Below are 57,671 nucleotides of genomic sequence, written 5' to 3' on the forward strand. Positions count from 1 at the left end.
GCTCGGGTTGCGTCCCCGCAGAGCCCTATCCTCCGCTCAGCTATGCGCAGAGTGGACTATCAACAACCAGCCGAGCAATAGGTTTGCATTGAACGGCCCTTACCCCCTTAATTCCGTGTCTCACTCCAGGGGTTCACTTCAGCTGTGAATCCGCGACGCGCTAAAAAGCAAAAACACGACACGGATAACACTGGAAGCCACGATCGCACGGATCGCATGGAGCCGCGGAGCACAAATCCGAAGCAATGCCGGACGGCACCCAAGGTGACAGCGCCTGGGCGAACTAGCTTTGCGTTTCAAAGTTCTCTGTGTATAATACTTCCGAGGTTGTGATGCATCGTTTCCTGCTCCTGCTTGGGCTCGGCGGAGCGCTGCTCGTGGCGGGCGCCTGCGCCAAGCAGTCCTCCGACTCCTCGCTGATCCAGGCTGTGCGGAGTGGTTCGCTCGACAGGATCCAACTTCTCCTCGATTCCGGCGCCGACGTAAACCTGCCCGGACCTACGGGAGACGGATGGGAGGCTACGCCGCTGCAGCATGCGATCCTGGCACGGCAGTCGGGCGCGGTTCGGCTTCTGCTGGAACGCGGCGCCGATCCGAATCGCGCTGCCGGCTCGAACTCTCCGGCGCCGCTACTGCTGGCGGCGGGCGACACCGATCCCACTTTCGTCAAGCTGCTGCTCGCACATGGAGCAGATCCCAACGTTGAAGGTGAAGATGGTGTGACGCCGCTGGCTCGTGCGGTCTCGGCGGGCACGATCAATGGACCGGACCGCCCGATGTTCGGGGGCTGCCGCGTCGAAACAGTTCGTGCGCTGCTCGCGCACGATCCCGCGCTTCACTTAAAGCAGAATTCCGCCGGAAAAAAAGCGATCTGGTGGGCGCACTTCCAGAGGTGTGGAGAGGTGCTGAAATTAATTGGCGAGTAAAGCAATAACCATGATGAAACCGGCGCCACCGCCGGTCAGATCTTGGATGAGCCCCATCGGATTCGGTGCAACAACTCTGCCACCAGGCCTCATCTTACCTAGGATTATCGAGGGAACTCCACTCAGGGGCCTTTCACATCTTGAAGGTGAAGCATTCCATTTTCGTGCTTGTTGCCTGTGGATTTGGAATTTTGAATGGCTGCCGCGGTCTTGGCAGCGCATCCTCAGGCGGCATAGCGGCGGTGAATCACGTGGTCTTCATGCTGCAGGAGAATCGCTCCTTCGACACCTACTTCGGCCAGCTGAATACATATCGCGGTTCGCAGGGCCTTTCGACGGACGTTGACGGCATGCCGGCGAATGCTGCCAATCCTGCCGACGACGGCACGATGGTCTCCGCGTTCAAGCTGAATACTCTTTGCATCGAGAACCTCAGCCCGGCATGGCTCGAAAGTCATGGCGACTACAACCGCTGGAACCCCACTGGACCGGCGCTGATGGATGGCTTTGTTCACACTGCTCAGGGAATCGCGAAGTTCGAGGGTTCCAAGGACACAGCGGGCAGGCGCGCGATGGGCTATTACGACTCTGGTGATCTTCCTTACTACTATTTCATGGCGACAGCGTTCGCCACGTCTGATCGATGGTTCGCTCCGATGCCGACCAATAGTGCGCCCAACCGGATTGCCGGCTTTGCGGCGACTACGCAGGGCCATGCCCATGAACCTACCCAGGAGCTCACGACGCCGACTATTTTTCATCGGCTGTCCCAATCTGGGATTTCATGGAAGATTTACTACACGGATAACATCTCAGGCGGGGCTCCGGCAGATTCACTGGATAACTACTGGCCGTCATTCGCCAGGAGCCACGCTGGGAACATCGTTCCCGTGTCACAGTACCTGACCGATGTCCAAAACGGAACTCTGCCGGCCTTTGCGTTCATCGAAGCCGGATACTTCAGCGGACGCGATGAGCATCCTGGCATTGGCGAGAATATTCAGGCAGGACAGCAATATGCGGCGTCGCTGATCAACGCTCTCATGGCGAGTCCATCATGGAAGGATTCGGTCTTCATACTCAGCTTCGATGAAGGCGGCGCAGCGTACGATCATGTTGTCCCAATGAACGCCGTGCAGCCGGACGGGATTGCGCCGCGCGACCTCACGGCGACCGATCCTCCTGGCGACTTCACGCGTACTGGGTTTCGCGTGCCGCTGATCGTGGTCTCGCCATTTACGCGTAAAGGATACGTCTCGCACACGGCCGCCGATTACACCGCGGTATTGAAGTTCGTCGAAACGCGCTGGAACCTCCCCCCGCTTACCAAACGTGACGCCGCGCAGATGGACATGACCGAATTCTTCGATTTCGCCAGTCCACCATGGCTTACGCCACCAAACCCACCGGCTGCGAACGTCGATTCAAGCCGTTGTTACGACAGTCTGCCGTAATTCGTCGGCTAAGTGTCCGCAGAATTGAAGACGAGGGGACTGAGCAGAAAGCCGAATCAAAACGGCCGTATGTTTGTTCTTACCGCATGGAGACCGACTACCCGGCTGTCTTCGGCAGCACTGCCAGCTCTGGTCCGCCGGCATACGGAGAGCCTGCCGCCGGCACCAGCACACCGGTGTTGGAATTGAAAACATAGAGTTGATTGCTGTTGGTCGCAAATACGTGATTCGAGTTTTCCCACGCTACGTTCTGAAAGTTTGCGCCAGCATTTTGTGCCGGCCCGACAGGCACCGGCGTCCCATTCCCGTTTAGGGAAAAGGTCTGGACGCCGCCGTCGCCGGCAACGGCGAGAAAGCTTCCCGTGGGATCGAAGTTTACCGCGACGGTGTTCGCGGTGCTCGAGGCCGTCTTCACTTGAGAGGAGGCAATGGTCGTGAGCGTTCCATCGGCATTGATACTGTAAGTCATCACATACGTTTCATTGCCGACTTGTCCGGAGCTTGCATAAGCGAATGGGAACCACACCACTGCAAGATATCCCTTTGCGGATACAGCGAGTCTCTGCGGACAAAAGGCCTCTCCGGGATTTCCTGTGGGTCCATGGACTGTTCCGGGATCGATCGTTTTCAAAGTACCGTCGGACGCACGCATGTAGGCAAAGATTCCATTCACTCTCGCACCACACTTCGACGTATAGCCATATTGGTTATCAGGCGAGAACACTTCCGGAGCCATTGGAGTCGATGGTCCCGAAAGGTATTGCACCTGCTGCACGTTTGAACTGCTGCCCACACGAAAGACGTTTACGCCACCGTTGATATTGGTGCCGACCGCCGCATAGAGAGAAGCTCCCGTGTGATCGAGTCCGAGTTGAAATGCGATGTCTCCCTGATTGGGATCTCCGGCGATTGCGCTCGTGGTGTTTGCGAGTGTGAGCGCTCCGCTCGACTTATCGATAGAGAAGACGCCCAGGTTGGTTTGTCCCTGAGCGATTGCAAACAGATTGGAACCATTCGTGACAACGTTGGTGTTCTGAGCCAGGCTTGCGGCATACGGCGAGCCCGAGAGAGGAGTCAGCGACCCATCGGAGTTCACTCCGTAGCCCGTGATTGCGCTGGTCGTCGCAGCATATGCATAGGAGACGAAGCTCGTGCTCGCTCCGGCACCGGAACCGGCAGAGCCTCCGCTTCCTGATCCGGATCCCGCCGAGCCGGAGCCACCGGATCCGGCTGAGCCAGATCCGGACCCTGAACCGCTACCTGAACCGGAGCCGCTACCGGTACCCGGCGCGCCAGCGGAGGGATTATTAGTGTTGCTCGTGCTGTTGCTGCTCGTGCTCCCGCATGAAGCGAGGAGAGCGACGTAGAGGAGGAGACATAACGACGTAAGTAGAACGGACAGCCTGCGCATACGATTACACCCACCTGATGATGTGCTGTTTACGCAATCGGATGGGACCAGCAGGACCGAGGTTGCACTTGGTGCCGCCCCATGAGAGTGGCTGGACCGGTTCTCTAGCTAACTTGAGGGATTTAGTGTCTTATTCTTTGTTGACCAGTGTAGATAACGTATTGCAGAGCCAAACTACGATTGCCAACTACTCCTTATATATGTAGGTGCAAGCATGGCTGCCGTATTGAAGCGATCGTGCCGGCCAATGACGATCAAAGTTCTGCAATGCCTTGGTAGGTGTACGTCATGGGACGAGGTCCGGGAAGATACATGTTCCGTTGCTTCGTAATGCGAAACCCCGCAGCTCGGATTAAGTCATCGATTTTGCGGTTGAGGTGACACCCGCCTGTGAAGTGCTTCCACACAGGCGTGATGCGATCCTGCCATCGGACAACGCTTGCGTCGAGCGAGCGTCCATGCTCAACGAAGATCATCTGACCATCTCGCTTTAACACGCGCTTCATCTGCTGCAATGCCAGCACCGGATTGGGAATCGAGCACAGCGACCATGTCACTACGATTGTGTCGACACTCGAATCGGCGAGTGGAAACGGCTGTTCGGCAGATTGAGCGAGGAATGTGACGTGAAACCCAACATGCGATGCTTTCTCTGCTGCCATGCACTGCAGCTCAACCGATGGATCAACTCCATAGACGCGATGAACCTTCGATGTGTAGAACGGCAAATTCAAACCTGAACCGATGCCGATCTCGAGCACGTCTCCACGCGCGAGCGGGATAGACTCTGCCCGAAGACGCGACGCATCCTTATTCCTCATTGCGAAGTCGATCAAGTGCGGCAGAACGTATTTGCGGTAGAGAGCCACTAAGCTGCTAAGCTCCTAATCTTCTAAGCTGAACACAAGACAGAGAATAGATGATCGGAACTCGATGTGGGCGCAGCACCATGTTGACAATTCATGGCAAAGCCACTTAGGCTGCTCGCCGTGCGGCGCACGGCGCAGTGCAGGATTGCTAGTGGTCGCCGCCACTTGATACCCCATTCTTTTTAGCCGGCGTAACTACGCTCGGAGGATCGATGAAAACGTTTTCACGCCGTGACGTTCTGAAGACCAGCGTGCTCGCCTCTGCGGCCGCGACAGTCCATGGCATCGCACCGCTTACCGCCGCCATGGAGACCGGACCAGAAACCCTAGAACGGTTCCCGGAGCCCCCGGTGCTAGATACGAATGCTGAGGCCATGAAGAGCGCTGGAAGGGAGCGGCTGCTTCTGGATTTTGGCTGGCGGTTCCATTTTGGGCATGCCAGCGATCCTGATAAGGACTTTGGCTTCACTGGCAATTTTCAAAAGACCGGCAACTTCGTTCCCGCGGGCACGCTGGCGTTCGACGACAGCGAGTGGCGCGAATTGGATCTGCCGCATGACTGGGCGATTGAGCTCCCGTTCCAAAATGATCCGGCGTTGCGGTCAAAGGGTTTCTATCCATTGGGTAAGAAGTACCCGGCTACGAGCGTCGGTTGGTATCGGCGTGTGTTCGAACTGGCTCCAGAAGACAAAGGCAAACGTATCAGCGTTGAGTTCGATGGGGCTTATCGCGAGGCAATGGTGGTCTGCAACAATTTCTACGTCGGTCGACACAGCGGAGGATACGATCCATTCAGCTTCGATCTCAGCGACTTCGCCACGCCCGGCGGGCGCAACGTGCTGCTGGTGCGCGTTGACGCTACATCCAGTGACGGATGGTTCTACGAAGGCGCGGGAATTTATCGCCACGTATGGCTGGTCAAAACCAATCCTGTTCACGTTCCCCAGTGGGGCACCTTCGTCAAAGCCGATGTGAAGCCCTCCGAGGCGAACCTGTCGATTCTTAGCGAGGTGAACAATGACAGCGATGCTGCAAAGAACGTGCGTGTGGTCTCCACAGTTCTGAGCCCGTCGGGAGAGACGGTGGGCCGTGCAACCAGTTCCGCGCAATCCATCCCAGATCGGGAGATGCGATCGTTCGAGCAAAAGATCAATGTCAAAAACCCGCTGCTGTGGTCGCTGGAAAGACGAAACCTGTACAGGCTTGTGACGGAAGTTCAGGCCGAGAGCGGTGTGGTCGATCGCTATGAGACCCGTTTCGGGATAAGAACCGTGGGGTTCGACGCCAACAAAGGCTTTCTGCTTAACGGAAAAGTCGTCAAGCTGAAAGGCACATGCAACCACCAGGATCATGCCGGCATAGGAGCTGCTTTGCCGGATGCAGTGCAGTACTATCGCGTGCGCAAGCTGCAGGAGATGGGCTGCAATTCGCTGCGAACCTCACATAATCCACCTACGCCCGAACTGCTCGATGCCTGCGATGAACTTGGCATGCTGGTCTTTGATGAGACCCGCATGATGTCGTCGAATCCCGAGGGTCTGAACCAGTTTGGAAATCTTGTACGCCGCGATCGCAATCGCGCGTCCGTCTTCATGTGGTCGATGGGCAACGAAGAGGGGCAGGCGAATACAGATAAAGGACTGAAGATTCTCAGCGCAATGAAGGCGCTGGCTTACCAACTCGATGGCTCGCGACCGGTGTCGATCGCCCCCATCCGCGCGATTGGAGTTGGCGGGCTCGTCGTATGCGACGTCATGGGCTACAACTATCAGGACCCGCAGGCCGAGCAATACCACGAACACAATCCCACAAAACCAATGATGGGCACCGAGACGGTGAGCGCCGTTGGTACACGGGGAATCTACGTAACTGACTACTCAAAAGGATATGTAGCTTCCTACGATCCCTACACGACTACCGGACGCGCTTCGGCGGAAGGGTGGTGGCGCTTTTGCGATGCGCAGCCATGGCTTTCGGGCGGATTTGTTTGGACCGGGTTTGATTATCGCGGCGAACCTTCTCCCAACGGTTGGCCTAACATCAGCTCGCAATACGGAATCATCGACACCTGTGGTTTCCCAAAGGATTCGTTCTACTACTACAAATCGTGGTGGAAAGACGAGCCAGTGCTTCACCTCTTCCCACATTGGAACTGGACCGGCATGGAAGGCAAGCGCGTGGCCGTGTGGGTCTATTCCAATCTGGATAAAGTGGAATTGCTGCACAACGGGCAGAGCCTCGGAACCAAGGAAGTCAAGAAAGATTCGCATGCTGCCTGGGTGGTGCCGTATGCGCCCGGAACCATCGAGGCGCGCGGCTACAAAGGCAATGCGGTGGCCATGACGACCAGGCGCGAGACCACCGGGCCAGCAGCCAAGCTGGTGATGTCGTCGGACCGGAAGGAGCTCTCGGGCGATGGTGAGGACGTCGCGATGTTCGCCGTCGAAGTGCGCGACGCTCAGGATCGCGTTGTGCCAATTACGAACAACGAGGTCACGTTCAAGGTATCGGGTGCAGGAAAATTGATCGGCGTAGGCAACGGCGATCCCACAGATCAAGCCTCCGACAAGGGAAGCTCACGAAAGGCTTTTTCGGGATACTGCATGGCCGTGGTGCAATCCACGAAGGGCGAGGGAAATCTCAGTGTAGAGGCGAGTTCGCCCGGGCTGAGTTCCGCAACTAGCTCGATTCCGGTAAAGTCAGTAGCGCTGCGCCCGCAAGTGTCTGTGTGGGAGCGCGAAGTTCCAAAAGGGGAAGGTGTTACGGGCTCATGGAGACCGGAGCCGCCTGCGGAATTTTCCGGGCCTTCCCTGGGAGATACACTTTTCTCGTTTAAGCAGGAAGGAAGCACTCTGAGCGGCGTCGTGGAAGGCGTTGGCACGAACTTCTTCGGAGGCGGTGATGTCCCTATTCCAATCGCGAATGGGAGCATCGATGGCAGCAGCTTGAGTTTCAAAGCGGGAAACAACACCTTCAGCGGCACTGTCAAGGGCGAGCGAATCGAGCTGCAGCGTTCGACTCCTCTTGGATTTCCGCCGCCGGTGGTGGAGAAGCGACCCGACGCACCGGACATCGGTCCTGCGCCGGATGGCTCAGATCCGTCACGGGGACCGGTGCGTCCACCGTCGGTGATCGCCGTCGTGCTCAGGAGAGTGCAGCGCTAACGAAGAGGGTTCCGGTTGTTTCGAATGCGAGCTCCTGCAAAGTTCGTTCTTCTCGCCGATGACGATCTTCGGATCGAAAGTTGTTCTCGCGTTACCTGGAAAATCTTGGCTTGAAGGTAATCGCCACAGACGATCCAGACAGAGGAGCCGAAAAGCCATCAGAACCGGTGCCGCCCGAAGTTCAATACGTCCAAGAGTGACGAGCGGGCGCTCGCCGACGCAATTTTGAAATGCATGCAGCAATGGCGGTAGAAGCGTAGTTGGCCCTGCGGCTTCTTAAATGCGTCAGTGTGAGTGATTCAATCGTAGACTCGGCTCAATTTGAACTTCCGGCTGGGAATCGCCCATAATCTTTTCGATGGCGCGGATCATTTCTACAGGAGATGCGCCCTTTACCATGTTGTAATCGGCTCCGTCGCAGTAGTCCTTTCCCACCCAGTGTCTCGACGAGAGCATGATCACAGGCACTTCGCGACGGATCGCCTTTATCTGTTCTGCTGCCGTCGCGCAGTCGTACTGCTCGCTTTTTGCATCGGCGTCCACGATAACTGCGTTCACCGGGTAATTTTCAATGAGATGCCGCAGGTTGGTCATGTTGTCCGCCGTGAGAACGTTGTAGTGCTCGGTCTCCAACACGAGCTTCAACGGCGATAACCGCTGCTCTGGTTCAATCAGCAGAATCACTTTGTTTTTCCGGTTCGGCATTCCAGTTACGATGTGCGCAATAAAGCGGGCGGTTTGCTTCCGTGAGAGCCAAAGATGGCTTCGCGTGACACAACCCTCTTGCTATCACGGCGGTATCGCTCACGTCTGCAGGAAGACCGTTTGTAGCCGCGCGGGATCCCACGTTCCCCCAATTGCCGTGTGGGCTCGCGTGAGGACAAGAGTCCGAGTAGAGCATTCACTCATTGAGGCATCGCCCAATGGTCAAGGGCTTCGACTCACTTTTGGCACTAGCGAATGTGAGAAGGCTAAGCCCGCGGGGCATCGTAGCGTGATAAAGTCGGCCTGACTTCCTGACCGAATGACGCAACCAGAGCACTCGATTCCATCCGCATACACCGGCCTGTATGCGATGCGCTCCACGGCCAACTCCAGCCACTCCGGAGACGTTAGGTTCCTGTGGCGCACCGATCGGCTGGCGGAAGCGGTAGTCGACGATTTTGCGCGCTTACCAGAACAGCAGTGGCGCGCGATCCTTGAGATGGCGCTTGCCTCAGGGATTGAAGCCGTGCCGCAGGCGCCCGAGTCGATGCGTCGGCTCTTTGCACAACTCGAACACACGCCGGAGTGGATCGATGTAGGGCGCTGCAACCTTGGCGGCGCGACGTTCCTGCGCTGCAGGCTTGGCTTTGCCGCGCTTGCCCTGCTCTCTCTGCCACTGATCTACAGCTGGCCAGCGGGCAACAAGCCACTCGCGTTGTCTGGAGAGCTGGTCCATCGCGCCTCGCAGCGGTTGAAGGACACAACCCGCTACGTTTTCGCGGTCTCTCAGCGCGACGGGCTGGCACGATTTTCCCAAGGATTCACCATGAGCGTTCGCGTTCGTCTCATCCATGCGCAAGTTCGACGCCTGCTGCTCGATTCCGGCGCGTGGCAATACGAAGCCTGGGGCGCGCCAATTAATCAATGGCATATGGCGGGAACAAATTTGATGTTTTCCGTTGGAGTACTCGATGGTTTGTCGCAGCTTGGCTATCGCTTCACGCGCGCAGAGCGTGAAGCACTGGTTCATTTGTGGCGATACGCCGGGTATCTACTCGGTGTAGACCAGGAGCTTCTCGCGAGCGATGAGTCGCAGGGGCGAACTTTACTCGAGCGGATGTTCAATTTCGAGCCAATGCCGGACGAAGACTCACGTGCGCTCGTGAATGCGCTGATGCACACCTCATTCGAATACGTGTCCAACTTCAAAGTTGGACGACTGTGCAGCGTAAAGCTGTGTTACGGGATGTCGCGCACGCTGATTGGCGAAACACGGGCATCAGCGCTCGGGTATCCCCGGACCGCCTGGCGCTGGCTGATACCGATCGTGCATCCTGCCACATGGTTGATCGAAACGGCTCGAATCTTCAGCACTCGCGTACAAGCATTGGCAACAGTTGCCGGACCCAAGGCGTTTCGTCATCTGCTCAGCGATCGCGGACTGAAAGGAAGGACCGGCGATTTTCCCATACCGCGACGCCTCGCTGTCCGCCAGCAAACTGACACTCCATCTGTTCGCGAGCAGATTCACAGAGGATCGGAATGAGCGAATTAACTCACGTCGTCTGTCTCGGTGGTGGATGGGTAGCGATTCATCTCGCCCGCGCGCTGCGACCTGCCATTCGTCGGGGCAAGGTCAATCTCACCGTGATCAGCCGCGACAACTATTCCACCGTGCATGGCCTGATCGCGGAGATGCTCACCTGCAAGATCCATCCGCTGCAAATCAACGCGTCGGTCCGAGAGGTTATTGCTCCGGCTGTCCTTCACAATGCAGAAATCGAGAGCATAGACGTTGCGACGCGGCAGGTGCGCACACGGCGGCTGCTCGACGGGCGGGTTCATACATTGTCATACGATCACCTCGTGGTCGGCGTCGGTTCAGTGGAAGACTTCTCGCGCTATGCAGGCATCGCCGAACATACCTTTCCGCTTAAGACCTTCGCTGATGCTTATCGGCTGCGCAATCACCTCCTGACGGTGCTTGAGATGGCAGCTATCGAGTCCGATCCGGAAGAACGGCGGCGGCTGTTGACGTTTGTGATCGCCGGAGGAAACTATGCGGGAGTTGAAGTCGCAACCGATCTCGCCGACTACTTCCGCAGGCTCACCCGCAGACGTTATCGCGAGTTGCGGACCACAGAATTTCGCGTGGTGTTATTGGAACACGGAGCGCGCATCCTTCCCGAATTGGGCAAGCGCTATCCCAAGCTCGTGAGCTACGCGGAGAAGCGTGTGGCGGGGCTCGGCGTCGAGGTTCACCTCAACACCGGACTTGATGCCGCGACAACTGAAGGAGCGGTCACCAGCGCCGACAAGCGCATATCCACACATACCATCATCACCTGCACGGGGATGAAGTCGTCGCCTTTGCTCGAACAATTCCCGTTCCGGCGGGATCAGCGCGGACGGCTTGTCACCGATGAATTCTGTCGTGTGCCGGAGGCAGACAACATTTGGGCGGGCGGCGATTGCGCGGCGGTTCCCCACCCGGACGGTGGCTCGTGCCCTCCGCTGGCGCACTACGCGCAAAAGGCCGGCGAGAACATCGGCACAAACATCCTTCGCGTGCTCGCGAGCAAGCCGTTAAAAAAATATTCATTCAATGGACTGGGAGAGGCATGCACGCTCGGTCATCGTTGCGCCATCGCGCATATGAAAGGTCTCCAAGCGCACGGATATTTCGCCTGGGTCGGATGGCGCTTTATTGTGCTCACGATGTTCGTGCCGAGTTGGACGCGTCGCGTCCGACTCATGTCGGACTGGTGGTGGACATTGATCCTTGGTAGAGACGTGGTGAATCCCCGCATCGTGGAACGAGGAACTGTTGGCCATTTGCTGTATGAGGCAGGTCAGATCATTGTCGCCGTCGGCGACACTCGGCCGTATCACTACCTCGTTGAATCCGGAGATGTCGAAATCATTTCTGAAAACAAAACGCGGCTTGGCTCCGTGCCCCAGGGTGGCTATCTGGGTCACACCACTCGGCCAAGTGTCGATTGTTGTATTCGCGCAGCGAGCCGCGTGCGCCTCCTTGTCCTCGATGATGACGCCGCGAAAGCGCTCAGCTTGGTGCGGCCTGACATCGCCATGCTGCTCAAAGAAGGAGCGGGCGCTGCGACGGCCTGCAAATGAATCCGTTTGAGACTACGCTGTTGGACGCTCTCTTGAACCGGCGTTCTCGCAGGGTCGGCCTCGGGATGACGATCCCGTTGGGGCCGTTCGAATACCAAAGTCCGCACCGACCAATTCCTCTTACCGAAGACGAAGAAGCGGCACTGGCATTCGCGGCGTGCGGTGTCACCGGATACGCGCTGGCCGATCTCTCATATGGGCCGGCGCAAGGCGGCAGCATGCTGGTCGGCCGACTTGGGCGCACGGTTGCCAGCCCAGATGCTGTTCACTCCGTAGCCGTAGTGGTAATCAACGACAGCGGAACGTGGCTGCTCAAACGGCCGCAGGACTTCTCGATATCAGAACTTTCGGAGCTCATGGGCATGGCGCGCGCCAGAGAGTTGACGGAGCTGTATCGGCGCAGCCGGATTCAGCTCTCTAACCATCGAATCGCTCCGCCGCTCGAACCGGGATACAACTTTTCTATCAATCGTTGGTCACTGTATGCACCAGGCACGACATATTTTTTGCCCATCATTGAGACTACTGCTCTCACCATCAATGCATTTCTTGAGCTGTTCGATGAAGGCATGGGAGTCTTCCTGCGCGATGAACGTGCGTGGTTCCGGCCAGCGGGCATAGGTCGGTTCGCGCGCAGTAACGGCGGGCATCTTCACGATGCTCCGGGTGATGAACGCACCGCCACCATTCAGATGGCGGAGACCTCTTTGCTCGAATCCATGGCAACCGAGCACGGGATGGTTCTTCAGAATCTCGCGCTCATGACCGAAGCGCTCGGACTCGGAGGTTTTCCCAACTTCGCTCGCCACGAGTTCAGCTGGTTTCAGGCCTTGGAATTTCGCATGGCGAAGCTGCCGGCGACACGTTACGCAGGAGCTCCGCGGTGGTTCTCTACCCTTGCTGGCTGGTTCGGCAAGGACATTGCGGTACCATTCCCGCTCGGTTTGGAGCGCGGCAGTCGCGTTCTGCTGCAGCCCTTCTGCCCGCCCTATTATGCCTCGATGCGTAAAGCGGTCAAGGCCTTCGTTGATACTAAGTTTGGTCCCGCCGGAGCGTACCGAGATGGAACAGAGCAAAGTTCCTGGCGCAACCCAGGATCGATCGCCGAAAAGATCGCTGCTCCATCGAGCGCGGCCGTCGACGCAACCATTGCTTATTGCGAATACATTTATCAGCGCTATGGACGCTTTCCCGCATACACGGCGCCGTTCCGTACAGTAATTGGATTTCAGGTGTGTCGCGTCGATACCGATTACTACGATCGCTTTCACCGCGAGGAGGTGCTTCCCAATTCAGTTCGCGACGCTACCGCACGGGCGCTGTCCAGAAGTTTGAAGTAGGAGTTCGCAACTCGTAATCTCGGCAACTACTTTCTATTATTCGACTAACGCCATCATTCCAGCCTGTTCGGCGACCCCATACGACGATCCTGGCGCTGACGTGAGAACTCCGTTCATCCAAAGAAATACGCAGACACTCTTATCGGAAATGCTCGAGGCAAACAGCAAAGTGCCTGACTCGCTAAATCGCACATTACTCATCTCGCCTGCCCCGATTGGACCAGCTAAATGGGAATGCCCCGAGGCTGGATCGAAGGTATAGACGTGTACTCCATCGTTTTCTGTAAAAAGCAGGTATTTTCCAGTCGGTCCCACACCACAGGATTCCCAACTTGAGACTGCGCCTGCGGAGATCCTTGGAGCTAGCTTAGCGTCTCACGTCTGCGGGAAGACCGTTTGTAGCCGCGGGGGTCCCACGTTCCTCCAACACCTGCTGTGGGCTTGCGTGAGAACACGACTGGCGAGTAGAGCATGGACGGTTAAGGGTTCGGGGCCGGAGGGAGCGGCGCGTCCGGTTTACCGCGAGCTTCTGTTCTTGAGCTCCAGCATATCAGAATGGCGACCAATCATCGATTGTCGTACCACATCGCCGACCAACGGTGAACTTGGCAGAGTCGGGCGGGGCTCAGTTGGCAAATGTTTTCGTAAATGCCTCCCCGAGGTTCGCTGGGTCCCGAGAATCACCGCTGATATGGTGGCTCCGCTCACCAGCACTGGATACCAGATCTCCGCGAACCATGGTCTCGGGATCAGGAAGAGCACGTCGATGTTGCGCAGCGAGGTCGGCCAATGGATCGTCGCCCACAGGCCAGCGTAATAGATCAGGTCCCAAATTGAGAAGCACCATAGAAACAGCGCCCATCGCTCTCTGGCCCTGCGTGCGCCAATGAATGGCACCGCGACGAGCATGATGATGGTGGCCGCTTCGCGGAAGGTCTCGGTCTTCAGCAGGCGGTCGGGCAGGACGTGCAGCGCCTGAGGATTCGCAATCTCATTCGGCTGAATCGAAAACGACTGTAGGCTGGGAAGGTTGCCGCGCAGATAATCGACGCACGCAGCCTCAACGAATCCAAATGCCGCCGCAAACGCAGCGGCAGCAACCAGCGTCTTCCACTCGATCGCAAGCCTTTCTCGCCGCCAAAAATAAAAGGAGACAACCGGAATGAGAATCAGCAGATTTACCCACCAGGGTTGAGCCAACAGCATGAATGCAACCTCTATTCAGTGGGATTATAGAGACGCGCGCTAAGAGCGAAAACCCGACACGGACTACACGGATGGGCGGATGACGAAAAACGGCTGTCGGCCTTCGGCTTAAGCGGACGAGCACCGAGGATCAGACTGCCTGTTTGAGCGCCGGAGCTTCGGCGGGTAGCGAGGGCAGAAACACAGAAAAGACGGTCCAGCTCCTGCCGGGTACCGTGCTGCTCCTCACGCGAATCGATCCATGATTTTTGTCCACGATGTTCTTGCAAACCCACAGGCCCAAACCGGTGCCAACATCCTTCTTCGTTGTGAAGAAAGGTTCGAAAAGCCTTTGTCGATCTTCTGCGGGAATCCCTGGACCGGAATCTGCGATGGTGATCCGCACTCCAGTCAAGGGCTCGACCGGATGATCGCTGTGGCCGGAGACTCGAATGCGAATCTTTCCCCCGGCCGGTACCGCGTCCATACTGTTGCTTAGAAGGTTTGCAAGGAGCTGGCGGATTTCACCCGGAACGGCGTAGATATGGGAATCGTCGAGAATTTCCGGACAAATTTCAACTCCCTTGTTGCGGCTTCGAGATCCAAAGACCGCGATGAGCGGATTCAGCAACTCGCCGATGCTTACAGTGCTCGGCGTCGTGGTGTCGCGATAAAAGCCGAGTGTCTGCTTGGTCATATGCGAGATGCGGTCGAGCTCTCGTTCCGCATCAGCAAGAAATTCGCGCACATCGTCGCGCACTGCCCGGTCTTTGGCCAGATAGACAAGGTTGGTGACAGCTTCCAGGGGATTGTTAATTTCGTGAGCCACAGTCGCAGCCAGCTTTCCAACAGACGCTAGTTTCTCGCTAGTTCGTAACGCGTGCTCAGCCTTCTTCTGTTCTGTAATGTCGCGGGCGATTTTCGCAGCTCCCACGATGCGGCCTGTGTTGTCTTTCACCGGCGAGATGGTGAGAGAAACGTCGATGCGTTTGCCGCTCTTGGTTAGCCGTACGGTCTGGAAATGCTCGATCCGTTCTCCCCGTCCGATATACGCGAGGATGCGGTCTTCGTCCTCTTGCAGCTCGGGGGGAATCACCGTACGAATGGAATGCCCGACCATCTCTTCGGGCCTATAGCCGAAAATCCTCTCTGCGGCTGGATTCCAACTGGTTACGATGCCGTTCAAGTCTTTGCTCACGATGGCGTCGTTTGAGGACTCGACGATCGCAGCCAGCCGTTGCGAAACGAGAAAAGCAGCTTTAATCTTTTCCGCCGCTTCCTTTTGCTCGTGGATGTCAAGACATCCGCCCAGATAGCCCTCGAAGGTCCCATCCGGCGCGAATCGAGGAACGCCATGATCGAGAATCCAGCGGAATTCGCCGGTGTGATGCCGCAGCCGGTAGTGCATTTCAAATGGCTGACGCGCATCGAAGGAGCTGACGTAGATCTGCAGGCATCGGTCGAAATCGTCTGGGTGGACGTTCTCCGTCCAGCCGTTCCCGTATTCCTGCTCTAGAGTACGACCGACGAAATCAAGCCAGCTTCTATTGAAGTAGTTGCAGAGCTTGTCTGTTCCGGACATCCAGACCATGACGGGCATGGCCTCGGTAATCACTTTGAAGCGCTGCTCGCTCTCGCGGAGACTCCGCTCAAGCTCCTTGACCACATTTGGTGGCGACGCCGTAGCATTCGGCCTCTTGCCGGCAACCTTGCCAGTCGAGTCCTTTTTCCTTTGTTTGTGTACGCCGGAAGAACTCACGTGTCCTCGCAATCCGTGTTCAGGGTCAGCGACCCGAGCCTGCCGCGCGCAGACATTATTGGATGCTGCAAACCAGCAGCTTTGCTGCTTTGCTGCAACTTAGACGTCAGTCGGCGGTTATGCCGACTGACCCGAGCCGCGATCTTACCGACTGAACGGTCCGCCGCCTCTGCACCAGCAGCTTCGAATGAAAAATTATACAGAGCGCGTTCACTCACGCCTTGCACTCAACTTTAGTTCCCCGGCTACACCGCGAAAACCTCGGCGCTCGCGTAATTCTGGCGTTATTCAGATTCTTTATGATCTTTTGCGGCTTCGCTCTTTGCTCGCGCGATTTCTTCCATGCGCTTGCTGAGTTCGCGTTCGAAGCCCTCCATGGTCGGGTGGTAGTAGCGGCGATCGCGGAGGTTGTCGGGAAGACATTGCATGTCGGCGACTTTCGATTCCAAGTCGTGGGCATACTGATACCCCTGACCGTAGCCGAAGGCCTTCATCAATCCAGTCGGCGCATTGCGGAGATGAAGAGGAACAGAATCGGCGGCGGTCTTTTCGACGTCCTCGGTAACAGTTCCGAAGGCGGTATAAATCGCATTCGATTTTGGAGCCAGCGCGAGATAAGCCACGGCTTGCGCCAACGCCAACTCGCCTTCCGGCGTGCCGAGAAAATCATAAGCATCGCGAGCTGCAAGCGTGATGCTCAGGGCTTGTGGAGATGCGAGGCCGATATCCTCGACCGCCATTCGCACAACTCTGCGAGCGATGTACAGAGGATCTTCGCCGGAGGCGAGCATGCGCCCGAGCCAATAAAGCGACGCGTCCACGTCGCTGTTGCGCACGCTCTTGTGCAGCGCTGAGATCAGGTTGTAGTGCTCCTCCCCTGACTTGTCGTACAGGAGCACGCGCTTTTGCAGCGCGTCGGTGATGATGTCTGAAGTGATGGCGGCCTTAGCACCTTTCGCAGCATGGTCCTGCGCTAACTTCGCCGCGATCTCAAGGACGTTGTACGCGGAACGCGCATCGCCGCTGGCGTAGGCTGCGACCTTTGCCAGTGCGTCATCTTCGGCGCCGACGTCCATGGCTCCGAGACCACGCTCGCGATCAGCCAACGCTCGGCGCAGCAGCGACACTATTTGTTCTTCCGTCAGCGGTTTTAGCGTGTACACGCGCGAGCGCGAGAGCAGTGCCGAGATGATCTCGAATGACGGATTCTCGGTGGTTGCACCGATCAGACGGATGTTGCCTTTTTCGACATGAGGAAGAAATGCATCCTGCTGGGCTTTGTTGAAGCGATGAATTTCATCGACGAAGACAATGGTCCGCGTGCCGAAGTCGCGAGCTTTGGCCGCATCGGCCATGACTTGCTTGATTTCCTTAATTCCGCTCAGCACGGCCGAAAACTCGATGAAGTCAGCTTTCGTGACTCTGGCGATGATTTGGGCAAGAGTGGTTTTTCCCACTCCGGGAGGCCCCCAGAAGATGATGGAGCCAGGATCATCGCGTTCAATCTGTAGGCGCAGGGGCTTGCCGGGAGCGAGCAGATGCTCCTGGCCGACCACTTCGTCCAAAGTGCGCGGACGCATGCGCTCGGCCAGCGGCGTGGATGCGCTCTTCGCTGTCTCACGGTCGGGCAAAGAAGAAAACAGATTCATCTGCGCGCGCTCCGTTGCCGCTGGGCTTCATACAATGCAACAGAGGCCGCAACTCCGGCGTTCAGCGACTCCACCCGAGTTTGCGGAATGGCTACGAACTCGTCGATAGCTGAGAAAAGTTCTCGCGAAATACCCGCTCCTTCATTGCCGATAAACAATGCACAAGAGCGCGTGAGATCTGAGTCCTGCAATCTGCGTGCATTTTGCGGGCTGCTTCCATCCGGATCGGCGGTTTGCGCCGATCGCGGCGCGACCAGCGCAAGTGCCGCGATCTCGCGAGACTTCAACTCGGCCGTCAGATCCTCGGAGGATATCTTTATGACGGGAAGCCGGAAAACGGAGCCCGCGGAGGCACGAATTACCTTTGTGTTCCACTGGCTCACCGTGCCTTCAATGGAAATCATTGAGCCAGCACCAAAGGCCTCTGCTGAGCGGACAAGCGTCCCCAGATTTCCCGGGTCCTGAATTCCGGCGGCCACAATCACCAATGCTGGACTGGGACCCAGTGCGGCCTCGAGGTCGAATCGAGGAATCTGTACGAGTGCGGCGATGCCCTGCGGATGCTCAGTCGTTGCAGCGCTGTCAAAAACGTCATTCGGAAGGAGCAGCGCTTCCGCGTGCTTGCTGAGCTGATCAAGGATGCGTTCAGCCCTCGCTTGCGCAGACTCTCGTACGAAGAGCGCGTGAACTTTCAAGCGGCTGCGAATTGCCTCTTCGATCAGGCGGATTCCTTCGACCGCACAGAAGCCGTCATTCGAGGTTCCCTGCGCGAAAGCCTCGCGCAACTTCTTGACCAGCGCATTTTGCCGGCTGGAGACCGGACGCAGTCTTTGCCCGCTTTGGGAGGATACCGACATGGCTTGAAATTATTGTATTCTGCGCCACTTGCAGTTCCGGATGACGATGCGGCTCGCATGATTTATGCTTAGCATCGCCCGTTTCACTTACTTCGCGCCGATAAGAGGAACAATTGCCGGCAGAACTTCTGAAGATCAACAGCAGCCAGCCGGAACCAAAACTAGTAAGTTACGCTGCCGAACGCATCCGCCAGGGCCTGGTGCTGGGAATGCCGACGGACACCTTCTACGGCCTTGCCGCCGATCCGGTGAACCTTCGCGCCGTGGAGCGCATTTACGAGATCAAGAGCCGCTCGCGCCACAAGCCGCTCTCGCTGCTGGTCGAAAGCATCGATCAGGCAGCCGATCTTTCGCGCAATCCTCCAGATGTATTCCATCACCTTGCGAGGAAATACTGGCCGGGACCGCTGACCATCATCGTGAAGGCCAGTTCGCGATTGCCGTTAAAAGTGACGGCCAACACCGGCAACGTTGCTCTCCGCGTGCCGGACTCCCCGATTCCTGTGGCCATCATTCGCGAGATTGGATTTCCCATTACCGCAACCTCGGCGAACCTGCTGGGAGCGTCTGAATGCACCACGGCGGAGTGTGTCCGCGAACAAATGGGCGATCGAATCTCCATCATCGTCAACGGCGGCCGCACACAGCGCGACGTACCGACCACCATCGTCGATCTAAGCGGCAATCCCATGCAGTGGCAGATCATCCGCGATGGCGCAATTCCCGCGGATGAGATTTCGCCCATCCTCTGGCCTGATGTCGAGCACGACTAAATCGAGCGTGTGGTTCCGGATCCTTGCAGCTCTCTTCATGTTTGCGGTGATTTGGGTTTGCGGTGTCTATTGGTTCGTTAATCGCCAGGCAAATAAGGACGAATCTCAGAGAGCGGACGCCATCGTTGTTTTCGGCGCCGCCGAATACGCCGGCCGTCCGTCGCCTGTCTATCGAGCGCGCCTGGACCACGCTTACACCTTGTTTCGTGAAGGCATGGCGCCGCTGATTGTCACCACCGGCGGTGGCGCGCAGGATCCACACTTCACCGAAGGTGGGGTTGGGCGAGATTACCTGGTGAGTCGCGGGGTTCCAGATCGGAACATCATCGCCGAGACGCAAAGCAACGACACCAGCGAATCCGCAGTGCGCGTCGCGAATATCTTCCGCGAGAACGGAATTCACACTTGTCTCGCAGTGAGCGACAGCTATCACATGTTCCGCGTCAAGCAAATGCTCGGACGAGAGGGAATCACAGTGTATGCTTCACCCCGACCTGACTCCCGCCTGCCCAGCCAATGGGAACGTATTCGCCTCAAGCTCCGGGAAGTCATGAGCTATACCGCGTGGAAACTCCGCCTGCCAATTTGAACTTCCAAACCGCAAGTGACCGAAGTCACCTTCGCATCCTGGTGATAATCAGCTACTCTGCAACTGTTGTTCCGCTTGCGGGTTTGAGGCAAGTGGAGGCTGTGAATGGGACCAAGGCTCGCAATTCTATTTTCCGCAGGCGCATTGGCGCTGATGTCCGGCTTGCCGGCACGCGCGGCGGAGAAAGCTTCGATCTCATATCCCAGCCAGCCATCCACGAAGACCGGGTGCCCCGCAGTCATTCAGGGACAGCGCAACGTCCTGGAGATGGTCGCTGAACAGCTCGACCTCTCGGATGGACAGAAATTTGAGTTGCAGAGCCTGCTCCAGCAGGAGCACAAGCAACTGACCGCTCTACACCAGGATTTGAATTCGACCGACGCGCAGAAGAGCGCGAGATCTCGCGAGATCAGGCGCCAGACTAAGAACAGCTTTGTAGCCGTTTTGACTGCCGATCAGAGACGCGAATTCAACAGGATTATGGGGCGATAGCTCCGAAAGTTCTAAAAGCGACAGCAAAAACGAACAGCAGACAAGCGACTGGGCGGACTCAAGAGTCCGCCCGATTTTTTTGACGTGGGTTGCGCGAACAGATAGAAGTTAGAAGACGCAATGCTGCGGCTCGCAATCCAATCTGCGCTGTCGGTGCTCACGCTGTGCGGAGTCGGCTTCTGCTTCGTTTCCATTTGGAGCGCACGGCAATTTCGTCAATGGGTAAGCAAACAGTTGCCAAGCGGCTTCGCCCCGTCGGTTTCCATTTTGAAACCCGTTAAGGGAGCGGATGAGGACTCATACGAAGCGTTTCGCAGCCATTGCGTGCAGGACTACGGCAGTGAATACCAGATCATTTTCGGAGTGAACGACAGCGCAGATCCTGCAATTCCGTTAGTGCAACGGCTCGTCGCCGAATTCCCGGCCCGCGACATTCGCCTCGTGATTTGCTCCGAAGTGTTCGGCACGAATCGCAAAGTGAGCAATCTGATGCACCTGCTACGCGAAGCCAAATACGATTACGTGCTCGTGAATGATGGCGACATTCATGTTTCCAGCGAATATCTAACCTCTGTGATGGGAGCTTTCTCCTCGTCCAAAGTGGGAATGGTAACTTGCCTTTATCGCGGAATCCCCGGCAAGACACTGGGCTCGCGACTGGAGGCTCTGGGCATTTCGACAGACTTTGCAGCCGGCGTACTCACAGCATGGCTCATGGAAGACGGACTGCGGTTCGGCCTGGGTTCGACTCTGGCCATGAGGCGTACAGCTTTGCAAACGATCGGCGGCCTTGAGACCGTCGTTGACTACCTCGCCGACGACTATCAATTGGGAAAGCGCATCGCCGAATCTGGTTTCAAAGTGGAACTTGCTCCCGTCGTGGTGGAAACCTCAGTTCCACCGTATTCATTCCGTGAGTTTTGGGAGCATCAGATCCGCTGGGCGCGCACCATGCGCGTCTCCCGCCCCGAGGGATACGCTGGTCTGGCGCTCACGCACCCATTCGCGTGGTCAATCTTGCTGGTATTTGCCAGTCCAGGCGTGTGGTGGTCGTGGATTCTACTGATGGCGGCTTTCGCTGCTCGAGCCGCATGCGCATTTAGTACGGGATTGCTGACGCTACGGGATCGCTTCCTATTTCGGGACTTCTGGCTGGTGCCGCTGCGGGACTTGCTTGCATTAGCAATCTGGATCTGGAGTTACGCCGGCAGTTCGATTACGTGGCGAGGCGAGCATTTCCGGCTAAAGGACGGTCGAATGTTGCCATTAGCAAGAGCTCAATCCAGTTCACATCCTGAACCTGCAAAGCCCAGCCCTGCCGAAGCTCAGCGACGATAAGCTGGCGGAAGGATCACAATTTCCCTGCGCGTATCCCCAGTGCACGCCCAGGCAAAGCAGACGATCCAACCGATGATCGACCAGCCCAAAAAGAAGTTCCACAGGAAAATAGCGCCTGAACTCACGTGCCGACGCTGATGCGCGACGATCGCCGGCAGAAAGTACATTGCCACTCCGCACAGAAACGCAAGCATGGTGAACATCGCACGCCTCCTGCTGTTTATTACGCGTTGATTGTACGTTTTGTTCCATTCCTCGCAAAGCATCCTGCCCATCTGGCTGATGCGGCGTCGCGGGCTCCACGCCAATAATGCCCATCAAGGTAGTGGAGAAGAAAAAATGGCAATAGCAGTTCAGGCCCAGTGGGACACGCTTTCAGGACAGTTCGCGGAAGTAGCTGAGCAGGCGAGCAAGTTTGTGGTCGCTGTGCATGGTGGTGGCGGACGAATCGCGGTGAGCGGGATTCTCTGGCGCTCAGGAATTGTCGTAACGGCAAGTTATGTGCTCCGCCGCATCGGAGAGTACGAGGTTGTCTTATGGGACAAATCGAGCAAGAAGGCCTCGTTAGCTGGGCGAGATCCAGGAACTGATCTGGCGGTACTTCGCGTTGAGGGTTCGACTTCCACGACGAGTCAATTCGCGAATGCCGACGAGATACGCGTAGGGCAAGTGGTTCTAGCGATCGGACGCTCCACGCTGGGGGACTTGTCTGCGAGCGCGGGCATCATCGCGCGCCTCGGAGATTCATGGCAGACCTGGCGCGGAGGTCGGGTGGACAGGCTGTTGCGTCCGGATGTAACGCTCTATCGTGGCCAGTCGGGAAGCGCTCTTGTCGACTCGCGCGCTCGAGTGCTGGGGATGAACACTTCGGCTCTGGCGCGCTCAGCAGCCATCACCGTTCCGAACACCACGGTTGATCGCGTGGTCAACGAAATCCTGCAACACGGTGGGGTCTTCCGCCCCTATCTTGGCTTGGCGATGCAGCCAATCGCAATCCCACCGGAACTCAAAACGAGGTTCAACCTGCAGTCGGAAACAGCGCTGATGGTGATGCAGGTGGAAGCGTCAAGTCCTAGTGCCGACGCGGGAATAACCCTTGGCGATGTTGTTGTCGGAATAGCCGGCGCTCCCGTTCAGGGCATCGAGGAGATCCAGCGGGCGCTTTCGATAACCAAGCGGGGAGATTCCGTGGACGTTGAATACGTTCGTGGGGGGCAGCTCGCGTCAGTCAAAGTGAAATTGTCCGACCGACCAAGAAACTGAAACATCTAACCGTGCAACATGGCAACTATTTTCGCCGACAACTCGCTGCGAGGAGCCGGTCCTAAGTTGCGGGATCGCGCAGTTTCGGTTGTGATTGGTGCGGGGTCCTCGGCGGTTCGGCACAAATTGGAGCAACTCGCTCGGAGTGCCGGCATGCAAGTCATGCCGGAATCTTCGAAGCATGATGTTGTTTTGTATGGCATCGATGCGCATTTCACATTACCTGAGTCCACTGAAGCCCTGACCGTTTTAACTCGGCAGAGCGCTATCTGCATTGTTTGCGTCAAGGACGCCGATTCAATCCAGCCCATCTCGCGACTACTGCAGGCAGGCATCTCCGCAATCCTGCCGATTGAAATCGAGTTAGCGCAATTCCGTTCCGCACTTGAAGCCGTTCGCTCCGGCTTGCAAGTGGTACATCCATCCTTCATCCAACAGAAACGCCGTTCTATCACCGCAGAGAACGCAGCAGAGGAACTCACTGATCGGGAGCAGCAAGTCTTGTCAATGATGGCCGATGGATTAGGCAATAAAGAGATTGCTGTTCGTCTTGGCATCTCGACGCATACCGTCAAATTTCACATCAGCTCTATTTTGGGAAAACTCGGGGCCGGCTCTCGTACCGAAGCTGTCAGCATTGGCATGCGAACGGGTAGAGTGCTGATCTAGTCTCCAGTCGCAGGCTGGACTGGGCGATGACGCATCGCCGCTCTACGTGAGAAGCGCAGACGGAACCGGTCAAGGTAGAGGTAGACCACCGGAGTGGTGAACAACGTGAGCATCTGGCTTACGAGCAATCCCCCAACGATGGCGATACCGAGTGGCCGTCGCAGCTCGCTTCCCGTTCCGGTACCGATCGCAAGTGGCAATGCGCCGAACATTGCCGCCATGGTGGTCATCATGATGGGGCGGAAGCGGAGCAGGCAGGCTTCTCGGATCGCTTGCTCGGGCGTTCGGCCGCCTTCACGTTCCGTCTGCAGAGCGAAGTCGATCATCATGATGGCGTTCTTCTTCACGATGCCGATCAGCAGAATGATGCCAATCATGGCAATCACCGTGAACTCCGTATTGGTCAATAACAGAAAGATCAGCGCACCAACGCCCGCCGACGGCAAAGTGGAGAGAATCGTCACCGGATGTACGACGCTCTCATACAACATTCCCAAGACGATATAGACAGCGGCCAGAGCAGTGATGATGAGAATTGGTTCGCTCGAAAGCGAATCCTGAAATGCCTGCGCAGTACCCTGGAATCCGCCATGCACGGTGCTCGGCATGCCCATCTGGCCTTCGACAGCGGCGAGCGCATCCACCGCCTGTCCAAGCGAGACGTTCGGGGCCAGGTTGAACGAAATTGTGATCGCAGGAAATTGTCCCTGATGCGCGACTGAAATCGCAGTCTCCGACATCTGGAAGTGCGCGAACGCGCTGAGCGGGACCTCCATTCCACGGGAGGAGTGGACGTAAATATTCTTCAACGAATCCGGACTTTCGCTAAAGCGGGGATCCACTTCCATAACGACGTGGTATTGGTTCTGGTCCTGGTACATGACCGAGACTTGCCGCTGACCAAAAGCAGAATAGAGCGTACTGTCGATCGCTGTCGGCGAAACTCCCAGTCGAGAAGCGGTATCACGATCAATGACCACGGTTGCTTCCAGGCCATGATTCTGCTGATCGCTCGATACATCGCGCAGTTCGGGCATTCTTCGCATCTTCTCGTAAAGGCGAGGTGCCCAAGTGAGCAAGTCCTGCAGGTTGTCACCTTGCAGCGTGTACTGGAATTGGGAATTGCTCTGACGTCCGCCGACGTTCACGTCCTGCACGGGAACCATGAAAAGCTGCGCGCCGGGAATGTGCGAGAGCTTCGGACGAAGCCGATTCACGATGTCAAACGCAGATTCTTTCCGTCCCTGCCCCAGTGGCTTCAACTGGATGAACATGCTGGCGGAATTCAGGCCACCTCTGCCACCAGTGAAACTGATCGCCGTATCAATGGCAGGATCTTTTAACACGATATCGTTGAGCGTTTGCAGCTTCACCGTCATCGCGTCAAAGGAGACGTCCTGCTGGGCCAGAATGCCGCCCGAAATGCGCCCCGTGTCCTGCTGCGGGAAAAATCCTTTAGGGATGATCCAGTAGAGATAGACGCTCAAGCCGATGGTCATGAGCGTGATCAGCAACACGAGAGGCTGATGGTCGAGCACCCACTCCAGCGAGTTGCGGTAGGTTCCCAGCAGCCAATTGAAGGCCCGCTCGCCTGCATTGTAGACGCGGCCATGCTTGCGTCCGTGTTCCGACCGCAGGAACTTGGCGCACATCATTGGTGTGGTGGTCAGTGATATCACGAGCGACAGCGCGACGGCCGTACTCAGGGTGACGGCGAACTCGCGAAACAGTCTGCCGACGATTCCTCCCATCGCCAAAATGGGAATGAAAACCGCAATCAGAGACGTGCTCATCGAGAGCACAGTGAAGCCGATCTCACGAGCCCCAAGAAGGGCCGCCGGCATGGGCTTCATTCCGGCTTCCAGATGTCGCGTGATGTTCTCGATCACCACAATGGCGTCGTCTACAACAAATCCGGTAGAGATCGTCAGCGCCATCAGCGAGAGGTTATCGAGCGTGTAGCCCGCCATGTACATCACACCAAAGGTGCCGATGAGCGAGAGCGGAACTGCAACGCTGGGAATGATCGTTGCCCACCCACTCCGCAGGAACGCGAATACAACCAGGATCACCAGCACGACTGATATGGCGAGCGTCCATTGGACGTCGGTTACCGAGGCACGAATGGTGGTGGTGCGATCCATCACCACTTGAAGCTTGATCGTGGGAGGAATGGACGCCTGCAACTGCGGCATCACCTCACGCACGCGGTCGACGGCGCCGATGATATTGGCTCCGGGCTGGCGAAAGATCACCAGCAGTACCGCGGGTTGTCCATTCGCCAAACCAGCGTTATGCGTATCCTCAACCGAATCCTCCACGTCGGCGACTTCGTGCAGAAAGACTGGCGTCCCATTTCGGGAGGTGACGATCAGATTTTGATACTGGTCGGCCTTAAATAACTGATCATTGGTGTTGATCAGATAGGTATCGCCTGCGCCTGAAACTTCTCCCTTCGCAGAATGAGCATTGGCAGAGTTGATTGCCGAGCGCACCGCATCGATGCCGACGTTGAGCTTACTCAGCAGCAGTGGGTTGATTTCGACGCGAACCGCGGGATGCGAACTCCCTCCCACGAACACGTTCCCGATGCCTTCGATCTGAGAGAGCTTTTGCGCGAGGATGGTGTCGGCAATGTCGTACATCTGTTGTCGCGTCATGACCGCCGACGTAAGCGCCATGATCAGAATTGGCGCATCGGCTGGATTCACTTTGCGCCAGCGTGGATTGCTGGGCAGATTTGCCGGCAATTGTCCGCGAGCGGCATTGATTGCAGCCTGCACGTCGCGGCCGGCAGCGTCAATATCGCGATTCAGATCGAATTGCAGGGTGATGTTCGTCGATCCGAGTCCGCTGGACGAAGTCATCTGAGTGACCCCGGCGATGCGTCCGAACTGGCGCTCCAGCGGCGTTGCGACGGCAGAAGCCATCGTCTCCGGACTCGCTCCCGGGAGTCCCGCGTTAACTGAGATAGTTGGAAACTCGACTTCCGGAAGAGGCGCCACCGGCAACTTGGTGTAGGCCAACGCTCCAGCCAGCAACACCGCGATGCTCAGCAGCGATGTGCCGACGGGTCGCTTGATGAATGGAGTCGAGATACTCATGTTGAACTGCGGCAATAGGCAGTAAGCGATAGGCAATCGGCTGTTCTTTCATAAGGAGACGTACCTATTGTGATTGCGAATTGCCTATTGCTTATTGCCTATTGCTTGCCTCCAAATCAATCTGCCCCGGCTGGCTCCTCCACTGGATTCCCAATTCGGAAACGACTGAACTTATGCGCCAGCCGATCAAAGTAAAGATAGACAACCGGAGTCGTGTACAGCGTAAGCACCTGGCTTACCAGCAGACCGCCGACGATCGTCACTCCGAGGGGGTGACGCAGTTCCGAACCGGTACCGCTGCCTAACGCAAGTGGCAATCCGCCAAATAGCGCGGCAAACGTCGTCATCAAGATTGGGCGGAAGCGCAGCAGACAAGCCTGATATATGGCCTCTTCCGGCGGCTTGCCACCTTCTCTTTGCGCTTCCAGCGCGAAGTCGATCATCATGATGGCGTTCTTCTGCACGATGCCAATCAGCAGAATGATTCCTATCAATGCCACCACCCCGAACTCCATGTGGAAGAGCAGCAACGCCAGAATCGCGCCCACGCCTGCAGAAGGCAAGGTAGAGAGAATCGTTACCGGATGGATGTAACTCTCGTACAGAACTCCGAGCACGATGTAGACAGTGATAAGTGCAGCAAGAACAAGATAGGGCTCATTCGCGAGAGAGCTGCGGAATACGGCCGCGGTTCCCTGGAAGCTGGCGTGCACGCTGGCGGGAATTCCAATCTCCGCGCTTGCAGCATCGATCGCTTTGGTAGCTGCGCCCAGCGAAGATCCAGGAGCCAGATTAAACGAGATCGTCGCCACTGGGAACTGTCCCTGGTGATAGATCGCTACCGGAGTCGTGTTGGTTTCAATTCGGGCAAAGGCGCTGAGGGGAACGATCTGCGATCTTCCGGATGCAACACTCGGCACTGCGGCAATACCGGAACCGGTTGTGCCTTGAACGGCTCCCGACGACGCCGAGGCGGTAGTGGTGCTCGAGCTGGCCGCCGCTCCCACCGTTGGCAGTCCCGTGCCGCCTCCACTCGCTGCGGCCGGAGCTCCTCCGGGGGAGGAGTGCACATAGATACGCTTCAAATCGTCTGGATGGACCTGCTGATCGGGAGCAATCTCCAGGACAACATGGTATTGATTCAATTGCGTGAAGATCGTCGAGATCAGCCGCTGTCCGAAAGCGTCATATAGCGTGTCGTCGATCATCTGCGGCGTGACGCCGAGTCGCGATGCGGTGTCGCGATCTACGACCAGATCAGCCTCTAAACTTCCGGAACCCTGGTCGCTCGCCACATCGCGCAACTCAGGCACGGACTGCAGCTTCTGTACCAGTTTGGGAACGTAATCGGCGAGTTCCTTGGCGTTGGCGTCCTCCAGCGTGTACTGATACTGCGTGCGGCTGACGCGATTCTCGACGGTGATGTCCTGCACCGGCTGCATGTACAGAGTAATGCCGGATACCTGACTCACCTTGGGCTGCAATCGACGAATGATTTCGTCGGCGCTTGACTTCCGATTCTCGCGGCCCTTGAGATTGATCTGAATGCGTCCGACATTGGGCGTCATGTTGGTGCCGTCAACCCCGATAAATGATGACAGGCTCTCAACGTCGGGATCCTTCAACACTACGTCCGCGACCTGCTGCTGGCGCGCTGTCATAGCCTGGAAAGACGTGCTTTCCGGCGCCTCGGTGATACCCAGGATCACACCTGTGTCCTGTACGGGAAAGAACCCTTTCGGCACCACATAAAAGAGAAACAGCGTAAGAACCAGAGTTCCAACGGTGACAAACAGCGTCTCCGTCTGGTGGCGAAGCACAAAGCGCAGGGTTCGCCCATATTCCTCGATCACGCGATTGAACCACCGCTCCGATGTTCGATAAAACCAGCCTTCATGCGCCGTGTCGCTCTTCTTCAGAAGACGGGCCGACATCATGGGCGTCAGCGTAAGGGACACAAATGCTGACACCAGGATCGTGACACTGAGCGTCACTGCAAACTCGCGAAAGAGTCTGCCGACAATATCTCCCATGAAGAGTAGTGGAATCAGAACGGCAATGAGCGATACCGTCAGCGATACGATGGTGAAACCAATCTGCTTCGAGCCCATCAGCGCCGCTTCCAGAGGAGGATGGCCCTCCTCAATGAAGCGGTTGATGTTCTCAATCATGACGATCGCGTCGTCGACGACAAATCCGGTCGAGATGGTCAGCGCCATCAGTGACAAGTTATCGAGCGAGTACCCAAGCAGGTACATCACACCAAACGTACCCACGATCGAAAGCGGCACGGCAACGCTGGGGATGATCGTCGCGGCGACGTGACGCAGGAAGATGAAAATCACCAGCACGACGAGAACGACGGTCAGCATCAGCTCGAATTCAACGTCTTTCACCGAAGCGCGAATCGTGATCGTGCGATCGGTAAGCGGACTTACAGTGACCGACGGCGGCAGCGTTGCCTTGAGTTGCGGCAGCAAGGCGTTGATGCGGTCGACGACGCTGATGATGTTCGCACCCGGCTGGCGCTGAACGTTCATGATGACCGCAGGTGTCTTGTTCATCCACGCGGCCTGCTGGTCGTTCTCGACTCCGTCTACCACGTTCGCGACATCCTGCACGCGAACCGGAGCTCCGTTGCGGTAAGCGATGATGATCGGTTTGTAATCCGCGCCGGAGTAGATCTGGTCGTTCGCTCCGATGCTGAAGGACTGATGCGGCCCCTGCAGATTGCCTTTTGCCTGATTTGTGTTCGCTGCCGCAAGTCCACTGCGCAGATCTTCGAGGCTCAGACCATACGACGCCAGTGCCGTTGGGTTCGCTTGAATCCGCACAGCGGGCTTCTGTCCGCCGCTGAGAGTTACTAGTCCGACTCCGGGAAGCTGCGAGATTTTCTGCGCCAGAGTTGTGTCGGCCAAATCCTGCACCTTGCTCAGAGGCAGTTCTTTCGAAGTGAGCGCAAGGGTAAGGATCGGCGTGTCCGCGGGATTCACTTTGCTGTAAATCGGCGGATTGGGCAGATCACGCGGCAAATAAGTGCCTGACGCGTTGATGGCAGCCTGGACTTCCTGCTCGGCGACATCGATGTTCTGTTCTAGGTTGAACTGCAGGGTGATGAGCGATCCACCATACGAACTGGTGGAGGTCATCTGATTCAGTCCTGGAATTTCGCCGAACTGGCGCTCCATGGGAGCAGTCACGGACGAAGTCATCACATCCGGACTGGCGCCGGGATAAAAGGTCAGAATCTGGATAGTTGGATAATCAACTTGCGGGAGTGCCGAAACGGGAAGCTGACGGTAAGCAACGATACCAGCGAGCATGATGCCGACCATCAGCAGCGATGTAGCTACTGGCCGCAGAATGAAGATGCGAGACGGATTCATGCTCAGCTAGCGCTACTTGCGCCCATAACCTGATCGGGAGGATTGATCTTCCCTGGAGGACCCGTGCGTTCCACCTCAACTTTGTTGCCGGGTTGCAATCTCTCTTGTCCATCGGTGATCACGAGTTCGCCGGGTTTGACTCCCGAATCGATCACAGAAACTGTGCCCTCGCTCAACGCAATCTTGATGTTGCGCGACTCCACCGTCTTGTCCTGCTTGATGACATACACGTATGTCCCTTGCGATCCACGCTGCACCGCAACCGCTGGAATCGTGATTGCGCTTTTGCGCACGTACACCTGTAAACGCGCGTTCACAAACTGGTTGGGATACAGCGCGTTATCACGATTGTCGAAGACAGCTTTAAGGCGAAACGTTCCGGTATTCGGGTCAATTTGATTGTCGATCGTCTCCAGCCGACCATCAGCGATCTGCTGCGTGTCATCGCGATTCCAGGCCTGCACTTCGAGACGGCTGGTGCGCATGTGTTGAAGCACATCCCGCAGATTGTCTTCGGGGAGAGTAAAGAGCACCGCAATCGGTTGCAGCTCGGTGATGACGAGCAGGCCATTTTGGTCAGAGGCATGCACCATATTGCCGGGATCGACCAAACGCAATCCAACCCTCCCGTCGATCGGCGACTTGATATGGCAGTACGTGAGGTTCAGCTTCGCATTATTGATTTGGGCGTCGTCAGCCCGAACCAGTCCTTCTTGCTGCGCCACCACAGACTGCTGTGTGTTGTACTGCTGCTGCGCGATTACCCCCTGCTTGTAAAGATCGGCGTAGCGCTGCAGGTCGCGCTGCGCGTTCTCAAGGTTCGCCTGGTCTTTATACTTCGTGGCTTCGGCCTGCGAGACTTGTACCTCGTAAGGACGCGGATCGATCAGCGCAAGCTCTTGTCCTTTTTGAACCTGCTGGCCCTCGCGAAAATTCACCGCCATTAATTGGCCATCGACGCGGCTATGAATCGTAACCGTGTAGTACGCCTGAACGTTCCCAAGTCCTTCGAAGTAAACCGGCACGTCGCGCTGCTGGGCCGGCGCTGCCGAAACTGGAACCGCGCGATTTGCATCGGCTCCCCCTCCCCGACGTCCACCGCCGCCACGTCCCTGCGCCTGGGCCTGCTCACCATGGGATTTCGAAAGTGTCCGCAAACCGAGCGCGCCGAGCACGATGAGCGCAAAAATCACAATCACCCAGATCACGGCTTTGCTGCTGGTGCGGCGCTCCGGCGGAGGCGGCACCAACTCCGGCTGGTGGAAGTCTTGTTCGGTAAGGTCTTGCGCCATATGCATAGGTTCGGCTCCGGCACCCGAGTCGAACCCTCTAATTTACAGCATCTCAGCGCATGACGATTCCTGGCTGAAGGGTCGGAAACTCTCGGAAGAGAATCGCGGCAGGTGCTGGCGTGCGTCGCTCTCATCGGCAGCGACTCTCGCCTTTCCACTATCTGATTAGACGAGTACGCCGAAAGAAAAGTAGTAACAAATGGGGGAGGAACTGAGGTTAAGTTTTGTTAAAGAAAGCGTTTAGACGCGGCCGAACCAGTGACAATACGCGTCAGAAACAATTGATGCCGACGATACTCGCCCAAGCTACTCGGCATCTTTGGTCTTGAGCCGCGATTTGTTTTCGTCGATGAAAGCGCGCAACTCGTCGATTTGACCGAGCAGTCGCATCCACTGCTCGTAATAGAGCGTGACAGGAAAGCGCCCGAGTCCGTACACGCTCACGCCACCTTTTTCGCTCACGCGAAATTCCAGTTTTCCGGTCTTGCGCGACGCCAGCTTTTGCTCCAGCTCTGCAATTCGCGCCTTAAGTTCTTCTGCGGTAGGTTCAGCCATGGAGAGATATTCTACCAATCGCCGTGTCCGTAGCAGCCGGTGCATTGCGACCGCATCCCCTGTTTCGCTGCTAACAGCGTAATAAACAGCGAAAACATACGAAAACGTGAGGGAGAAACGACCGGCAGTTCAAACAAACGGCTCTGAATCAAGTACTTGAAGTAGCACCGTCATTCAGCAATTTCCATCAGAACAGCGAAACCAAAAGGCAATAATAGCGAAATATTCGGAGATCGTCTCATTCGCTTATTCCTGATTTGGGAAGAGTGAACTGGCTCGCCGTAACTACATTAGATGCTGCAGGGGCGTTCCTTCGGTGCAAGAAATTGTCAGGCCGGCCGGCACCGCCTACTGCTCCAGTCTGCTCTGGAGCAGATCATCCTTTGCTTCGCGGCTCCGCAGCTTCAGTCACTTCTTCGGACCGCTTGGCATCGTGTCGGTCAATTTTTTGATGATCTCCTCGGCCGGCTTTCCGCCCTTGCACGTCGGATGACCAAAGCCGCTCGCGCTTACTCCGTTCTGGATGTCGAAGATCAAGTTATCGCTCTGGCCCGGCGCAACGCCCATCGGAACGGCGTCGAGTCCGAGCTTGTTGCGTACCTTCCACGCAATCACGTGATCGGTGCAAGAAGTGTCGCCGCTCACGCCGAGTCCGCCGACGAGTTTGCCGTCGTGCGTGTAGAGCGGCAGACCTCCGCCGAAGACGATCACGCCGCCGATAGCTTTGCCGACCATCGGGTCATCCGTCTGGCCAAATTTGGTTGGCGGACCGGCGAATGCTGCCGTCGGATTTGGACCCAGCATCGCGAGACCGTAGAGGCTGCCGCCAGGCTGCGCTCCCGAGTACAGATTTCCACTGGAGAGAGCGAAGTCATCGAGGCTGAGCGCATTCGCGGTGTTCGCTTTCTCCGCAGCAATGAGCCGGCTTCCCGGCCATTCTTTGGAGCGATCCGGACCGCTGAAGACTACAGCGCACACCGTGCCATCGCGATTCACCACCGCTGCCCACTCCTGATTTCCCATGCCGCCGTTCGCGTCCTTGCCTTCCTTCACGACCTGCGTCAGCGTGGTCTTGAGCTTGTTGTAGTCAGGGACCTTGGAGCAGTCGGTGCCCTGGGCAAAGCTCAACGGGGCGAGAATGCAAATTGACAGGGGGAAGATGAATGGTTTTACGACCATGTCGCTCAGTCTCATAAACTCTCTCCTGGGCTTCGACAGATTCAACAGTTCCAATCCGGAATTGGTCCTACGTTCCGCCGCATATTGCTGCCACTGATTCGTCCACTTGCTTTGGGTGGAACCCCGAACTTTACACGCGGCGGAAAATGCAAAACAGAACCGCCGGCGGTAGCCGGGGGGTCGGAGGTCGCCGAAAGGCGAAGTCCGAATGCAGCGATACTGCTGGCATTTGCGCAGAAACGCAGCCGCAACACACGCAGCTACCCCACCGTCTGGCGCCGGTTCCGTTACTTGGTCGCAACCGCATTTTCCGCAGCCTGTTTAGTCAGGGGCAAGGCTTTAGCCGTATCTCAACGAGCGCCATTCAATCGCGCTTTAGCTCCGGCCCACGCACGCGCGCTTCGCGCGTGCGCCTGCGCTAAAGCGCAAAGTGATACTTCGCCCTCGACATTCGCACGGCTTCTCAGCCGTGCTCACCCTTGGCTAAAGCCAAGGGCTTCCACCAAGAACCAAGACGTTCACCGCACCGTGTACAAATACGCCGCAATGTCCCGGCTATCCTGATCCGTCACTCCCATTTCGGGCATTACTGTGTTCGGCTCGATCGAGTGCGGATGCTGAATCCACCGCGTGATGTTCTCGGGCGTGTTCGGCACCTCACCGGCGATGAACACCCGCTCGTAAATTCCCGAAAGGGGAGGGCCGACCAGACCGTTCGCTCCGGCGACGCCCGGAATCGTGTGGCAGGTATAGCAGCCATACTTGCGAATCTTGTCTGGACCGAGCGCCGGGTTGCCGTGCAGCATCTTCGCCGCCCTCGCGTATGTCCTCGTCTTTCCCTGGCGTGCCCACGCGCTGAACAACAGCGCCACCAGAATGACGACGACAATCGAGACGAACGTCTGGACGGTTTTAGCGCGCATGAGCAGCTCCTTTGGCAGACTTCATGAGCGCAGCCATGCGCGTGTATTCGAAGCGGCGCTGCGATTCGCCCAGCCACGCGGCAAACAGCGCGAGTCCCACAACCAGCAAAACGACTCCGGCAGGCACCCACATAATCAGTCCGCCAAGCTGCTGATCTTGTAGCGGCGTGAGCGACCAGTTCTGCGCCGTGCTGACATACGTGGGATACCAGGCTCGAGGAGCAAATGTCAGCAGCGCGCCGAGGATGCTGTTGTGCGCCGCCGTCGTGAAGACGTACACGACCGCGGCTCCGTACCCGAGCCTTCCATGACGTCCATGAATCAAGGTCCACCAAAACAGGAGTGCGCTGCCGAGGAAGCACAAATGCTGTACCGCATGAACGGCTTCGTTGTGCAAGGCCGCTTCAAACAGCGAAGGAGCATGCCATATCCACAGCGCCAGGGCGTGAATGATCCACGCTGCTCCGGCAGAAGAAATCGCGATCCAGGTGCCGCGCCACGCTTTTGTCTTCGAGAGTTTCCCAAGGCCCTCGCGCCGGGACTGCGGCAGCGCCCACAAGAACGGTACCAGCGGTCTTCCCATTACGAGAAGCGGAGCAGCGATCAGCATGAGCAGCTCGTGCTGCGTCATGTGTACCCAGAACAACTGCTCACCTACAAGATGCACAGGAGAATCCAGCGCAATGATGAGCGCGAGGATTCCCGCGAAACAAGAAACAAACGGCCACGTCAGGAGACGTGCGCCTGCTCGTCGGCGCATTCGCGCATACCCAATCGCGTACAACGCTGCGGATACAAAAATGGGAATTACGACCGATGGCTCCCACGTCCACGTCGTGGCTGCTGCGTGTGCATCGTTTTCGTGCGCCCAAAGCGGAACTGCCGCGACACACAGCAGCGCTCCAAGCCAGATGATTCGAGTTGTGCGCAGCCGTCTCATTTCAGGAACACGGACTCAAGATCCATCGCGGCACCGCTCCGGCGATGATGATCACGGCAAAAAACAAACTCATGGTGATTCCAACCAGCGAAAGAAAGAACGCGCGATCGCGCGGCGCATGTCCCTGCTTGTCGGCCCGCTCCGGCATCTTCCGTTGTGTGCCGAATGCCAGCACGAATCCAGTCAGGGCCACGATGAAGCAGATGAGCGAGATGATGTGCAGCACGTAGAAATGTCCGGTCGAGCATGCGTGAGACGCGACTGCGTAGCTGAATCCCAAGTCGAAGGCCCATGCCACCGGACCGGCGGCTACCCCCCACCAGACGGCGAATTCGAGACGCGGCGTGTCGACGATCGGCTGGGTCTCAGTCATGGCTGCTCCGCGCACTCGACCACCCGCCCAATTCCGAATCAGGACCCCGCCCTCTGGGCCTGTCATCCTGAAGCGCATCTTCTGCGCGAAGGATCTCCCGAGATGTTTCGGACTTGATTGCCGCCGGCTTGGCTCCTCCACCATGCATCTCAACGCTGTTGACCGAATAGCCTGGGGAGTGCATTTCAGACTGAAGCATTTCGGGAGTTCCTTCGCGCAAAAGATGCGCTTCAGGATGACAGGACAGGGCAGTCGTGCTTCCCAAAAAAGGAGTCACGGCCGTTCGCGCACGGCCAAGGCCGTGCCCTCTCCAGTCCGACAATGAAGCTGCCCTCATCAAAACAACCTCGAAGCCCCATACACCACGAAATAAGTCACCAGCGCAATGCCCACGACGAAGTACCAGTACATCGAGTTCTCGTCGAAGTCGGTGAAGCGCGTTCCGTCCACGCGATCAGTGAACGCAAGCACTGCGAGCACAACCGTCTCGATGAAGTCAGTTAGTAAGTGGCCTGAGTGCACGCCCATCAGCACCCAGATCGTGGAGGCGTACGCATTCGCCGACCACTTGCAGTTCAAATTCGCGAACTCGAAACCGCGCAGGATGATGTTGACCAGGCCAAACAGCGCGAGAACGCTGAGCCAGATGCGGCAGCCGAGCACGTCCCCGGCGCGAGCTTTGCGGCGAATCAACCAAGCAGGAGCGAGGCTCAGGATGAAGACGATGCCGTTCGCCACTCCCCACGTCAGATTCGGCGGAAGCACTCCCGGGGGCCACTCGCTCGATCGCGTGCGGTAGTAGAAGTAGCAGGCCCAGACCATCGCGATCATCGAGCCTTCGATGAGCATGAAGAAGATGGTCCCCAGCCACACCGGATTGCGCGAGCCGAAGACAACGGTCGGCAGAGCGGAGACGTCGAGCGCAGGGCGTTCGCTTAGTCGCTCCATACTTCGGTCGCCTTTCTCTGGCGTGTCTCGCGCCACTTGGGCCAGTACCAGCCGATGAGGGTGATGATTACGGGAATCGATGTGTACTCTACCGAGTTCGCGCTGAACACCGAACCGACGAAGAGGCCGGTGATGGCAATCGCAGCCCAGAACGGCCATGCGCTCGGCTCGGGCGAGTCCATTTTGGAATCGGGATCGCCGTCGAGTGAATCGGTGATCAGCACCTCGCGAATGTCATCGCGCACTCCCGTCACGATCGGCTGATTGGGTTCGGCATCCCACAGCGCCTCGCGTCCGTTCACGGTCGGCAGCTCGGCGAAGTTGTAATGCGGAGGCGGAGACGGAACAGCCCATTCCAGTGACCCCGCCTTCCACGGATCTGGTCCCGCGATACGTCCATGCACGCGGCTCCAGAAAAAGTTGATGATGAACACCAGCACGCCGGCCCCCATGAGGAATGCGCCTACGGTCGCCAGCAGGTTCAGCCAGCCCCAGTTCATTTCGGGAAGATACGTGTACACGCGCCGCGTCATGCCGCGCAGCCCGAGGAAGTGCATGGTGAAGAACGTCATGTTGAAGCCGACGAAGAAAAGCCAGAAGTTCCAGTAGCCGAGCTTCTCGTTCATCATGCGTCCCATCATCTTGGGCAGCCAGAAATACAGAGCGCCGAACATGGGGAAGACCGCGCCGCCGATGAGCACATAGTGGAAATGCGCGACGACAAAGAACGTATCGTGTACCTGCGTATCGACCGGCACCGACGCCAGCATCAACCCGGAGAGTCCCCCGATCATGAAGACGAAGAAGAATCCCGCGATCCACCACATCGGGAATTTGAATTGCATCCGCCCTTCCCAGATAGTCGCAATCCAACAGAAGAACTGAACCGCAGTGGGAATGACGATCATCAGCGTCGCCGCCGTGAAGAAGCTCTCTCCCATTTGGGGAAGCCCGGTGGCGAACATGTGATGCACCCACACACCGAAGCCGATGAATCCGATGCTGATGGTCGAGACCACGAGCGCGAGATATCCGAAGATGTGCCGCCGCGTGAAGCACGTGACCAGCGTGGTCACAATCGCCGTTCCGGGAAGGAAGATGATGTAAACGTCAGGATGGCCGAAGAACCAGAACAGATGCTGGTATAGCAGAACGTCTCCGCCTTCAGCGGGATTGAAGAACTGTGTGCCCACCGTGCGATCCAGCAGCAGCATGCTGCTGGAAAGCATCACTGCCGGCATGGCGAAGATCACCATGAACGACAGCACCAGCTTTTCCCAAAGAATCATCGGCATGCGGTTGAGCGACATGCCTGGCGCGCGATGCTTCAGGATCGTCGCGGCCAGGCACACCGCAGTCGCGAGCGCCGAGGTCTCGGTGAAGGTAATCATCTGCGCCCAGAAATCGACGCGCTTTCCGGGAGAGAAATCCGGACCAGATAGCGTGACGTAGGCGAACCATCCGCGATCGGCGCCTGTATTCAGCAGCAGTCCGACCCAGAAGAAAATGCAGCCGAACAGATAGATGTAGTAGCTGAAGGCCGCCAGCCGCGGAAACGCAATGTTGCGCGTGCCCACGATGAGCGGAACAAGATAAATTCCAAATCCCTGGAACAGCAGCGGAACGGCGAAGAGAAAGATCATCGTGCTGCCGTGCATGGTGAAGAACTGGTTGTACTTGTCAGGCCCGAGGAAGCGATTCTCCGGACGCGCTAGTTGCAGGCGCATCAGCATCGCCAGTAGCCCGCCGAGCACGAAGAAGATGAACGCGGTGACGATGAATCGCGTGCCGATGCTGGTGTGATGGATTTTGGTGAACCATCCAAAGAAGCCGGTCGGCTCCTTCCACGCGCGCTGGAGACGTAGCTGCCGATCGGCGGTTGGCGGCGGGACTACCGGCGGCTCAGCAACGGCCATTTTCGGGTTGGATGAAGGCGTCATAAGGTGCTATTCAGTCAGTCGCTCAGAGCAACGATTGCAGCGCCGCAGCAGCAACGGAACCGGCGCCGGTAGGCGCTGGGGCAGCCGCGCGTTTGCGGCTGCGTTTCTCCATGCTGTGTACGACTTTTCAAATCTTTCTTCTTCCGCTTTTCGGGTGGAAGCCCCCGACTTGAGTCGGGGGCGCACGGCGTAAGCCGTGCGTCTAACCAGCCAACCCACATTGCTTTAGCGCCGGCCCACGCACGCGCGCTTCGCGCGTGCGCCAGCGCTAAAGCGCATGTTTCGTTCGACTGCGATAAATCGCGAGGCTTACGGCCTCGCGACCCCCGACTCAAGTCGGGGGCTTCCACCCAAAAGCTTCCACCCAAAAAAGCTATCGTTCCTTCCCTACTGCAAACTTCTCAAGTACGTGACCAGCGCATCGAGATCGGCCGGTGCTAACGGATTCGCCGGCATCAACACGCCGGGCTTTATTCGCTGCGGATCCGTGATCCATCCCGCCAATGATCCCGGAGCGTTGCTGATCGCTGTCGCTGCCAGCAAGCGCCGGCTGCCGACGTGTGTCAAATCGGGACCAACTCTCGAGCCTGCATCTGTTCCGCGAATGGTATGGCACAGAACGCAGGAGTGAGTTAGAAACACATCGCGTCCATGCACCTCCTTCACATCCTGCGGTTGAACCGACGGCTTGCGCTGCTGGTTGAGCCATGCCTGAAACTCGTCCATGGTCTGGGCGACGATCTCGAATCCCATGTGCGCGTGCTGCTCGCCGCAGAACTCGGCGCATTGGCCGTGATAAATGCCGGGCTTGTCGATTTGGAAGGTGAACGCCGACTGATATCCGGGCAGCAGGTCGCGCTTGCCGTCGATGTTCGGAGCCCAAAAGCTGTGGATCACATCGCGGCTGGCGGTGAGTACCACAATGGGCTTGCCCACGGGAATGTGAATCTCGTTCGCGCTGAGAACGGTCAAATCCGCCTGCGGATTGGGATAGCGCAGCTCCCACCACCATTGGTGGCCGGTGACTTCAATCGTGATCGGATTCTTTGAGGTGAGGCCTTCGGTAGTCTTGCCGGTCACGATGCTGAGCGCGAGCACGACGAAGAGCGTGACGACGGTGATTCCCAAAGCGATACTCACTCCCACTTTGGCCCGACGGTCTCCCGGCTCGTTGCTCTCCATCACCGGAGCCATCTCTTCTTCATCGACATTCGACTTCGCCAGGCCTCCGGCGAAGAAGGCAATCACCAGCACGAAGACTACAAGGCAGATCCAGAAAATGAACCAGTAGAGCCACTCGATGTCGGACGCCTGCTTGCTGGCCGCGCTCCAGAGCATCGAGTGATTGCTCTGGCACCCTGCCAGAAGCAGGAGCGTGGCATACGCGGCTGCGCGGGGGAGCTTCATTGATGCGTGGGAGCTCCTGTAATGCCGGTCGGAGTCTCGCGCGGCGTGTTCGCTTCAGGCTTCTTGCCGGACATGTGATCGCTGCGGCCAGGCGCGACATCTTTGGCCAACTGCCCGCTGAGCGAGCGCACGTAAGCAACGATCTCCCATCCCTGGTCTTCGGGAATGCGCCCGCGCCACGCGGGCATGCCGTTCGGACGGCCTTCCATGATGCTTGCGAAGATGTTCGCGGGCTCGCCGCCGTAGATCCACTGGTTGTCCATGAGCGGCGGACCGATGCCGCCGCCGCCATTCGAGTGGCAGCCGACGCAATTGAATTCGCTAAAGAGCCGCTTGCCTTCCGAAACTGCATAGGCGCTCTCTTCGTACGAATTCGGGACAGGCGGCGCAGCGATCTGCTGTCCGCCGGGATGGAGGTCGCTGACCTGGATCGTGTTCACCACACCCGCAGAGGGAGGGGCTTCGCGGAAGCGGCGGTCTTCACGCTGACATGCGATGAGCAGCAGCAACGCTGCGCCGACGAGGAAAAATGCGAGGCGTTCGAGGCGCATCAGTTCCCCCTCGCTGCTGCCGGCTGATCTTCGATCAGCGGCACGCCGTATTTGCGCAGAATGCTTTCGACTTCGCGCTGATGCCGATCGAGGAAGTGCTGGAGCTTATCTCTGAGCTGCGTATTGCCTTTCCGCACGCCCATCGAGATCGCGAACGTGAACGGCAGTCCCGGAGGATCGACTTCGGGCTGCACCGGCGTGAGCGTGAGCTTGCCTGCGTATGGCTTCGCAAAATACCCCGCGAGCGGTCCCCAGACCACGGCCGTATCTACCTTTCTGTTTGCGACCGCGCGGATGATCGAGGGCGCGTCAGCGCCGGTGGTCTCGAATCCAACAATGTTCGCCTGCATTCCTCGGCGCGCCAGCGCATGCGCCGGGGGAGCGTAGTCGTCGTCGAGCACCTGCACGCCGACTTTCATGCTGTGCAGCTCAGGATCGTTGAAGCTCGTGGGCTGGACGCGCGCGCTGCGCCGTGACACAAAGACGTAGGTCGAGCGGTAATACGGGCGCGTAGTCAGCATCTGCGCGTAGTTCGCCGGGATGCCGACGACCATGTCGCATCTGCCGCTGCTTAGATATTCGCGGACGAAGCCGCGTCCCATGCGCTGCCATTGATAGCTCAGGCTCGCGTGCATGTCACGGGCGACGAGCTCGGCAAGGCGGTTCTCGAACCCTTGCTGCTGGCGGTTCGAGAAAGGCATGTTAGCCGGGTCGGCGCAGACGCGAAGTTGTGGTTGTGCGAGAACGGGAATCGCAAAGATTAGCATTGCAACAGCAGTGGCGACCCAGCGAAGCGGCGACACGCTCCTACTCACTCGAGGAACACGACCCCGTATACGTCTGTCATCCTGAAGCGCTTCTTTTGCGCGAAGGACCTCCCGCGATGTGTCGGACTTAATTACCGCCGCTATGGCTCCTCCACGAGAAAGCCCAGCAGCATGGGCCGAAAAGCCTCGACAGGGCATGTAAGCCCGACGCATTCCGGGAGATCCTTCGCGCAACAGAAGCGCTTCAGGATGACAGGTTTTAAAGACTGTAGAAGAAGCCGCCGGTAGCGGCGAGTACGAGAACTTCTTACGGAAGAGAGAACACATACAACATTCCCCCTTTCGTGCTGTAGTGCGGTAGGTCGCGGGTTGCGTTGCCGAATCCGAGAGCGATGGTTGGATCGCGGGTATCTAGCCCGCCGGCTACGACTGCTCCCGCCCAGCCGCCTACGCCGGATAGCACGGCGATGTACTGCTTGCCGTCAGGGCCTTTGTACGAGACGGGCTGGCCGATAATTCCCGATCCGGCTTTGAACTTCCACAAGTTCTGGCCGCTGTGCGCGTCGACTGCGTTGAACCATCCATCCATCGTGCCGTAGAAAACCACGTCACCGGCAGTTGCCACTGCGCCGCTCCAAACTGGGAATCGGTCGGGGATCTTCCACACAGCTTTGCCCTGGATCGGATCCCACGCAGTAAACTCGCCGCCGTTTCCGCCGGGTCCGGGATACATGCGCACGTTCGCGCCGACGTATGGAGTTCCGGCGATGTAGTTCGCGCTTACGTCCTCTTCGTCCTGGCAGAGATTGTTATGCGGAATGTAGATCAGGCCGGTGCGCGGAGAGAATGCTGAAGGCGTCCAGTCTTTCGCGCCTGGCGATGCCGGACAGATGTCGCGCACCACCGTTCCCGTTATGGGCTTCTTCTCATCGACATACTGCAGCAGTCCGGTTTTGAGATCGACGCCGGTGCTGGTATTTACATATGCAAACGGATTCGCCGAAAGCACCTCGCCGTTCGTGCGGTCGATTACATACACGTGCCCGTTGCGGTCGGGGTGAACGAGAACCTTACGGTTCTGACCGTTGATGGGGAGATCGAGCAGGATGTTCTCGTTGACGCCGTCGTAGTCAAAGTGATCGTGTGGACTTAGCTGATAGAACCAGACTGCTTCTCCGGTATCGGCATCGCGGGCAAAAATGCCTGAGGTCCACTTGTTGTCGCCGGGGCGCTCTGAGGCATTCCACGGACCGGGATTCGCGGTGCCGTAGAAGATGAGGTTCGTTTCGGGATCGTAGGAGATCCATCCCCACACGGTGCCGCCGCCGATTTTCCATGCGTCCGGCGGCCAACTTTTTTCGCCGAGATCCTGCCCGCGATCTTGCGCGTAAAACGGCTTGAACTTTGCTCCGATCAGAACATCTTTGTCAGGCCCGGTGCTGTAGGCTCGCCAGACGATCTTGCCGCTGTTCTCGTCGAGCGCGGTGAGCCAGCCGCGCACGCCGAATTCGCCGCCGCTGTTGCCGACCAGGACTTTGCCTTTTACGACGAGCGGCGCCATGGTGATCGACTCACCTTTATTTATGTCGCCGAGGCGGACCTTCCAGAGCTCACGTCCCGTGTTCGCATCGACGGCGGCTGTTTGCACGTCGAGCGTGTTGAGGAAGATCTTGCCGTTGTCGTAGACGACGCCGCGATTCACGACGTCGCAGCAGGCAACGCCTTTCGATGAGGGCGTGGGCTGTGGCTGGTACTCCCACTTCACCGGAGCGCCGGGCTTGGTGAGATCGAGCGCGAAGAGCACGTTCGGCCACGGTGTGATCACGTACATCGTGTTGTTCACGATGATGGGAGCGGCTTCGTGTCCGCGCTCCTGCCCGGTGGAGAAGGTGAAGGCGACCTTTAAGTTCTTGACGTTTGAGGTGTTGATCTGGTCAAGGGCGCTGTAGCGGGTACTGGCGAAGTCTTTTGCGGGACGAGTCCATTGGCCGTCGTCGGGCTCGAGCTTGCCTTTGTAGGCCTGGGCAGAGTAGTTCGGCTCCTGTTGTGGGTTCTTTCCTGACGAGGTGTGGCTGCTTGAGCCGCTGCATGCGCACAGAGATGCCGAGACGACTACGCACGTCACCACGCAGGACAGTTTCAAAATGGAACTAGGTCTGCCTGATTCTGTCGGTTTAAATGGGCGCAACCAAACACCTCTAGGGGAGGAAGCGTTGGACTACCGACGACCCGAGCAGAGATGCTTAAAGGCAAAAGGTCTGTTGCTTTCGGGACCCGCGCCGATTTGCGACAGGAGAATCACAGCAAGGTAAGAAGATGATCGTAAGCTGCTCTGCAATCAGTCAGTTACGAGTGCCTACGCAAAATGTGTTGCTACAGCAATAAACGTCGAAGTTACATCTTGTAGCGGCCGAAATCTTCGTCGTTCATGTTCTCCAGCATCTTTCGGAGTTCCTCATTTGACACTTTGTCGGAAACCGTTGCGGCGAGCTTGGAGGACTTGAGCACTTCGTCCTCGACGAAGATTGGGCAATCGAGACGCATGGCGACGGCTAGTGCGTCCGATGGACGGGAATCGACGCTGATGAGACTTCCGTCGCGTTCCATCCAGATCACGGCGAAGAACGTATCGTCGCGCAGTTCGGTGACGACGACTTTGTGAACCTTGGTTTCGAGGCCGGTGAGGACGTTCTTGATCAAGTCGTGAGTCATCGGGCGGGGAGTCGCGACCTTTTCGATCTCCAGCGCAATGGCGTTCGCTTCGTAGATCCCGACCCAGATTGGGAGGACAGCGTCGCTGGCAGGGTCCTTGAGTACGACGATGGGCATGTTGGTGACGGGGTCCATCATCAATCCGCGAATTTTCATTTCAACTTCCACCGCTCACCTCCGGGTATCATTTCGTGATTTCGCGATTGCGTGATTTCGTGATTTGAAAATCGCGAAATCACTCACGAAATTGCTAACCCACGCGCTCATGCCAGCGCTAAAGCGCTTCATGCATCGTGCTCATAAGATTCGCACGGCTTTACATGCCGTGCTCACCCCTGGCTAAAGCCAGGGGCTTCCACCCAAACCTTGCTTCCCTGGCTATCGCCAGGGTCGCACGTGAAGTTTAGACCTCCACAGGAATTCTCCGACCTCGTGATTTTCAATCGCGAAATCACGAAATCGCGAAATTCTTCCTCAGTTCACCACCATCTCCCCCACGAGACTGTTGGGAAAGCTTTTTGTTACGCGCACGCGCGCGTAGCTTCCCGTGGAAGGCAGAATCGGTGAAGTCGTCGTGAAGTTCACTGTCTTGTTCTGAGAACTGCGTCCGATGATCTGCCCGCGCGCTTCGTTCCGTCCTTCAACCATTACTTCCAATGTCTCGCCTACGTGCTTCTCGTAATTGCCTCTCTGAATTTCACGCTGGCGCTCCTGAAGGATGGTCAAGCGCTTCGACTTCTCCTCATCAGGGATGCTGTCTGACATACGAATGGCCGGAGTGTTTGGACGCGGCGAGTATTTGAACGAGAAGACGCCGTCGTATCCCACCTCGCCGAGAAGCGTGATTGTCTCTTCGAATTCCTGTTCAGTCTCGCCGGGAAAGCCGACGATGATGTCTGTGGTCAGGCTGATGTACCGCTTCGCGGACTTAAGCCAGGAGATTCGCTCCAGGTAATCCTCGCGCGTGTACTCGCGGAGCATGGCTTTCAGCACGCGGCTCGATCCGCTTTGCACGGGAAGATGCACGTGGTCGCAGAGCTGCGGAACAGACTCGATCGCATCGACGATGTCGGGCGTGAAGTCGCGTGGATGCGAAGTGGTGAAGCGCACGCGACGAATTCCCGGAACCTCCGCGACTGCGGCAAGTAATTCCGCAAATGTCTTCTTACCAGTAGGATCGCGGTAAGAGTTCACATTTTGGCCGAGGAGTTGAATCTCGGAATATCCAGAATGAGCGAGTCTTCTCGCCTCTTCTAGCACAGACTCGGACGTCCTGCTGCGTTCTTTGCCGCGCGTGTACGGAACTACGCAGTAGGCGCAGAACTTGTCACAGCCTTCGATGATCGTGATGTACCCGCGATAGGGATTCGTACGAACTGTGAACGGCGTATCGAACGTTTGATCCGTCTGGCGATCATCGAGGCCGGTAACGCGCTTCTCCCCTGCCTCGATTTGCACCAGCATCTGTGCGAGATTGCGGTACGAGGCTGAGCCAGCCACCAACGACACGTGAGGAGCGCGTTCGAAGATCTTCTCGCCTTCCTGCTGCGCGACGCATCCCAGTACGCCGAACTTCTTCCCTTGCGCCTGCAGGCGCTTGTAGTCGGCAAGGCGGTGGAAGACCTTCTGCTCGGCTTTGTCGCGAATCGAGCAGGTGTTGTAGAGGACCAGGTCGGCGGACTCGACGGTGTCCACCTGCGCGTACCCCTGCTGCACCAGCGTGCCGATCACCTTCTCGGAGTCGTGCACGTTCATCTGGCAGCCAAAGGTCTCCAGGTAAAACGTTTTCTGCGCGGTGGACATTAGGCTCAGTATAGCGTTTTATCGCGCCGCACTGAACCGGGGAGAGGCGAACACGAAGGTCACAGAGGCAACAAAAGAGGTCACGAAGGGCGATTTCTCCGTGACCTCTTCTTTTTGTGCTTCGTGACCTTCGTGTTCGCTCTTGGTTTTACTGAGGCGACCACTCGGGCACGTGGCCCGGAGTCCACGGTGCGCCGGCTTTTTCCATGTCGTCTTCGAGCTTCTTCAGATCGACATCGACCAGCTGCCGCAGCTTGCCGAGTTGATCCCCGAACTGCTGGGCGGCGATGTTGTACGAGTCGATATGCGTCTGCGTCGGGCGCGAGGTCGAGAAGCGCTCTTCGTCCTCGATCTGGTTGATGCGGTCATTGATTGCTGCCGGCGTATTCTCCTGGCGACGGCGCAGGACCACATCTCCGCGGAGCGCACGCATGATGTCGCGCAGGCGTGCTTGAATGTCATCGGCGCGCGAGATCAATCCGCTCACATCGCCGGGCGTATCACGTAGCGACTGGTGAATAGAAGCAAGACGCTTGTCGACATCGTTCCCGGTTTGAATCGCGCCAGTGAGCGCTCGATCAAGGTGCGCGACTTTCTGCTGGAATTGCTCGAGCGCGGCGCGATCCTGCTCGTTCATCCCTTCAGTGCCAAGCGCGTTCACACGAAACTTCTCGGGACCGGCCAGGCGCTGAGTCTTGCCATCGACGCGAGCTTCGAGGGTCGCCGAGTACTCACCCGGCATCACCAGCGGACCTGTCGGCGGTTGGAAGAATTCGGCGAAGTCGGCTTCTTCCGGAGAAGGCGTATGTACTTCAGAAGGCGGATACCGCAAATCCCATGAAGCGCGATTGATTCCCGCTTCGTTCGTTGCCGGAACTCGGCGCACGGGAGTACCGCTGGAGTCGGAAATCACCAGGTACACCGCCGCAGGCTGCTCTTCCGCTTCGGCGCGAAGTTCACCCATGGTGGGATAGTTCACGGCAGATGGATTTCCTTTGTCGGATTGTTCAGTTTTGTCTGAATTCTGGTTCACGGCTTCTTTCGACGCAGCCTTTTCTTTCTCCTGACGAATTTCCTTTTTGGTCTTGAACTTATCTTTCAAGTAATAAGTGAATACCGCGCCATAGGGAGGATTGTCTGCTTCGAAGTAGGTTGCGCCGAGATGTCCGTGCTTACCGCCGACTGGGCGTTGCTCGATGTACATGAGGGTGTCCCGAACCGGGAACAGTGCTCCCTGCTGCTGGAACACTTGCGCGTTGACATGGCGCAGCGGAGAGAGGTCATCGAGAATGTAAAAGCCTCGCCCGAAGGTTGCAGCGACGAGATCATTTGCTTGTTTCTGAATCGCGAGATCGCGCACGGCAATCGTCGGCATTCCGCCTTTGAGCTGTGTCCAGTGGCTGCCACCATCGAAAGAGAAGAAGAGGCCGAATTCCATGCCGACGAAAAGCAGTTGCGAATTAACGGGATCTTCGGCAATCGCCAGCACAGGGCCGTTTGCCGGCAGATTATTCGCAATCGAGTTCCATGTATGCCCGTTGTCGCTGCTCTTGAGCAGATAGGGTTTGAAGTCGCCCATCTTGTGATTGTCGAAGCTGGCATAGACGACACTTGCATTGTGTTGCGACGCGAGCAGGCGGCTTACGTAGGTGAATTTGGGGACGCCGGGAAACGTCTCGTACTTAGTCCAGTTCTGACCGGCGTCGCTGGTGACTTGGATTAATCCATCGTCGGTACCGACATAGATTAGGCCATCTTTCTGCGGGGATTCAGATAATGCAACGATGTTGCCATAGAACGAGGTTGAGGCATTCTTTGCGACTGCATCGGGTCCCCAGATGCGTCCCATTACGGGAAGCTTGTCGCGATCGATCTGGCGCGTCAGGTCGGGACTGATCACCTTCCAGGTGTCCCCGCGATCGTCGCTGCGGAAGAGCTTGTTGGCCGCGAAGTACAGCCGCGTGTGGGAATGCGGACTGATGATGATCGGCGAATCCCAGTTCCAGCGGTAAGGAACATTATCCGGACCAGGCTGCGGCTGGATGCCAATCTGCTGTCCCGTTCTTCGGTCAAATCGTGTGAGATTCCCATATTGATACTCGGCATAAACCGTGTTCGGATCTTCGGGATCGATGACCGAGCGGAAGCCGTCGCCGCCCTGAGTGAAGAACCAGTCTTCATTGGTGATGCCGTTGGTCTTCAGCGTGCGTGACGGTCCGCCGACGCTGCTGTTGTCCTGCGTGCCGCCGTAGACGTAGTAGAAGGGCTTCGAGTTATCGAGTGCAACATCGTAGAACTGCGCTACGGGAAGATTGCTCTTGTAGCTCCAGTTTGCGCCGCGATCGAAGCTTTCGTACAAACCGCCGTCACATCCGACGAGGTAATAGTTCGTGTCGGTGGGATCGATCCAGATCACGTGATTGTCGACGTGCTTGTACTTCTCGCCGAGGACGCGCAGAGTCTTGCCGCCGTCGTCGGAGACGCGAATGAGTACGTTCATTATGTAAATGCGATCGACGTTCCTGGGATCGGCGAAGATTTGCGCGTAGTACATCGCGGTCTCATCGTAGGGATTGCGGCGCTCCCAGGTGGCTCCGCGATCGCTAGAGCGGAAGATGCCGCCCTTCCCTTCCTGGGCCTCGATGGTTGCGTACACCACGTTGTGATCGACGGGCGAGATGGCGATGCCGATGCGTCCCATATCGACAGTAGGCAGTCCGGATTTCAACTTCTTCCAGGTGTTGCCGCCATCGTCCGAACGATAGATCGCGCTCTCTGGGCCGCCGTCGATGAGTGTCCAGACATGCCGCCGGCGCTGATATGCCGTGGCATAGATTGTGTCTGGATCGTCGGGATCGATGGCTACATCGGCGAACCCGGTGTTCTCGCTGACGTTCAGGACCTTCTTCCAGCTCTTGCCGCCATCGGTCGTGCGATAAAGGCCGCGATCTCCGCCTGGAGACCAGAGCGGCCCTTCGGCAGCAACGAAAACCGTGTTGCTATCTTTGGGGCTGATAGCGATGCGCCCAATATGCTCGGAGTGCTTCAGTCCCAAATTGGTCCAACTCTTGCCGCCATCTTCGGATTTATAAACGCCATCACCATAGTCGACACTGCGCTGCGAGTTGTTCTCGCCTGTGCCGACCCACACGATGGATGGATCGTGGGGATCGAGCTTCACATCGCCGATGGAAAACGATCCCTCATTTTGGAAGACTGGATCCCAGGTGAGACCGTCGTTGTTGGTCTTCCACACTCCGCCTGAAGCCACGCCTACGTAGTACTGCGCGCGATTGAACGGATTTACCGCAAGTGAAGTCACGCGGCCGGAGATAAACGCCGGCCCAATGCTGCGGAGATGAAGACCGCGATATGTGTCAGACGACGTGAGCGGATCTGCTGGCTTCTTTTCGGCAGGTGTAGAAGCAGGAGCAGCATTCTCCCGAGCACCTGCTTTGCCGCGCTTCGGCTTGCGTGACGCGGGAAGTTCCTCATCGGCTTCCTTCTTCTGACCAGGTTTCGCGGTTGTCGAAGATTTTTCTTGCGCAGCTGCGGCTTCCTGCTCTGAGCTTGGCGTGCTTGCAGCCGCGGCAGGCAATTCCTGCCCGAGTGCGATGGAAGAACTTAGAAGGATGAGAAGCGGAAGACAGCAGACGATCTTGCGATTCACCAGCAGCTCCTGAATAAAAGTGAAACGCAGTTATACAGGAACTCTCACGAGGAGTCATCGTGTGCTGCTGGCGTGCTGCTCAGCACATTTCACATCACGACATAAAACCAGCAAATATTCGGACACGGACCGCGCGCTACCAACCCATCCCTTAGCAAATGATTCTATTTTGCTCAGGGACAGAACTAATGCGAATCGGTGGGTTGTGCAAAGGTGCAGCTCTGAGTGGGACCCTGTTGCTGATGGCTTCCATCGTCTCGTGCGGCGGAGGCAGTATGACTCCATCGCCGGCCACGCCCGTGAGTTCTCCAGGAACCGCGAGTCCCGCCTCGCAGGCGATGGTCGTCCTGGTAATGGAAGAAAATCATTCGTACGAGCAAGTAATCGGCAATGCAGCCGCACCATATCTAAACGGTCTCGCGCAGCAAGGAGCATCGGCGACGCAGTACTACGCCACCATGCATCCATCGATTTCCAACTATTTCGTGCTCACGACCGGCGCACCGCAGACGAACGACAATGGTTTTCCAGGACCAGTGACTGCCGACAATCTGGCGCGCGAGTTGGTCGCTGCCGGCAAAACGTGGAAACTCTATGCGGAAGATCTGCCCTCGGCTGGATACCTCGGTAATTCAAACGGCAATTACGTCAAACATCACAACCCATTCGCATACTTCAGCGATGTGATTAACAGTCCGCAGCAGGCGGCGAACATCGTTCCGTTTTCGCAATTCGCTTCCGACCTGAGTGCCGGACATCTGCCGTCGTTCAGTATGGTGATTCCAGATCTTCCCGATGACGCACACTCGTGCAAAGCCGCTATGACTTGCGACGACAACAGCATGCTTGCCGACGCGGATGGCTGGCTGAAAACGAACATCGCTCCGCTGCTCGCGAATTCGGAGTTTCAGAAAAACGGCCTTCTGCTCATCGCCTTTGACGAGTCGAACATCGCCGATATTCGTAACGGAGGCGGTCACGTCCCGTTTGTCGCCGTCGGACCACGCGCCCGCGCAGGCGTTCAGTCTTCTGTGATGTACCGGCACGTAAATACGCTCAAGACAGTATGTACCGTTTTAGGAATCGCAACCTGTCCCGGAGCCGCAGCAACCGCCAGCGCGGAAGATGATATGTTCATCCATTGAATCAGCCGCTCTGAAAACAACCGCATAGCCGCAATCGGCTGGTAACACAACTTCGTGAACACCTGCGTCTTTTGCCAGATCGTCAGCCGTGCCGTTCCTGCAGCCATTGTTTTCGAAGATGCCGATACTTTGGCGTTCCTGGATCATCGTCCGGTGTTCCCCGGTCATTGCCTTTTAGTTCCCAAGCAACATCTTGATTCGCTGGTTGATGTGGAACCGCCACTGCTCGGAACGCTTTTTGCGAATGCACGTCTGCTCGCGCTGGCAGTTGAGAAAGGCCTTGGAGCTCAAGGAGCTTTGGTGGCAGTCAACAACCGGATCAGCCAAAGCGTGCCTCATATGCACGTGCACGTTGTGCCGAGAACGAAAGGAGATGGTCTCAAAGGATTTTTCTGGCCGCGACATAAATATCGCGATCCCGGGCATATGGAAGACGTCCGCCGGGCGCTAGCGGATGCGATGGCGTTCCTGCGAGCCGCCTGAAACCGCGTCGGAATCGCACCGGATTCTGCAGATTTCGCAGATGAACCATCTCTTTTCTACGCGACTCGCAAGCGTTCGCACCGTGCGACTCGCTCTATCGCAGAGCAGTACGCCGCCATTCTCAGACTGACGTTCTCGCGACGGCTGCGATCGAGAACCTGAGAGTATGTTCGCATCATTGACGTTTGCATCTCGTGTTCGACACGCTCGGGATCGCATGCTGCATGCTGAACATTGTTTGACCACTCGGCGTAAGCCGCAATGACTGGCCCCGCAGCGCTTACCAAGTCGGGAACGACTGTCGCTCCGCGATTCGCCAGGATGCGCTCAGCGACGGGTGTAATCACCAACTCAGAGCTTTCGATGACCAGCTTTGCTCGAACCTGCGAGGCAGCAGCGGGATTCAGCGTGCCTTCGGGAGCGGCGATGATGAGAAGATCGCAATCCAAGTTGTGGATCTCTACAGCTTCCGCAGCTCCTTCGTAGCCGACAAGAGTACCCGCGGACCGGACATGATCGGCCAGTTCGTGGACGTCGATACCCGTTGAACAGCGCAATCCGCCGTGAATATCCGAGAGCGCGACGACAATGCATCCAGCATCGAACATCGCCTGCGCCGTAGGCAGGGCACTCTGATCGAGAGAACGAATCGCGATGCGCAGGCCAGAAGACGGGAGCTCAGCTTCATTGGCACACCGAAGCGCAAGAGCGGACACGGTTCTGCCGATGATTGCGTCCCGGTCGCGCACGCCTCCAGCGTGTTCCGGTTTTCCCAAAACCGGGGTCATCGCAGCCTTTTCAAACGAGCTGTACTCGTCACGCATCCACATCATGACTTCTTCGTCGGCGTTTGGTCCGGGAACACAGAGGTCCTGGTAAATGCCGAGCTGATGATGGATCCGTCCGGTGTACTTTCGTACCAGAGACTCGAATTCTTTGCGGCTGAGGTGTGTGGAATCGCAGACGATCGCTCCTGCCGCTCCGCCAAACGGAACGTTAGCCGCAGCGCATCGCCAAGTCATCGATTCGGCGGTGCTCCTCACTGCCTCGAGATCAAGACCCGATTGAATGCGAACGGGCCCAAGCAAAGGCCCTCGGACACCGTTATGCTGAACTCGATATCCGCGGAAGAGCTGCAGGCGTTGATCGTCGCGGCGCAGCGGAATCTCTACTGTCAGTTCCCGAAATGGAGCTGACAGCAATCTGCGCATTTCCGGATGGATTGCCACGCGATCGGCCGCCATCTCGAAGTACCGGCGAACCGAAGAAGACGAACTCTCTCGTAGCCCGACCGCTGCACTCAGCCCCATACGACCGCTCCCGTGCATCCTGGCGACGACAAGGCGTGGCGTCGCGTCCCTAACTGCACCGGTACAGTTGCACCTAGCCGACGTTAGATGCCGCACAGCTACTCTGGAGAGAGTAGCTGAATGGATTATTTTCGTCCCGCGCGCTTTTGGGCGACCACTAGGCCGCGAGGGGTGGGCAGAAGAACCACAGAAATCAACCCATCCTGCTCCATTTTCAGTGCAGCTTCGCGGACGGTCTTCAAGTGAGAGCTGGCGTCGTGCATGAGGATCACACCGTTCGGGTTCATTTGTGGCAGAAAACGGCGTACTTCCTGCTCGCGCAGCGGCGGATCGCTGTCGCTGAAGAGAAGGTCGATGCTGCCATTCACCCTGGTTTCCAGGCTGGATTCGTTGCGGGCTTCAATCCACTCGGCCAGCCCGGAGCCGGCGAAGCGCGCTTTGGCTCTTGCAAATACTTTTGGGTCGTATTCGCAGGTCACAATCTTGCCCAACCCGTTTGCCTTCAGACCTTCGGCAATCCATAGCGTGCTGATGCCCATGAAGGTTCCGGTCTCCACCACTACTTGAGGTTTGATGGTGCGCACCAGACAGCGCAGAAATTCGAGAACCTCGACCTCGGCAGTCATGGAGTCATACATGCTCCAGCGCTCCGGATGAGTGCACTCCGGCGTGGCACGGTGATACTCGGGCTGGAGCACATCGCCGCGTTCAGCGAAGTGCTGCAGGATGCGGTGCTCTCCCTTTTGTCTGCGGAAGTTTTTTTTTACCGTCATCAGGATTGCGGCGCCGGCGATGATGGATCCCAAACTCGCTGCCTGTGCGTTACTCAAACCGAAAAACGAGCGCGGATTGATGCGAATGAACTCAACCAGAAAACGCTCGATACCCATCCAAATGAGATAGAGCGCCGCCACTTCTCCTACAGGACGCGGTCCGCGCAGCGACTTCGCTCCCTGTCGCCACAGGTACCAGAAGATGAGCGTCGCGGCGATGGCTTCGTAGATGGGTGTGGGATGAACGTGTTGCGTGGTCGGCACGAGCCCGTTAGGAAAGCTCATTCCCCAGGGCAGCGAGGTGGGCGTTCCGTAATCGCCGTCGCCCGAAGTTAGACATCCGATGCGTCCTACTGCGTAACCGATCGCCGCCGCGGGAGCGCAGACATCGAGAATCGCGAGATAGGAAAGCCTGTACTTGCGCGCCAAAAGATAAAGCGCAAGTAGCACCCCGAGGAATCCGCCAAACCACGCAAAACCAGAACGGCTGAAGAGTTCGCCAAACGGGTTCGCAACGAGGTCGCTCGGCGTTTCAAAAACGTGGTACAGCTTGGCTCCGATGATCCCCAGCAGCGCGCAAACCGTAACCACGTTCTGCGCGTCCAGGTTCATGCCGCGCCGGTGAATATCCGCGCGAAGGACGAAGTAGCCTGCGACAAACGCGAGGAGCATCAGCAGGCCAAAGCTGCCGATCGTGAAAGGCCCAAAGTGGATGTAAGGGATCAAGAGATTGAGTATAGCTGTGAGGAGCTTCTAGGCTCCTAAGCTTCTGAGCATCTAAGCTCGATCAAGTCAAAGCTCAGCAGCTTAGAAGCTCAGAAGCTTAGCAGCTCTTTGCTACGCTACCTCCATGCGCGACATCCTCCGCCAGCGCGGTCTGCGGCTCATCTTCATTGCCAACTTGATCTCGATGTTGGGCAGTGGGATGAACTCGGCTGCGGTCGTCTGGTACATCCTTCAAGCCACGCACTCGGAGATGGCGCTGGGCACTGTCATCATTCTGCAGACAATTCCTGCGCTGCTAATGCTGCCGTTCACCGGCGTGATCATCGATCGCGAGGATCGGCGTCACGTTGTGATGTTTCTCGACGCATCGCGCGGTGTGATCATTGTGGGCGTCGCGTTCCTCGCTCTCGCAGGCAAGGTCAGTCTCTGGGAGCTGTATCTGATGAACACCCTCGTGGCGGCAGGCTTCTGGATGTTCTGGCCTTCGGTAACTGCGCTGATCCAGGAGCTCACGCCGGAATCGCAGTACGTAGCCTCGAGCAACTTTCTGATGGCCGGAGTGCAGGGAGGATGGCTCATCGCTGGCGCCATTGTGGGATTTGTGTATAACCATCTGCACCTTGGCGGTGTCCTGCTGCTCGACTTCAGCACTTATGCGATCTCCATTAGCTGCTATCTGTTCGTGCGCAAAGGACGAATTGTGGTCGAGCGTCCGGTGGATACGCCGGTTCCGCACAACTCGCATCCGGTCGCGCGATATCTGCACGAACTGCGCGAGGGCTTCGGATATCTCAAGCATCGGCCGGCGGTGACGCTGGTGGGAATCAGCATGGCGTTGTTTATGGGCGGAATGCTGACACAGGGTATCGTCACTGCTCCTCTCGACGACCGAATTCTTCATGGCGGCGCCGTTGGGTATGGGTGGCTCAATGGCTCGTGGGGAGTCGGCGCGTTTCTGAGCACGATGTACACGCCTTGGGTGATTGGACGTTTACGCACCCGCGCCAGCATTCGTTTGGGAATGTTCGTTCTCGGCGGATGCATGTTCCTCGCACCGCACTCCCGTGTGCTGGCGCTCGCAGCCTTTCTCTTCTTCCTCATGGGCTCTGCGCGCGGACTCGGCGGGACATCGTTGAATACCAGTCTGATGGAACTCGTCCCTCCACACTTCATGGGGCGCACACAAAACACGTTCTACTTCATGGGCACGCTGCTACAGTTGGGACTTGCCTACGCTGTAGCTTTTTCCGCGCATCGAATTGGATTGACTACCGCGTATGGAATTATCGCGGTGACCTATCTTTCCGCGTGCGCTTCGACTTTGCTGCGAGCCGATCAGATTTCATTCGCGAATTCGGAGATCGCCGCAGAAACGTCCAGCATTCAGGAGACGGCGTCATGAGTTCGGCAGCACAATCGGCGCGCATCAGTGCGCGCGGCCCACGTTCGATTCTCGCCCTCTCGCCGCTCATGGCCATGCGGCGCAATCCTCTGCTTTACATGGAGGAGCTGCACCGCGAGTACGGCGATCTGATCCACTACCGTACTCTCGGACGCGAAGTGTTCATGCTTTTTCATCCCGACATGACGCAGGACATGCTGGTGATGCGTTCGCGCAATCACCATCAGGGACGCGTGATGCAGCGCTCGCGCAAGGTGCTCGGCAACGGACTACTCACGAGCGAAGATGCATTCCATCTGCGGCAGCGCCGACTCATTCATCCTGCATTTCATCGGCAGCGTGTGTTCGGCTACGGACGCGCGATGGTGGATTACGCAGAACGTCACCAACACTCCTGGCGCAGCGGTGATGTGCTCGATGTGCATCAGGAGATGATGCGACTCACGCTGGCTATCGTCGGTAAAACACTATTCGATACCGATGTGGAACGCGATTCGCGAGACATTGGACAGGCGTTGAACACGTTCATGCATCTGTTCAAGTTCGCCGTCCTTCCCTTTTCGGAATATCTGGAAAGACTGCCGATCCCGCCTGTGCTGCGCCTGAAGAAGGCACGCGCACAGATCGATCGCATCATCTATCGCTTTATTGAAGAGCGCAGGCGAACAGGAGAAGATCGCGGCGACTTGCTATCCATGCTCCTCGCCGCCGAAGACACCGAAGCCGGCAGCCACGATCGGATGGATAACGATCAGGTACGTGATGAATGCGTGACGCTTATTCTTGCAGGCCACGAGACGACTGCGAACGCGCTTACCTGGACATTCTTTCTGCTGGCGCAGCATCCGGAGATCGCCGAGCGTCTGAAGAAAGAACTCGATACTGTCCTCGGCGCACGAACGCCGCAGCCGGAAGATTATCCCAATTTGAAATACGCCGAGATGGTCTTCAGCGAGTCGATGCGACTCTATCCACCGGCGTGGGGGATTGCGCGCACCGTGATCGAGCCATACGAAGCGTTCGGCGTCACGTTTCCAAAAAACGCGATCATTCTCACCTCTCAATGGATCACTCACCGCGATCCCCGCTGGCATCCCGATCCGCTGCGCTTCGATCCCGAGCGCTGGACGCCAGAAGCCCGCGCCTCACGCCCTAAGTTTTCGTACTTCCCTTTCGGCGCAGGTCCACGGCAATGCATCGGCGAATCGTTCGCCTGGATGGAAGGCGTGCTGCTGCTCGCCAGCATCGCCCGCAACTGGAAGTTCTCGATCGTGGTACAGACCAAGGTGGAACTCATGCCCCTCATTACATTGCGTCCGAAATATGGAATGAAGTTGTTGGTGGAGCGTCGAAAAGATTGAACACGGAGGGCACGGAGGTCGCGGAGGTTTGCATGGTAAGTCTCGACGTTCCGCTCTTCCCTCGCGGTCAATTTAGCGATGCCGGCCATCTTTCCCACGTAACCCCTCTGTGCCCTCCGTGTCCTCCGTGTTCAAAAGCTTTTGACTTTGCTTCCTCGGCAGGCTAAACTGCTGGCGAATATAAGGCGAAAATATTGTATGGCTTCCCTCCCCCTGTATGTCATTCCTTCGACTCCGCGCCTGGTCGGAATTGCCAAGCTCGCCAGCGAGGCCGAGCATGTCGATAGCGGGCACCAAGTCGAGTTCTTCTCGCTTCCGGTCCGCTCGATCCTGAATCGGTGCGATCCCAAAAGGAAGCTTCCCTTCGTTTGGACCATCAATCCCTATCGAGGCTGCGAGTTCGCCTGCAAGTATTGCTATGCGCGCTACACGCACGAGTTCATGGAGCTGCGTGACGCGGACGAATTCGAGCACAAGATCTTCGTAAAGGAAGAAGCTGCGTGGCTGCTGCGGCGCGATCTGAAGAAGGTTCGCACGGGCGAGGAGATTGCGATTGGAACGGCCACTGATCCGTATCAGCCTGCCGAGCGTCGGCACTTGGTTACGCGTTACATTTTGGAAGAGTTGTCGCGACATGCGGGGCTGGAGATCGGGATTGTTACCAAATCAAATCTCGTTCTGCGCGACTTGGACTTGCTCAAACGAATCGCGGAGCAGAACACGATCGGTGTTCACATTACGGTCACGACTCTAAATTCCGATCTTGCGCGCATCCTCGAACCGCGCGCTCCTCGGCCCGATTTAAGGCTCGAGGCCGTTCGCAGGTTAAACGAGGCTGGAATTGCGGCAGGTGTGAATTGCGCGCCGGTTCTGCCAGGTATTACGGATTCTCCAAAGGAATTGGAAGCCTTGGTAAAGGCGGCGTCAGAGGCACATGCGACGAGTATCTTCGCCAATCCTTTGTTCTTGAAACCGTGCTCGCGTTCGGTGTTCCTGCCTTTTATCCAAGACAAGTTTCCCGATCTGGTGCAGCGGTATGAGCAGCTATACGGAGAGCGGGACTTCGGCTCGCAGCTCTATCGCAAGCACTTGAGCGCGCTTATGTCGAAGTTCAAGAGGAGATACGGTATAGGAGCGCCCGGCCCGCGTGGACCGATTCGGGAATATGCGAAAGAACCAAGGAGTGAGCAATTGGCGCTGTTTTGAGATTGCGTGGAGTCAGGCGCGCCCTCGCCAGGGTGTTGCCCCCAAGCGATGCCGATGAACGCGTATGCGCCTTCGGCAGCTCAAATAACTCTTGGGCATGGAATTCTCACCAGACATCCGGGCGCCGGGCGCGCGGC

45 protein-coding genes are annotated in these 57,671 nt (G+C 57.4%); 17 read left to right on the plus strand and 28 right to left on the minus strand.

Going from position 1 to position 57,671, the window contains the following annotated elements; genetic code table 11:
- Nucleotides 1-332: 332 nt before the first annotated feature.
- Both VFU50_08075 and VFU50_08080 read left to right on the plus strand, forming a co-directional pair.
- On the plus strand, nucleotides 333-926 hold the full coding sequence (locus VFU50_08075; GenBank protein ID HEU5232800.1) for an ankyrin repeat domain-containing protein: 594 nt from the start codon (nucleotides 333-335) through the stop codon (nucleotides 924-926).
- Nucleotides 927-1,072: 146 nt separating this feature from the next.
- Nucleotides 1,073-2,380: an alkaline phosphatase family protein gene (locus VFU50_08080; protein HEU5232801.1), complete on the plus strand. Its 1,308-nt coding sequence runs from the start codon at nucleotides 1,073-1,075 to the stop codon at nucleotides 2,378-2,380.
- A gap of 97 nt (nucleotides 2,381-2,477) precedes the next feature.
- On the opposite strand, the gene VFU50_08085 is transcribed toward VFU50_08080, so the two are convergent.
- Nucleotides 2,478-3,791: a hypothetical protein gene (locus VFU50_08085; GenBank protein HEU5232802.1), complete on the minus strand. Its 1,314-nt coding sequence runs from the start codon at nucleotides 3,789-3,791 to the stop codon at nucleotides 2,478-2,480.
- A 254-nt stretch (nucleotides 3,792-4,045) separates the two neighbouring features.
- On the minus strand, nucleotides 4,046-4,660 hold the full coding sequence (locus tag VFU50_08090; GenBank protein ID HEU5232803.1) for a class I SAM-dependent methyltransferase: 615 nt from the start codon (nucleotides 4,658-4,660) through the stop codon (nucleotides 4,046-4,048).
- Nucleotides 4,661-4,872: 212 nt separating this feature from the next.
- Between VFU50_08090 and galA the strand changes: the two genes are divergently transcribed.
- On the plus strand, nucleotides 4,873-7,824 hold the full coding sequence (galA, locus tag VFU50_08095; GenBank protein ID HEU5232804.1) for a beta-galactosidase GalA: 2,952 nt from the start codon (nucleotides 4,873-4,875) through the stop codon (nucleotides 7,822-7,824).
- 285 nt (nucleotides 7,825-8,109) lie between these two features.
- On the opposite strand, the gene VFU50_08100 is transcribed toward galA, so the two are convergent.
- Nucleotides 8,110-8,529, minus strand: a complete 420-nt coding sequence (locus VFU50_08100) for a hypothetical protein (GenBank protein ID HEU5232805.1) — start codon at nucleotides 8,527-8,529, stop codon at nucleotides 8,110-8,112.
- A 319-nt stretch (nucleotides 8,530-8,848) separates the two neighbouring features.
- On the opposite strand from VFU50_08100, the gene VFU50_08105 reads away from it, so the two are divergent.
- The 3 genes from VFU50_08105 to VFU50_08115 all read left to right on the plus strand — a co-directional run bounded on the left by VFU50_08105 (nucleotide 8,849) and on the right by VFU50_08115 (nucleotide 13,004).
- On the plus strand, nucleotides 8,849-10,075 hold the full coding sequence (locus VFU50_08105) for an oxygenase MpaB family protein (GenBank protein HEU5232806.1): 1,227 nt from the start codon (nucleotides 8,849-8,851) through the stop codon (nucleotides 10,073-10,075).
- Nucleotides 10,072-11,664: an FAD-dependent oxidoreductase gene (locus VFU50_08110; GenBank protein ID HEU5232807.1), complete on the plus strand. Its 1,593-nt coding sequence runs from the start codon at nucleotides 10,072-10,074 to the stop codon at nucleotides 11,662-11,664. The genes VFU50_08105 and VFU50_08110 overlap by 4 nt, the downstream gene beginning before the upstream one ends.
- A 65-nt stretch (nucleotides 11,665-11,729) precedes the next feature.
- On the plus strand, nucleotides 11,730-13,004 hold the full coding sequence (locus tag VFU50_08115) for a hypothetical protein (GenBank protein HEU5232808.1): 1,275 nt from the start codon (nucleotides 11,730-11,732) through the stop codon (nucleotides 13,002-13,004).
- 36 nt (nucleotides 13,005-13,040) lie between these two features.
- Here VFU50_08115 and VFU50_08120 read toward each other — a convergent pair whose 3' ends face one another.
- From VFU50_08120 to VFU50_08140, 5 genes are all read right to left on the minus strand, one after another.
- A complete protein-coding gene (locus tag VFU50_08120; protein ID HEU5232809.1) occupies nucleotides 13,041-13,319 on the minus strand; it encodes a hypothetical protein in 279 nt (92 codons plus the stop codon).
- A gap of 201 nt (nucleotides 13,320-13,520) precedes the next feature.
- Entirely contained in the window at nucleotides 13,521-14,210 is a 690-nt protein-coding gene (locus tag VFU50_08125; protein HEU5232810.1) for a hypothetical protein, read from the minus strand.
- Nucleotides 14,211-14,340: 130 nt separating this feature from the next.
- On the minus strand, nucleotides 14,341-15,948 hold the full coding sequence (locus tag VFU50_08130) for a PAS domain S-box protein (protein HEU5232811.1): 1,608 nt from the start codon (nucleotides 15,946-15,948) through the stop codon (nucleotides 14,341-14,343).
- 284 nt (nucleotides 15,949-16,232) lie between these two features.
- Nucleotides 16,233-17,597: a replication-associated recombination protein A gene (locus tag VFU50_08135; protein ID HEU5232812.1), complete on the minus strand. Its 1,365-nt coding sequence runs from the start codon at nucleotides 17,595-17,597 to the stop codon at nucleotides 16,233-16,235.
- Complete coding sequence (locus tag VFU50_08140) at nucleotides 17,594-18,454, minus strand: RNA methyltransferase (protein HEU5232813.1); 861 nt, start codon at nucleotides 18,452-18,454, stop codon at nucleotides 17,594-17,596. The genes VFU50_08135 and VFU50_08140 overlap by 4 nt, the downstream gene beginning before the upstream one ends.
- A gap of 113 nt (nucleotides 18,455-18,567) precedes the next feature.
- On the opposite strand from VFU50_08140, the gene VFU50_08145 reads away from it, so the two are divergent.
- The 4 genes from VFU50_08145 to hpnI all read left to right on the plus strand — a co-directional run bounded on the left by VFU50_08145 (nucleotide 18,568) and on the right by hpnI (nucleotide 21,646).
- Nucleotides 18,568-19,227 (plus strand): L-threonylcarbamoyladenylate synthase, encoded by a 660-nt coding sequence (locus VFU50_08145; GenBank protein ID HEU5232814.1) that lies wholly within the window; start codon nucleotides 18,568-18,570, stop codon nucleotides 19,225-19,227.
- A gap of 37 nt (nucleotides 19,228-19,264) precedes the next feature.
- Entirely contained in the window at nucleotides 19,265-19,816 is a 552-nt protein-coding gene (locus VFU50_08150) for a YdcF family protein (protein HEU5232815.1), read from the plus strand.
- Between the two features lie 105 nt (nucleotides 19,817-19,921).
- Complete coding sequence (locus VFU50_08155) at nucleotides 19,922-20,308, plus strand: hypothetical protein (GenBank protein HEU5232816.1); 387 nt, start codon at nucleotides 19,922-19,924, stop codon at nucleotides 20,306-20,308.
- Between the two features lie 120 nt (nucleotides 20,309-20,428).
- Entirely contained in the window at nucleotides 20,429-21,646 is a 1,218-nt protein-coding gene (gene hpnI, locus VFU50_08160) for a bacteriohopanetetrol glucosamine biosynthesis glycosyltransferase HpnI (GenBank protein ID HEU5232817.1), read from the plus strand.
- On the opposite strand, the gene VFU50_08165 is transcribed toward hpnI, so the two are convergent.
- Nucleotides 21,634-21,849 carry a superinfection immunity protein gene (locus tag VFU50_08165; protein ID HEU5232818.1) on the minus strand — a complete coding sequence of 72 codons (216 nt, stop codon included), beginning with the start codon at nucleotides 21,847-21,849 and terminating at the stop codon, nucleotides 21,634-21,636. The genes hpnI and VFU50_08165 overlap by 13 nt on opposite strands.
- Before the next feature lie 136 nt (nucleotides 21,850-21,985).
- On the opposite strand from VFU50_08165, the gene VFU50_08170 reads away from it, so the two are divergent.
- Both VFU50_08170 and VFU50_08175 read left to right on the plus strand, forming a co-directional pair.
- The gene (locus VFU50_08170; protein HEU5232819.1) at nucleotides 21,986-22,909 is read left to right on the plus strand and encodes a trypsin-like peptidase domain-containing protein; all 924 of its coding nucleotides are present in this window, start codon (nucleotides 21,986-21,988) and stop codon (nucleotides 22,907-22,909) included.
- An 18-nt stretch (nucleotides 22,910-22,927) separates the two neighbouring features.
- Nucleotides 22,928-23,578, plus strand: coding sequence for a response regulator transcription factor (locus VFU50_08175; protein HEU5232820.1), 651 nt, complete (start codon nucleotides 22,928-22,930; stop codon nucleotides 23,576-23,578).
- Here the strand turns inward: VFU50_08175 and VFU50_08180 are convergent.
- The 17 genes from VFU50_08180 to VFU50_08260 form a co-directional block, all read right to left on the minus strand.
- Entirely contained in the window at nucleotides 23,575-26,682 is a 3,108-nt protein-coding gene (locus VFU50_08180; GenBank protein HEU5232821.1) for a multidrug efflux RND transporter permease subunit, read from the minus strand. The two genes, VFU50_08175 and VFU50_08180, sit on opposite strands and share 4 nt — an antisense overlap.
- 116 nt (nucleotides 26,683-26,798) lie before the next feature.
- Entirely contained in the window at nucleotides 26,799-30,068 is a 3,270-nt protein-coding gene (locus VFU50_08185) for an efflux RND transporter permease subunit (protein HEU5232822.1), read from the minus strand.
- A gap of 2 nt (nucleotides 30,069-30,070) precedes the next feature.
- Entirely contained in the window at nucleotides 30,071-31,360 is a 1,290-nt protein-coding gene (locus VFU50_08190) for an MdtA/MuxA family multidrug efflux RND transporter periplasmic adaptor subunit (GenBank protein ID HEU5232823.1), read from the minus strand.
- Nucleotides 31,361-31,666: 306 nt separating this feature from the next.
- Nucleotides 31,667-31,915: a hypothetical protein gene (locus tag VFU50_08195; GenBank protein HEU5232824.1), complete on the minus strand. Its 249-nt coding sequence runs from the start codon at nucleotides 31,913-31,915 to the stop codon at nucleotides 31,667-31,669.
- 408 nt (nucleotides 31,916-32,323) lie between these two features.
- Nucleotides 32,324-33,109 carry a heme-binding protein gene (locus VFU50_08200; GenBank protein HEU5232825.1) on the minus strand — a complete coding sequence of 262 codons (786 nt, stop codon included), beginning with the start codon at nucleotides 33,107-33,109 and terminating at the stop codon, nucleotides 32,324-32,326.
- A gap of 503 nt (nucleotides 33,110-33,612) precedes the next feature.
- Nucleotides 33,613-34,017 carry a c-type cytochrome gene (locus tag VFU50_08205; GenBank protein ID HEU5232826.1) on the minus strand — a complete coding sequence of 135 codons (405 nt, stop codon included), beginning with the start codon at nucleotides 34,015-34,017 and terminating at the stop codon, nucleotides 33,613-33,615.
- Nucleotides 34,007-34,957 (minus strand): cytochrome c oxidase assembly protein, encoded by a 951-nt coding sequence (locus VFU50_08210; GenBank protein ID HEU5232827.1) that lies wholly within the window; start codon nucleotides 34,955-34,957, stop codon nucleotides 34,007-34,009. Before VFU50_08210 ends, VFU50_08205 begins: the two co-directional genes overlap by 11 nt.
- Nucleotide 34,958: 1 nt before the next feature.
- Nucleotides 34,959-35,330 carry a hypothetical protein gene (locus VFU50_08215; GenBank protein HEU5232828.1) on the minus strand — a complete coding sequence of 124 codons (372 nt, stop codon included), beginning with the start codon at nucleotides 35,328-35,330 and terminating at the stop codon, nucleotides 34,959-34,961.
- Between the two features lie 336 nt (nucleotides 35,331-35,666).
- Nucleotides 35,667-36,278 (minus strand): cytochrome c oxidase subunit 3, encoded by a 612-nt coding sequence (locus tag VFU50_08220; GenBank protein ID HEU5232829.1) that lies wholly within the window; start codon nucleotides 36,276-36,278, stop codon nucleotides 35,667-35,669.
- Nucleotides 36,266-38,218: a cytochrome c oxidase subunit I gene (gene ctaD / locus VFU50_08225; protein HEU5232830.1), complete on the minus strand. Its 1,953-nt coding sequence runs from the start codon at nucleotides 38,216-38,218 to the stop codon at nucleotides 36,266-36,268. Before ctaD ends, VFU50_08220 begins: the two co-directional genes overlap by 13 nt.
- Nucleotides 38,219-38,605: 387 nt before the next feature.
- A complete protein-coding gene (gene coxB / locus VFU50_08230) occupies nucleotides 38,606-39,625 on the minus strand; it encodes a cytochrome c oxidase subunit II (protein ID HEU5232831.1) in 1,020 nt (339 codons plus the stop codon).
- Nucleotides 39,622-40,176: a c-type cytochrome gene (locus VFU50_08235; protein ID HEU5232832.1), complete on the minus strand. Its 555-nt coding sequence runs from the start codon at nucleotides 40,174-40,176 to the stop codon at nucleotides 39,622-39,624. Before VFU50_08235 ends, coxB begins: the two co-directional genes overlap by 4 nt.
- A complete protein-coding gene (locus VFU50_08240; GenBank protein HEU5232833.1) occupies nucleotides 40,176-40,979 on the minus strand; it encodes a quinoprotein dehydrogenase-associated putative ABC transporter substrate-binding protein in 804 nt (267 codons plus the stop codon). The genes VFU50_08235 and VFU50_08240 overlap by 1 nt, the downstream gene beginning before the upstream one ends.
- 271 nt (nucleotides 40,980-41,250) lie before the next feature.
- Entirely contained in the window at nucleotides 41,251-43,086 is a 1,836-nt protein-coding gene (locus VFU50_08245) for a methanol/ethanol family PQQ-dependent dehydrogenase (protein ID HEU5232834.1), read from the minus strand.
- A gap of 251 nt (nucleotides 43,087-43,337) precedes the next feature.
- The gene (locus tag VFU50_08250; protein ID HEU5232835.1) at nucleotides 43,338-43,811 is read right to left on the minus strand and encodes a bifunctional nuclease family protein; all 474 of its coding nucleotides are present in this window, start codon (nucleotides 43,809-43,811) and stop codon (nucleotides 43,338-43,340) included.
- A gap of 318 nt (nucleotides 43,812-44,129) precedes the next feature.
- Nucleotides 44,130-45,458: a tRNA (N6-isopentenyl adenosine(37)-C2)-methylthiotransferase MiaB gene (gene miaB, locus VFU50_08255; GenBank protein HEU5232836.1), complete on the minus strand. Its 1,329-nt coding sequence runs from the start codon at nucleotides 45,456-45,458 to the stop codon at nucleotides 44,130-44,132.
- Nucleotides 45,459-45,606: 148 nt separating this feature from the next.
- A complete protein-coding gene (locus tag VFU50_08260; GenBank protein ID HEU5232837.1) occupies nucleotides 45,607-49,128 on the minus strand; it encodes a glycosyl hydrolase in 3,522 nt (1,173 codons plus the stop codon).
- Between the two features lie 275 nt (nucleotides 49,129-49,403).
- Between VFU50_08260 and VFU50_08265 the strand changes: the two genes are divergently transcribed.
- Together VFU50_08265 and VFU50_08270 are read left to right on the plus strand one after the other, a co-directional pair.
- Nucleotides 49,404-50,273 carry an alkaline phosphatase family protein gene (locus VFU50_08265; GenBank protein ID HEU5232838.1) on the plus strand — a complete coding sequence of 290 codons (870 nt, stop codon included), beginning with the start codon at nucleotides 49,404-49,406 and terminating at the stop codon, nucleotides 50,271-50,273.
- Between the two features lie 54 nt (nucleotides 50,274-50,327).
- On the plus strand, nucleotides 50,328-50,756 hold the full coding sequence (locus VFU50_08270) for an HIT family protein (GenBank protein ID HEU5232839.1): 429 nt from the start codon (nucleotides 50,328-50,330) through the stop codon (nucleotides 50,754-50,756).
- Nucleotides 50,757-50,812: 56 nt separating this feature from the next.
- On the opposite strand, the gene VFU50_08275 is transcribed toward VFU50_08270, so the two are convergent.
- Nucleotides 50,813-52,066 carry a Glu/Leu/Phe/Val dehydrogenase dimerization domain-containing protein gene (locus VFU50_08275; GenBank protein ID HEU5232840.1) on the minus strand — a complete coding sequence of 418 codons (1,254 nt, stop codon included), beginning with the start codon at nucleotides 52,064-52,066 and terminating at the stop codon, nucleotides 50,813-50,815.
- A 125-nt stretch (nucleotides 52,067-52,191) separates the two neighbouring features.
- Nucleotides 52,192-53,565, minus strand: coding sequence for a prolipoprotein diacylglyceryl transferase family protein (locus VFU50_08280; GenBank protein ID HEU5232841.1), 1,374 nt, complete (start codon nucleotides 53,563-53,565; stop codon nucleotides 52,192-52,194).
- 124 nt (nucleotides 53,566-53,689) lie between these two features.
- Between VFU50_08280 and VFU50_08285 the strand changes: the two genes are divergently transcribed.
- The 3 genes from VFU50_08285 to VFU50_08295 all read left to right on the plus strand — a co-directional run bounded on the left by VFU50_08285 (nucleotide 53,690) and on the right by VFU50_08295 (nucleotide 57,534).
- On the plus strand, nucleotides 53,690-54,967 hold the full coding sequence (locus VFU50_08285) for an MFS transporter (protein HEU5232842.1): 1,278 nt from the start codon (nucleotides 53,690-53,692) through the stop codon (nucleotides 54,965-54,967).
- Complete coding sequence (locus VFU50_08290; protein ID HEU5232843.1) at nucleotides 54,964-56,328, plus strand: cytochrome P450; 1,365 nt, start codon at nucleotides 54,964-54,966, stop codon at nucleotides 56,326-56,328. Before VFU50_08285 ends, VFU50_08290 begins: the two co-directional genes overlap by 4 nt.
- 198 nt (nucleotides 56,329-56,526) lie before the next feature.
- Nucleotides 56,527-57,534 carry a radical SAM protein gene (locus VFU50_08295; protein ID HEU5232844.1) on the plus strand — a complete coding sequence of 336 codons (1,008 nt, stop codon included), beginning with the start codon at nucleotides 56,527-56,529 and terminating at the stop codon, nucleotides 57,532-57,534.
- Nucleotides 57,535-57,671 lie beyond the last annotated feature (137 nt).

The sequence above is a fragment of the Terriglobales bacterium genome (assembly GCA_035764005.1).
GTDB lineage: Bacteria > Acidobacteriota > Terriglobia > Terriglobales > Acidobacteriaceae > Gp1-AA112.

Bases quoted from the DNA above. Each gene is read 5' to 3' on its own strand.
- VFU50_08075 (HEU5232800.1), top strand. From the start codon at position 333: ATGCATCGTTTCCTGCTCCTGCTTGGGCTCGGCGGAGCGCTGCTCGTG.
- VFU50_08085 (HEU5232802.1), bottom strand. From the start codon at position 3,791: ATGCGCAGGCTGTCCGTTCTACTTACGTCGTTATGTCTCCTCCTCTAC.
- galA (HEU5232804.1), top strand. From the start codon at position 4,873: ATGAAAACGTTTTCACGCCGTGACGTTCTGAAGACCAGCGTGCTCGCC.
- VFU50_08100 (HEU5232805.1), bottom strand. From the start codon at position 8,529: ATGCCGAACCGGAAAAACAAAGTGATTCTGCTGATTGAACCAGAGCAG.
- VFU50_08105 (HEU5232806.1), top strand. From the start codon at position 8,849: ATGACGCAACCAGAGCACTCGATTCCATCCGCATACACCGGCCTGTAT.
- VFU50_08110 (HEU5232807.1), top strand. From the start codon at position 10,072: ATGAGCGAATTAACTCACGTCGTCTGTCTCGGTGGTGGATGGGTAGCG.
- VFU50_08115 (HEU5232808.1), top strand. From the start codon at position 11,730: ATGACGATCCCGTTGGGGCCGTTCGAATACCAAAGTCCGCACCGACCA.
- VFU50_08125 (HEU5232810.1), bottom strand. From the start codon at position 14,210: ATGCTGTTGGCTCAACCCTGGTGGGTAAATCTGCTGATTCTCATTCCG.
- VFU50_08135 (HEU5232812.1), bottom strand. From the start codon at position 17,597: ATGAATCTGTTTTCTTCTTTGCCCGACCGTGAGACAGCGAAGAGCGCA.
- VFU50_08140 (HEU5232813.1), bottom strand. From the start codon at position 18,454: ATGTCGGTATCCTCCCAAAGCGGGCAAAGACTGCGTCCGGTCTCCAGC.
- VFU50_08150 (HEU5232815.1), top strand. From the start codon at position 19,265: ATGTTTGCGGTGATTTGGGTTTGCGGTGTCTATTGGTTCGTTAATCGC.
- VFU50_08155 (HEU5232816.1), top strand. From the start codon at position 19,922: ATGGGACCAAGGCTCGCAATTCTATTTTCCGCAGGCGCATTGGCGCTG.
- hpnI (HEU5232817.1), top strand. From the start codon at position 20,429: ATGCTGCGGCTCGCAATCCAATCTGCGCTGTCGGTGCTCACGCTGTGC.
- VFU50_08165 (HEU5232818.1), bottom strand. From the start codon at position 21,849: ATGTTCACCATGCTTGCGTTTCTGTGCGGAGTGGCAATGTACTTTCTG.
- VFU50_08170 (HEU5232819.1), top strand. From the start codon at position 21,986: ATGGCAATAGCAGTTCAGGCCCAGTGGGACACGCTTTCAGGACAGTTC.
- VFU50_08175 (HEU5232820.1), top strand. From the start codon at position 22,928: ATGGCAACTATTTTCGCCGACAACTCGCTGCGAGGAGCCGGTCCTAAG.
- VFU50_08180 (HEU5232821.1), bottom strand. From the start codon at position 26,682: ATGAGTATCTCGACTCCATTCATCAAGCGACCCGTCGGCACATCGCTG.
- VFU50_08185 (HEU5232822.1), bottom strand. From the start codon at position 30,068: ATGAATCCGTCTCGCATCTTCATTCTGCGGCCAGTAGCTACATCGCTG.
- VFU50_08190 (HEU5232823.1), bottom strand. From the start codon at position 31,360: ATGGCGCAAGACCTTACCGAACAAGACTTCCACCAGCCGGAGTTGGTG.
- VFU50_08195 (HEU5232824.1), bottom strand. From the start codon at position 31,915: ATGGCTGAACCTACCGCAGAAGAACTTAAGGCGCGAATTGCAGAGCTG.
- VFU50_08200 (HEU5232825.1), bottom strand. From the start codon at position 33,109: ATGAGACTGAGCGACATGGTCGTAAAACCATTCATCTTCCCCCTGTCA.
- VFU50_08205 (HEU5232826.1), bottom strand. From the start codon at position 34,017: ATGCGCGCTAAAACCGTCCAGACGTTCGTCTCGATTGTCGTCGTCATT.
- VFU50_08210 (HEU5232827.1), bottom strand. From the start codon at position 34,957: ATGAGACGGCTGCGCACAACTCGAATCATCTGGCTTGGAGCGCTGCTG.
- VFU50_08215 (HEU5232828.1), bottom strand. From the start codon at position 35,330: ATGACTGAGACCCAGCCGATCGTCGACACGCCGCGTCTCGAATTCGCC.
- VFU50_08220 (HEU5232829.1), bottom strand. From the start codon at position 36,278: ATGGAGCGACTAAGCGAACGCCCTGCGCTCGACGTCTCCGCTCTGCCG.
- ctaD (HEU5232830.1), bottom strand. From the start codon at position 38,218: ATGACGCCTTCATCCAACCCGAAAATGGCCGTTGCTGAGCCGCCGGTA.
- coxB (HEU5232831.1), bottom strand. From the start codon at position 39,625: ATGAAGCTCCCCCGCGCAGCCGCGTATGCCACGCTCCTGCTTCTGGCA.
- VFU50_08235 (HEU5232832.1), bottom strand. From the start codon at position 40,176: ATGCGCCTCGAACGCCTCGCATTTTTCCTCGTCGGCGCAGCGTTGCTG.
- VFU50_08250 (HEU5232835.1), bottom strand. From the start codon at position 43,811: ATGAAAATTCGCGGATTGATGATGGACCCCGTCACCAACATGCCCATC.
- miaB (HEU5232836.1), bottom strand. From the start codon at position 45,458: ATGTCCACCGCGCAGAAAACGTTTTACCTGGAGACCTTTGGCTGCCAG.
- VFU50_08265 (HEU5232838.1), top strand. From the start codon at position 49,404: ATGACTCCATCGCCGGCCACGCCCGTGAGTTCTCCAGGAACCGCGAGT.
- VFU50_08275 (HEU5232840.1), bottom strand. From the start codon at position 52,066: ATGGGGCTGAGTGCAGCGGTCGGGCTACGAGAGAGTTCGTCTTCTTCG.
- VFU50_08285 (HEU5232842.1), top strand. From the start codon at position 53,690: ATGCGCGACATCCTCCGCCAGCGCGGTCTGCGGCTCATCTTCATTGCC.
- VFU50_08290 (HEU5232843.1), top strand. From the start codon at position 54,964: ATGAGTTCGGCAGCACAATCGGCGCGCATCAGTGCGCGCGGCCCACGT.
- VFU50_08295 (HEU5232844.1), top strand. From the start codon at position 56,527: ATGGCTTCCCTCCCCCTGTATGTCATTCCTTCGACTCCGCGCCTGGTC.